General features: G+C 50.8%; 37 protein-coding genes, 2 tRNA genes and 1 pseudogene. 21 read left to right on the forward strand and 19 right to left on the reverse strand.

Annotated features, from left to right (window positions below):
• Nucleotides 1-109: IS3 family transposase (locus tag BL249_RS18820; RefSeq protein ID WP_143354807.1), on the forward strand; the 109-nt coding region annotated here is incomplete at its 5' end.
• Nucleotides 110-887: 778 nt separating this feature from the next.
• Here BL249_RS18820 and BL249_RS16440 read toward each other — a convergent pair.
• From BL249_RS16440 to BL249_RS16475, 8 genes are read right to left on the reverse strand one after another with little or no spacing between them, the layout of a single operon-like run.
• Entirely contained in the window at nt 888-1,880 is a 993-nt protein-coding gene (locus BL249_RS16440) for a lysylphosphatidylglycerol synthase transmembrane domain-containing protein (protein WP_099706751.1), read from the reverse strand.
• Nucleotides 1,877-2,266 carry a GtrA family protein gene (locus BL249_RS16445; protein WP_099706752.1) on the reverse strand — a complete coding sequence of 130 codons (390 nt, stop codon included), beginning with the start codon at nt 2,264-2,266 and terminating at the stop codon, nt 1,877-1,879. The genes BL249_RS16440 and BL249_RS16445 overlap by 4 nt, the downstream gene beginning before the upstream one ends.
• The gene (locus BL249_RS16450) at nt 2,263-3,573 is read right to left on the reverse strand and encodes an NAD(P)/FAD-dependent oxidoreductase (protein ID WP_099706753.1); all 1,311 of its coding nucleotides are present in this window, start codon (nt 3,571-3,573) and stop codon (nt 2,263-2,265) included. Before BL249_RS16450 ends, BL249_RS16445 begins: the two co-directional genes overlap by 4 nt.
• Nucleotide 3,574: 1 nt before the next feature.
• Nucleotides 3,575-4,513 (reverse strand): NAD-dependent epimerase/dehydratase family protein, encoded by a 939-nt coding sequence (locus BL249_RS16455; RefSeq protein WP_099706754.1) that lies wholly within the window; start codon nt 4,511-4,513, stop codon nt 3,575-3,577.
• Between the two features lie 3 nt (nt 4,514-4,516).
• The gene (locus BL249_RS16460; protein ID WP_099706755.1) at nt 4,517-6,895 is read right to left on the reverse strand and encodes a hypothetical protein; all 2,379 of its coding nucleotides are present in this window, start codon (nt 6,893-6,895) and stop codon (nt 4,517-4,519) included.
• Nucleotides 6,895-7,647: an SDR family NAD(P)-dependent oxidoreductase gene (locus BL249_RS16465; protein ID WP_099706756.1), complete on the reverse strand. Its 753-nt coding sequence runs from the start codon at nt 7,645-7,647 to the stop codon at nt 6,895-6,897. Before BL249_RS16465 ends, BL249_RS16460 begins: the two co-directional genes overlap by 1 nt.
• Nucleotides 7,648-8,940: an FAD-binding oxidoreductase gene (locus tag BL249_RS16470; RefSeq protein ID WP_099706757.1), complete on the reverse strand. Its 1,293-nt coding sequence runs from the start codon at nt 8,938-8,940 to the stop codon at nt 7,648-7,650.
• A complete protein-coding gene (locus BL249_RS16475; protein ID WP_099753259.1) occupies nt 8,934-10,367 on the reverse strand; it encodes a UbiA family prenyltransferase in 1,434 nt (477 codons plus the stop codon). Before BL249_RS16475 ends, BL249_RS16470 begins: the two co-directional genes overlap by 7 nt.
• Nucleotides 10,368-10,731: 364 nt before the next feature.
• Between BL249_RS16475 and BL249_RS16480 the strand changes: the two are divergent.
• Nucleotides 10,732-11,190 (forward strand): annotated as a pseudogene (locus tag BL249_RS16480) (integrase core domain-containing protein); the annotation flags it as partial.
• Nucleotides 11,191-11,393: 203 nt separating this feature from the next.
• Here the strand turns inward: BL249_RS16480 and BL249_RS16485 are convergent.
• Together BL249_RS16485 and BL249_RS16490 are read right to left on the reverse strand one after the other, a co-directional pair.
• Complete coding sequence (locus BL249_RS16485) at nt 11,394-11,756, reverse strand: protease inhibitor I42 family protein (RefSeq protein ID WP_099707570.1); 363 nt, start codon at nt 11,754-11,756, stop codon at nt 11,394-11,396.
• 522 nt (nt 11,757-12,278) lie between these two features.
• Complete coding sequence (locus BL249_RS16490; RefSeq protein WP_199073508.1) at nt 12,279-13,361, reverse strand: alginate lyase family protein; 1,083 nt, start codon at nt 13,359-13,361, stop codon at nt 12,279-12,281.
• A 1,376-nt stretch (nt 13,362-14,737) separates the two neighbouring features.
• Between BL249_RS16490 and BL249_RS19405 the strand changes: the two genes are divergently transcribed.
• From BL249_RS19405 to BL249_RS16550, 12 genes are all read left to right on the forward strand, one after another.
• On the forward strand, nt 14,738-16,438 hold the full coding sequence (locus BL249_RS19405) for a YadA family autotransporter adhesin (RefSeq protein WP_143354803.1): 1,701 nt from the start codon (nt 14,738-14,740) through the stop codon (nt 16,436-16,438).
• A 93-nt stretch (nt 16,439-16,531) separates the two neighbouring features.
• Nucleotides 16,532-17,167 carry an ATP-dependent Clp protease proteolytic subunit gene (locus BL249_RS16500; protein ID WP_099706943.1) on the forward strand — a complete coding sequence of 212 codons (636 nt, stop codon included), beginning with the start codon at nt 16,532-16,534 and terminating at the stop codon, nt 17,165-17,167.
• Nucleotides 17,168-17,439: 272 nt separating this feature from the next.
• Nucleotides 17,440-18,207, forward strand: a complete 768-nt coding sequence (locus BL249_RS16505; RefSeq protein WP_099706923.1) for a hypothetical protein — start codon at nt 17,440-17,442, stop codon at nt 18,205-18,207.
• A 188-nt stretch (nt 18,208-18,395) separates the two neighbouring features.
• Nucleotides 18,396-18,902, forward strand: coding sequence for a Dabb family protein (locus BL249_RS16510; protein WP_099706924.1), 507 nt, complete (start codon nt 18,396-18,398; stop codon nt 18,900-18,902).
• Between the two features lie 384 nt (nt 18,903-19,286).
• Nucleotides 19,287-20,231, forward strand: coding sequence for an ABC transporter permease (locus BL249_RS16515; protein ID WP_099706925.1), 945 nt, complete (start codon nt 19,287-19,289; stop codon nt 20,229-20,231).
• A gap of 2 nt (nt 20,232-20,233) precedes the next feature.
• Nucleotides 20,234-21,142 (forward strand): ABC transporter permease, encoded by a 909-nt coding sequence (locus BL249_RS16520; RefSeq protein WP_199073510.1) that lies wholly within the window; start codon nt 20,234-20,236, stop codon nt 21,140-21,142.
• A gap of 4 nt (nt 21,143-21,146) precedes the next feature.
• On the forward strand, nt 21,147-22,115 hold the full coding sequence (locus BL249_RS16525) for an ABC transporter ATP-binding protein (RefSeq protein WP_099706926.1): 969 nt from the start codon (nt 21,147-21,149) through the stop codon (nt 22,113-22,115).
• Nucleotides 22,108-23,058: an oligopeptide/dipeptide ABC transporter ATP-binding protein gene (locus BL249_RS16530; protein WP_099706927.1), complete on the forward strand. Its 951-nt coding sequence runs from the start codon at nt 22,108-22,110 to the stop codon at nt 23,056-23,058. Before BL249_RS16525 ends, BL249_RS16530 begins: the two co-directional genes overlap by 8 nt.
• Nucleotides 23,059-23,088: 30 nt before the next feature.
• A complete protein-coding gene (locus BL249_RS16535) occupies nt 23,089-24,654 on the forward strand; it encodes an ABC transporter substrate-binding protein (RefSeq protein ID WP_099706928.1) in 1,566 nt (521 codons plus the stop codon).
• An 86-nt stretch (nt 24,655-24,740) separates the two neighbouring features.
• The gene (locus tag BL249_RS16540; RefSeq protein WP_143354804.1) at nt 24,741-25,985 is read left to right on the forward strand and encodes an MFS transporter; all 1,245 of its coding nucleotides are present in this window, start codon (nt 24,741-24,743) and stop codon (nt 25,983-25,985) included.
• Between the two features lie 35 nt (nt 25,986-26,020).
• Entirely contained in the window at nt 26,021-28,009 is a 1,989-nt protein-coding gene (locus tag BL249_RS16545) for a CocE/NonD family hydrolase (RefSeq protein WP_099706930.1), read from the forward strand.
• Between the two features lie 92 nt (nt 28,010-28,101).
• Complete coding sequence (locus BL249_RS16550) at nt 28,102-29,076, forward strand: GlxA family transcriptional regulator (protein ID WP_199073513.1); 975 nt, start codon at nt 28,102-28,104, stop codon at nt 29,074-29,076.
• Here the strand turns inward: BL249_RS16550 and BL249_RS16555 are convergent.
• Nucleotides 29,070-29,855, reverse strand: a complete 786-nt coding sequence (locus BL249_RS16555; protein WP_099706931.1) for a nitrilase-related carbon-nitrogen hydrolase — start codon at nt 29,853-29,855, stop codon at nt 29,070-29,072. The genes BL249_RS16550 and BL249_RS16555 overlap by 7 nt on opposite strands.
• Nucleotides 29,855-31,840 (reverse strand): CocE/NonD family hydrolase, encoded by a 1,986-nt coding sequence (locus tag BL249_RS16560; RefSeq protein ID WP_099706932.1) that lies wholly within the window; start codon nt 31,838-31,840, stop codon nt 29,855-29,857. Before BL249_RS16560 ends, BL249_RS16555 begins: the two co-directional genes overlap by 1 nt.
• Nucleotides 31,841-32,277: 437 nt before the next feature.
• On the opposite strand from BL249_RS16560, the gene cspE reads away from it, so the two are divergent.
• The 3 genes from cspE (at nt 32,278) to BL249_RS16570 (ending at nt 34,072) form a co-directional block, all read left to right on the forward strand.
• The gene (gene cspE / locus BL249_RS16565; protein WP_099706933.1) at nt 32,278-32,490 is read left to right on the forward strand and encodes a transcription antiterminator/RNA stability regulator CspE; all 213 of its coding nucleotides are present in this window, start codon (nt 32,278-32,280) and stop codon (nt 32,488-32,490) included.
• 4 nt (nt 32,491-32,494) lie between these two features.
• Entirely contained in the window at nt 32,495-32,638 is a 144-nt protein-coding gene (gene ymcF, locus BL249_RS19295) for a cold shock small protein YmcF (RefSeq protein WP_446717714.1), read from the forward strand.
• A gap of 318 nt (nt 32,639-32,956) precedes the next feature.
• The gene (locus tag BL249_RS16570) at nt 32,957-34,072 is read left to right on the forward strand and encodes an alkene reductase (RefSeq protein WP_099706934.1); all 1,116 of its coding nucleotides are present in this window, start codon (nt 32,957-32,959) and stop codon (nt 34,070-34,072) included.
• A 144-nt stretch (nt 34,073-34,216) separates the two neighbouring features.
• On the opposite strand, the gene BL249_RS16575 is transcribed toward BL249_RS16570, so the two are convergent.
• The 3 genes from BL249_RS16575 to BL249_RS16585 form a co-directional block, all read right to left on the reverse strand.
• Nucleotides 34,217-34,942 carry an SDR family oxidoreductase gene (locus tag BL249_RS16575; protein ID WP_099706935.1) on the reverse strand — a complete coding sequence of 242 codons (726 nt, stop codon included), beginning with the start codon at nt 34,940-34,942 and terminating at the stop codon, nt 34,217-34,219.
• Nucleotides 34,943-35,014: 72 nt separating this feature from the next.
• Nucleotides 35,015-35,785 carry an enoyl-CoA hydratase/isomerase family protein gene (locus BL249_RS16580; protein ID WP_099706936.1) on the reverse strand — a complete coding sequence of 257 codons (771 nt, stop codon included), beginning with the start codon at nt 35,783-35,785 and terminating at the stop codon, nt 35,015-35,017.
• 21 nt (nt 35,786-35,806) lie between these two features.
• Nucleotides 35,807-36,430: a glutathione S-transferase family protein gene (locus tag BL249_RS16585; RefSeq protein WP_099706937.1), complete on the reverse strand. Its 624-nt coding sequence runs from the start codon at nt 36,428-36,430 to the stop codon at nt 35,807-35,809.
• A 134-nt stretch (nt 36,431-36,564) separates the two neighbouring features.
• Here BL249_RS16585 and BL249_RS16590 point away from each other — a divergent pair, with 134 nt between their 5' ends.
• Nucleotides 36,565-37,449, forward strand: coding sequence for a LysR family transcriptional regulator (locus tag BL249_RS16590; RefSeq protein WP_099706938.1), 885 nt, complete (start codon nt 36,565-36,567; stop codon nt 37,447-37,449).
• A gap of 106 nt (nt 37,450-37,555) precedes the next feature.
• Here the strand turns inward: BL249_RS16590 and BL249_RS16595 are convergent.
• Nucleotides 37,556-37,630: transfer RNA gene (locus BL249_RS16595), tRNA-Gly, on the reverse strand.
• Nucleotide 37,631: 1 nt separating this feature from the next.
• Nucleotides 37,632-37,707: transfer RNA gene (locus tag BL249_RS16600), tRNA-Lys, on the reverse strand.
• A gap of 236 nt (nt 37,708-37,943) precedes the next feature.
• Here BL249_RS16600 and BL249_RS16605 point away from each other — a divergent pair.
• Together BL249_RS16605 and BL249_RS16610 are read left to right on the forward strand one after the other, a co-directional pair.
• Entirely contained in the window at nt 37,944-38,387 is a 444-nt protein-coding gene (locus BL249_RS16605; RefSeq protein WP_099706939.1) for an Ivy family c-type lysozyme inhibitor, read from the forward strand.
• Between the two features lie 95 nt (nt 38,388-38,482).
• On the forward strand, nt 38,483-39,217 hold the full coding sequence (locus tag BL249_RS16610; protein WP_099706940.1) for a YoaK family protein: 735 nt from the start codon (nt 38,483-38,485) through the stop codon (nt 39,215-39,217).
• Nucleotides 39,218-39,298: 81 nt separating this feature from the next.
• Here BL249_RS16610 and BL249_RS16615 read toward each other — a convergent pair whose 3' ends face one another.
• Nucleotides 39,299-39,529: a hypothetical protein gene (locus BL249_RS16615; RefSeq protein WP_099706941.1), complete on the reverse strand. Its 231-nt coding sequence runs from the start codon at nt 39,527-39,529 to the stop codon at nt 39,299-39,301.
• Nucleotides 39,530-39,968: 439 nt separating this feature from the next.
• A complete protein-coding gene (locus tag BL249_RS16620) occupies nt 39,969-40,241 on the reverse strand; it encodes a helix-turn-helix domain-containing protein (RefSeq protein ID WP_158233113.1) in 273 nt (90 codons plus the stop codon).
• 300 nt (nt 40,242-40,541) lie between these two features.
• Here BL249_RS16620 and BL249_RS16625 point away from each other — a divergent pair.
• Nucleotides 40,542-40,672: IS1 family transposase (locus BL249_RS16625; RefSeq protein ID WP_342633895.1), on the forward strand; the 131-nt coding region annotated here is incomplete at its 3' end.

Below are 40,672 nucleotides of genomic sequence, written 5' to 3' on the forward strand. Positions count from 1 at the left end.
TGGTTACATCGAAATGTTTTATAACAGTAAGCGTCGGCATGGTTCGAGCAATCAGATGTCACCGACAGAATATGAAAACCAGTATTATCAACGGCTCGGAAGTGTCTAGATTATCCGTGGCGATTCAAAGGTCGTAGGTTCGACTCCTATTATCGGCACCATCTTTTATAATAAAATCATTTGGTTATTGTTGAGTTGTTTTGTTTTTTTAACACGAATGTGCATTTTTGTACATTGTGAGTGTGGCAAAACTGTGGCATATACAGTGAGATTGTTTGTGGCTCAATGCAAGGGTATGCTAACAACATGTGTTACCTTGTAGCTCCCGCCTGTCTTGTCTTTTGAGCAATATTGCTACGTTGATGGCATCTGGTTACGGAAGTTGTCAGTCCAGTTCACTGCCTGCACGGATGGGTCGAAAGGATGTTACTACAAAAACATACATTCAAACACGTTTAGTCGTCCATTTGGATATTTGCATTTACTTGACTACCCACTTGCATTTGACCTGGTCATCTCTAACAAAAAAATGCATTCAATACCCTGCTAAATTGACAGGCAGCTTTGAGCGAAAAGCGGGAGTTCACTAAATCCTGAAACCATCAGGAATGGACGCAGACCCATGGATCTCCATGCTCGCTTTCGTGATAGCGTAAACCACTCTCTAACAGTGAATGGCATGCTTACACTGCCTGCGCATTGGCCACATCGTTATCTGTTACGTGTGTGGTAGTGGCAAATGCCGGGGGAGCCAGCAGAAACATTGATAAAGCGATAATTGTTTTTTTCATGAATATTCCCTTATCAAAATCATCAATGTTATGACCGTAATTAACAATGGCACGCTCAATAATAACTGGCTTTAGGAATAAACTGGGATTACATCATTATGGGGCATTACTTTGCCCCAGATTCCGTCCGGACAAGAGTAACAAAGACAAAGCCCCCAGAGACATGCCAAACCAGAGCGTCACCAGACGAATGGCGATGGCCAACGACATTGCCGTACCGTCACTTACGCCATGCTGAACCAATTGAAAAACCAGCGCTGCTTCCATAATGCCAAGCCCGGCAGGTATCATACTTGCCGCGCCGAACAGCGTTGCTTGCACAAAGATTAACACGCAGTCAGCACTTGAAACGCCTGTCTCCAGGATCTGGCAGAACCAGGCAAAGACTAAGGCCTGCGTGCCATAAGCCAGCATTGCAACCACCGCAAACGCTGACACCCTTGGCAGTTTCCATACTTTAGCCCAGGCTTCAAGCGTCGCTTGTCCGCCCTTGACAGGCAACCATGTCAAAGAACGAGCCAGCCGGTTCCAGCCAAGGTGAGCCTTTGGATGTGACAAAACCCAGGCAAAGAGACAGCTGACCAACAGGAGGGCGATAAACGCTAACAGCCACACCCACGCCAAATGCTGTTGTGCTATCATGGCAGCCAGTGCACCTAGTAAAGCCATTCCGAGAACGTCTGATCCCCGGTCTGCCAGAAAGGTGGCGAGGCTATGTGTCACTTTCACGCCATGTGGGACTAATAACGCTGAACGGAAAGTTTCCCCGGACTTGCCGGGCGTAGCCGTCAAGGCCAATCCGGACATATAGACGGCAAGATGGGTAAAACGGGGCACGACATTCCCAAGACATTGCAAAGAATATTCCCAGCGGAGAAAACGCCAAAGATAAGAACTACTCGACACTACGGCACTGATCATCAATGTATGCAGCCCTAACTCCGCGAAGGCTGCCACCGTTGCGTGCCATCCAGACCAGAAAATAGCCCCCAGATAAAGCAACACGCCAAAAGTGACAAACCAGACAATAGCCCGGATGGTGCGCTGCTCAAGCAGCACACTCTGGAGTCGTGTGAAGAATTTGCTCATCGAAAAGTTAACAGTTTATGGCCGAAATAACTGGTCACGACTGGCACCAGCACTCCCACCAAATGCCCGATCGCTTCGGCGTGAACCACGATACCCACCGAAGGCAGCAACCAGTGCGCCAGAAGCAGACTGATTGCCAACGTCTGCAAAACAGCAAGCGCGTTCACAGCAACAAACTTATAAATTTGTGTTGCCAGTAGGCCGTGACTTGCATTAAAAACATGCCCGCGCATTAGCAGGAATGCCACCAGCATGCCGACCAGGTACGCAAAAAAAACTGCGAAGCCATAGCTGACAAACATACTAAAGACGAACCGTGAGCCAAAGTTGGCACCGGCAGCGATTCCTCCCGCGATTAAAAATCGAAGGAACTGAGGCGAAATCATTGCTGTGACGACTCCAAATTGTCAGTAGTGGCCATCTTTGCCATCTGACGACCAAATCCGATACTTTCCGAAATGCCGCGATCTTCCGGGTAGTAGTAAGACGTATCTGCCACCCACAGTCCCTGCACCGGTAATGCCACCGGAGGAAGTTTATCCAGGTATCCCGGATCGCAGATCGGCTGGGCGTAGCGATAACGGCTGGCGCGCATTTCAATAAAGTCATCATCGGTCAGCGTCGGATTGATCTTCTTGAGATAGTTACGCACTTTTGTCAGAAACACCTCATCGGGCTGTGCGTACAGCGGATGCTCACCCGGAACGTAAAACGGCACATAGACAACATGTTGGTCGAGGGGGCGCAGGTTGGTGTATTCCACCAGGCCTGGTATATCCATATCCGGATCATTGGTATTCAACCAGAAGTTCTCGGTTACGGCCTTGCTGAGCTTCGCGATCACGCAGACGACGGCAATATTTTTGGTGGTGCTGAATTTAGCTATAATTTCGGCAGGCAAATCTGGCATTAGTTTCGGTACGTAAGGCAGTGGAATGGTGCTTATCACCTTATCGAAGACTTCCAGTTGGCCTGCAACCTGCACCCCAGCCACTTTGCCATTGTTGATGACAACCTTCTCGATAGGTGACTTCAGCCTTATTTCGCCACCATTCGCTTCAATGGCGTTTTTTAATGCAGTTAACAGCGTGGCTGAACCGCCTTCCAGATAGCCTAGTTTCTCGCGGAACAGACTGTAACGCGAGCGACCAATACGCCGGATACGACTCCAAATCCAGGCGGCAGACAAACCATGGGCATAGTCATAGAATTTGTAGTCAAAAAGTCGACGCCATAAAACCTCCCATGCCTCAGTACCTACCCAGCGTTTGATCCAGCCACTCGCTTCGACATTATCGAGTGGTCGCCAGTCATCACGTTTGGTCGACAGGAAGGCATGTAAGCCGTAGCGGAATTTGGCCATCAGGCTCAAGCCACGGAATTTGAGCAGGGCCACCGGGTTACCCCAGGGCTGCAAACGCCCCTGATACCAGTAGCCCATCTTGGTTTCTGTCCATTGCATCTGATCGGCAATGCCCAGTTCATTGAGCACCTGTAGAAATGCGTGGTCGGAAATGCAATGGAAGTGGTAGTAGCGCTCGATCTCCAGGCCGCCAAAATCAAAAGTTGCGGTCATGCCGCCGACACGGTCATCAGCCTCGAAAAGTACCGGGGTGTGTCCATCAAGTGCCAGCTGGTAAGCCACGGCCAGGCCCATTGGACCAGCGCCCAATACTGCAATTCTTTGACCCATCTTAAAACTCCAGTTCTACGCCGCTATAGCGTGGATCATTAAAGGTTTCATCCACAGCGACCCTGAATGGCGTGTAAGGAACACCGAAGATTCCAGGCCAATCGATCACCTCAAATTCATCCTTCGCTGTTAAAGCAGCCAACTGCTGGGTGGTAAAGGGTGGGTTTTTATCAAACTTGCCCCAAACCCATAACAGGGCATAAAAAAGTGAATATGGGATGTGTAGAATGAGCGTTTTTGCACGAATTGCACGTTTGATCTCGCGAATCATGTCGATATAGTCGATTTTTTCATGACCTGAGATGTTGTACACGCCATCACGGATGTCATTCTCGATACAACTGATGATGATATTGGCAAAATCACCGACGTACAGAGGCTGGCGCATATAACGGCCATCCCCCGGAATCGGAAACACCGGCACTTTCTTCATAAAGCGAGATAACCAGCCGAGATGTTTGCGGTCGAACCAGCCAAACATCAGCGTCGGGCGTAAGATGGGGCAGGGAATACCGCATTCTAACACCATTTTCTCTTGCTCCTTCTTGGTGTTGGTATAGAAATCATCAGCCACTGATTCCACGACCGAGGAACTGATTTGTACCATATATGGCACATTGTTCGCTTTGATGGTATCCAGCTGGAGTCGGGTCGAATCGATATTGTTTCGCACGAACTCCTGGTAATCGTTACCGCCGATCTGCGCCTGCAACATCACTACGACATCCGCACCCACGAAGTGTTGTTGCCACTGACCCGATTGGGCAAGATCGGCATACTCGACAGTGATGTCGGGCTGAACCCGTTTGAGCACCTCAAGATTGTTGCGGTGCTTGTCGAGAACAACAATGTTTGAGTAGCCTTTGGCTTTCAGTCTGGCTACCAGATTTTGACCGACCAGACCCGCGCCACCAGACAGTATTACTTTTTTTTTCAGCAAAATTTATTCCCGAGATATTTTAACCGGATCATCGAATTGCGGGCATATAAAGAGTTCGTTGTCGCTTGAGTATGCAAGTCCCAACCTATAGTCCCCATTTAATTTTGACACATCGGCTGTCAGCACATAACCGGATGAATCCAGTAATGGTTGTTTAAAATATGCACCAACGTCCGGTCGTGACATGCGCTGAGTGTTAAATAAGTAACGCTTGCCATCGGCATCAGACAGCATCACATAAACCTTATCCGGTAGTTGAGCAGGTGTCACGGAAGTGACCAGCCATCCCTGAACATTGAGTAAAGTTGATGTTTGGATTAAGCCAGATGATGGAGGGGCGCCATTCGCAGTATCAATGTGTCCATTACATTGCTGAATGAATGTTGTCTTCTTAAAATTTTCTGGTTGAGGTTTAGCCAAACCCTGCAAATTAATATCGCCTGGTGAAGATGGATAGTTGAGAGCATAAAATTCAATGTTAAACGACTTTTTCCAAAGGAAGGGGAGGTTGGTGGCGGAAATCTCAATCGATTTTACTCTCTTATCCTTGAGGTGATTTGCACTGACGGAAAGCAACCAAAATTCTGCGGTGTTTTCAATCAGGGGCGAAATAATAAAACCAGACTCCGTCATGCCCGGAATAATTCTGTAGCTGCGCGTAACACCATTTTGCATAGTCAATTTCATCTGGAGCTGACTTGTCTTAAATAACATATTCAGAATGGAGCCAGCAAAACTTTTATTAATAGTTAATTTCGCAAATATTGGTGCGTGGGAATCAGGTAAGTTGATTGTATCACCAAAAGAATAAAAACCTCCGCCTATTTTTTCTGAAGGTTTGGATGTTGGGGGTGGCGTGTCCCGATGCTTAAGGTAAAGGTAGCTACCAGCAAATGATGTTGGTTGATAATTGGACAATAAAACAGGCCAACTTGCACCATCCTCTAGTGAAGGTAATCTCTCATCAATGGGCTGGACATTGAGGATTATATTATCTGGCCTATTCACTGCGAGAAGGTGCTTTTTATTCAATTCTGCCAGTTGCGGGGTGTAGGCCGAATAACTTTGAAAAATGGGACGTGGGTTCCACGTATTTCCGGATGCGAATAAATAAGCTTGATCATATGAATATATATCAACGGTACCATTTAGCTTTGGAATGGGCCCGCGTTTTTTGATCAGATTAACACGCTCTTCAAAATATTTTGTCAGCGCTTGAGGTTCGAGTGTACGCTGTTTTAGTCCATCCCATGAATTGGAGAACCTATTGATGAAATAGTATTTAACGTTATCAACGGGGTTCTTGATATAAGCAACATCGATATAACCCCATGTAATTAAAGAAACGACTATAACGGCTAATGCGCTACGGGGGGAAAGTAATGTCCCTGCCAATGAGGCTCCAAGGAGAATCATTGAGGCACAAACGAGCATATGGCTGTCATGCCTGACGAAACCTGCCTTGAAAGATAAAAAGAGGATACAAAGAAAAACAAGTGTAACAACCGATTTGTCGTAACCCCCCCCTTGTATTCCATAAAACAGGAACCCGGCCATGGTAGCTGTTGCCACTATATAAAGGATGCACTGAGTCAGATCGCCATTGATTGCCATAGCCTCGGTGTAACCACTAATGATGGGCGCCAGGCTGATAAAATAATCAGCCAGTCCACTTAATGGCTGCCCGGATAAGGCCCAGAAAATTACGGTTGAGATTAAAAAGCTGGCAACGATAAGGAGTGAAAGTTTCCATTGTCTTCTTTTTGCCAGCAGAACAATAGAGAAAAAAGAGATTGCTACACATGCTATAAGTGTTGAACCTTTAATCAGTGGTAATAAACCAAATGGCGAAAATAAAGCGACGATAAGCGAGCATTCACCCCGGGTTGTTGTTTGTTTGGTATCGAAGGCGCTAACCCAACGATAAATCTGGATACCAACCAGCATGGGATAGAAGAAAAACAGTGCATCACGGCTATATATTAATGCACTCAGAACAGCCAGAATTACAATTTTTAACGGCCATCTGCTGACTCTAAAGTTAAGCCAGACAGCGATAGCGAATGAAATGGCAAAATAGAGTGATCCCCATATCATCAACTGGTCAGTGGCTGGATGGTAAGTTTGCGTATAAATTGAAGCGTAGGGTCCGAATGTGAAAATGATGTCTTTGCCAATAGACATTCCGTAAGCCATTGCCTCATTCATCCCATAAGACCAGGATGGATCGATGCCTTCCGATGGCATTTTTGGCGACAAGGGAACAAAAACAGCAATTGATACCACTAATAATACCAATAAAAAAAGTGTGTCTTTTATAGCGTTATGATTATTCAGGTTAGCACTCCTTCCTGAAGTCATATTCACTTTCAATTCTGACATTAAATATCCAACCTTTTAAATACGAAATGCGGCAGATTGCGAATAACCATCATGATTACCGACCAAATTTTCGGAGTGTATACAACTCGTTGCCCACTTTCAATGCCATGCACAACCTCTGCTGCCACGCGGTCAACAGCAGCAAGTTTGGCTCCGGATTGTTTGAGATGCGCGGTCATTGGCGTATCGGTCGGACCAGGCTTAATTAAAACCACTTTAATATTCGTATTGGCGAAGCGGTGTTGTAAACCCTGAACATAGCTGGCTACCAATCCCTTTGCCGCACCATAGACATAGTTGGATTTTCTACCGCGGTCACCTGCTACGGAACCAATGACAGCCAGAGTACCGTTATTAGCCTGTTGCATGCGCTTAGCAAAAGCTTCGGCAAACAGCATCGGTGATAACCCATTGACATCCAGCGCTTCACGACAAAGAGTGAGATCATTCTGACACACTTCCTGGTCAGGTAAAGAACCGTGCGCAATCAGCGCAATATCAACGTTTCCTGCCTGGTAGATATTATCAACCAGCTCTTGAATTTGACGCGGGTCGAGAAAATCTACCTGAATGTTAGTGATTGTTGTTTCCGGGGAGCGCACTTTAATGTCTTCTGCAACCCACTCGGCTTTTTGCTGATTTCTACTAACCAGCACAATTTCGCACAGGTTTTCTTTCGCCCACACCCGTGCGCACTGTTCAGCAATCGCAGAGGTTGCTCCAACGATGACGATCTTCTTCTTAAGCTTCATTCAACTTCCCATTAGGCGGCGTGAGAGACCTGAGCTGATGCCTGCGTCTCGGTATTGGATAAATTCGGCCAGGCGCGGATATCCAGCCTCAAACAGATTTTTTGGCATACGTGCATCTTTAGCCAGATAGATACGACCCTTTGCTTCACGCACGATGGCATCCAGTCGTTCGAAGAGTTTATGCGTGCGGTTGCCGTTATTGGGGAAGTCTAACGCCAGAGTGACCCCGGGTCGCGGGAAGCTCAGCATTCCCATTGATTGTCGGTTGCCAAAAGTTTTGAGCACGGCGAGGAAAGATCCATCACCAGAACGGGCGATCTCCTTCAGCATGGCCTGGACCGCATCCTGCCCAACCTCGCGCGGCACGACACTCTGATACTGGAAAAACCCTTTGGGGCCGTACATGCGGTTCCAGTGCAGTAAATTGTCCAGGGGATAAAAAAAAGGTTCGTAATGGGTGATTTCCTTGCCTGCCTGCCACTTTTTGAGATGGTAGTAAGTCATATTGAAGGGACGCAGTGTCAGTCGGTTGACCATTGATACTGGTGGCACGATGGGCATGGTGAGTTTGCCTGACCTGGGAGCTTGACGATCTTTTAAATCAGCAGGATTACCACGCATAAACAAGCCTCGTCCTCCTCCCCCTGAGATGCAGTCAATCCACGAGACTGTGTGTTCCCACTGCGTTTCTGAGCCATCGGCAAGTTGGAAAAATGCGTCCAGGTTGTCGAAAGGAATGGTCTCAGTGTCTAACCATGGGCCGGCTACCGGGCGAAGCTGAATTTCGGCAATCGTGATCACACCGGTCAGACCGACTCCACCCACTGTAGCGGCGAACCAATCTGGCCGTTCGTCTGGTCCACACTGAATAATTTCACCATCGGTCCGGAGAAGGGTCAGGGCCTTGATGTGATCGCCGAATGAACCCACGACATGGTGGTTTTTGCCGTGCACATCATTAGCGATGGCTCCACCCACGGTGACTAACTGGGTTCCCGGTGTGACGGGTAGAATCCAGCCACGCGGAATCATCAGTCTCTGGATGTCCTGCAACAGAACCCCTGCTTCACAGACCAGGCAGCCACTGCTTTCATCGAAGGAGATAAAATGATCAAGCCCAGGCGTCAGCCACAGTTCGCCCTGCGGGTTAAGACATACGTCACCGTAGCTTCGTCCCATGCCATGAGCCAGACCGGATGCAGTGCGTCTGGTTGGGATTTGGCCGCGATCGCGAAGTGCGACCACCTTATGCTCATTGTGTGACAGACGGCCCCATGAAGTGACTGCTACCATGAAACCCCCACAGTACCGGCGACCAGGATAGCGGCGAAAATGACACCTGCGCTCAGACTTGCACGATCTTTGACGGCAAAGACCAGAGGGTCATCATGCATTTCCCCTCGATGGGCTTGCATCCACATCCAGCTTACCCAAAATAGCATCACAGGGATGGCTCCCCAAATTAGCTTCGGTGAGGCGTATAACTTCAGTACCGCATCACTGTTCAGATAGAGTGCAAGGACTAAAACAGACGTGTAACCCGCAACAATACCCATGGTTTGAATCAACGGCGCATCAGCGGTGTGGTATCCACGTCCATGAATTTTTTCTTTTCCACTGAGAAGCTGAACTTCCAGTTCCGCGTAACGTTTAACGAACGCAAGAGAAAGAAACAGAAACACTGAAAATGCCAGCAGCCAGAAGGAGAGTTCGTGACCAACAGCTGCTGCACCGGCAACAATGCGCAAGGTATAAAGCATCGCCAGGGTGAGGCAATCAACTAACATCAAACGTTTCAGTACCCATGAGTAGGCACACGTCAGGGTGAAATAGCAAACCAGCCAGAAAAAAAACTGTTTTCCTACAAACACGGCAACAGACAAACTGACAATCAGCAGTAGTGGCGCAAGTAAAACTCCCTTCCAGGCGGGTACTAAGCCAGAGGCAAATGGCCGGTTTCGTTTTCGTGGATGCAGGCGATCGCTGTCCAGATCGAGTAAATCATTGGCGATATATACTGATGAAGCACAAAGGCTGAATGCCATGAAGGCTAACAGCAGTGATAGCCAGGCTTCACCATTACTGACATCATGGGCGGCAAATAGCGGAACCAGCAGGAGAGTGTTTTTTAACCACTGATGAATGCGCAGTACACGACGCCATGCAGTAAAACCGATTTCACGTTTAGGAAATACCCTGTCAACGGTTGAAATATTCCGCGCTTTTTTAATCAAATCGCTTGATCCATTAACCACAATTGCTTTATCAGCTTGCGACCACACGGCTAAGTCTGCATTTGAGTTACCAGCATAATCAAACCCATGCTGCTGGAAGCGCTGCACCAGGGCAGCGGCTTTGTGTCTACCCTCAATATTGGAAACACCATCACTGGCGATGACGTCGTCGAAAATACCCAGGTGTTCAGCAATGCGGTTTGCAATTGCGCTATCTGATGCTGTACACAACACCAGATGTCGGCCTTCCGCGCGTTGTTGTTTGAGCCATTCAAGCAGTTTTTCGTTATAGGGAAGTGTTTTGGGATCAAATTCTGTGAGTGAGGCAAGGTGCTGTTTTAAAAACGCTTTGCCTTTTTTTAGAAGAAATGGAATACGGAGTGTTTCAAACGGGCTATCTCTAAACACCCTTAATGCAGATTCGTGCAGCATGTCTGAATGGATTAACGTACCATCCAAATCCACTACAAGTGGCTTCTCATTCAAAACGACTCTCCCGGAACATCTCTTAAAGAGGGCGTATGGCCCTATAAACTCTTCATTCTAAAACAAGCGGCAGGGGAGTGTCACCAGTTATGCATGTATCTAAATCCAGCTTATATCAATAATTGTCTTTATGTTTAAATAGTTATAATTTATAACCCTGCTATATCACAATTTACTCAGCGGTATTCCGGATATAGCCAGCGGATGGGTGCTGAGTGGCCATTTTTTCAAACCCGCTTTCAGTATCCGGTTCACCTGGAAAAAGCATGACAATGGCTGGGGCGGGGATGTTATAACCATCTAGCATAATGATGCTGTTCACGTTTAGAGGTCTTACGCCATACTATGCAGTGAGCTGTGGGCAGGATTTCGCACTCTCAATGTTGTGGACAATTTCAATCGCGAGGTACTGGCAATTGAAATCGATCTAATCTGCCAGCACAGTGCGTTATCCGGGTATTGGAGCGAATCGCGGCTCACCGGAGATATCCGCTGAAGCTCATGATGAACAATGGCCCGGAATTTATCTTACTGGCCCTGGCTGAATGGGCTGAATGGGCTGAAAGACATGTGGTTGCATCGAATTTATCAAACCGGCTAAACCCACTCAGAATGCTTTTATTGAACGCTCCAATCGGACATATTGTACGGAAATACTGGATTGTTATCTGTTCAGAACGCTGAATGAGGTACGGAAATTCACAAACAGATGGCTGAACGAATATAACTGTGAGCAACTGTATGAATCCCTGAATCATCTGACGCCGGAAGAATACGGATGCTGCACATTGACGCCAGAATCTCAAAAAGTGTCTGGAACTAAAACCGGATACTCTAGAGTTAAAGTCCGTTAAAGGTCAGAGAAAATGGTGTTCAGATAGTTTTGATCATTATATTAAAGTATAAGCGGCATTCAGAGATGCAGTTTTTTAACTCTGCTTATTCAGTTATGGCTTTGTTTTTAAAATAGATTGGGATGTAAATATGTGAATCCCTCTCCGTGCATGCAAAAGAGGGAAGATGATATTATTTAATCACAATTTTAATTTCTTTTTCCTGCCAGCTTGACTTGCTGAATGGCCGACCATAAATGAGTTTCAGGATGCTTTCTCCTTTCTTTTCAGCAATGAAGTGAAATTCATCTTCCCCCCCGCACCCCACAGCACCTTGCGGACAGTCTTTTGATTGTTCATACATTCTGGAAACGAAAATCAAACCATCAGGAAGGTCTTTTATCATCCACAAGTAACCTGTAGTCGGATTGGACTTCTGTGATATTTTTATATCCTGCCCGACATTACCAGTCACCGTGGTAATATCGGTTGAAGCATTGGCGGATATAGCACCAGACATCATAATTCCGAAAACGATGGCCTTAGCTTTGTTCATATTAATTTTTCCTTTTACATGTATATCAATCTACCAAAAAACCAATGATATAATACTTTCTGGATTTTTTATCTACCCATGGTAACCATATCAGACTAAGCAGCTATACCGACGGTGTGAATCATATTTCTTAACAATTTTTTAAGTCCGTTTAGTCGCCGGATATTAATAAACCATCGAACCTTTCATGAGAGATGGATTGGATGAATAGCTGACCTGTTTCCAGCATGGCATACCACGCTTATTGACTCATATCGGTTCCATTACTCTCTCAATGAGCCTTTTCCTGCGCGATAAAAATTCAGAGGTTGTCTGATAACTCAGCGCATAAGCGTCCGTTAAAATTCCTGATAAGTACACATTCGCCACCGGATGCTGCGCCTCGTTGCGACAGCTCGACAGGGACGAATCTGTGAAGCTGCAGGCACATTGTTGCGACGAAACGATTCATCATATATGTGCAGCACGTTTTCCTGCTTTTGTTCTGTCGTCAGTGCTGGCGGCCGGGCTTACACATCATAATTAAAGTCCACACATTGAAACATTAACTGGTGGCTTGCCCGACAGATTTTTAGCTAATGTTCGCCAGGAATTATCTAACCCTGTGGCCATCCAGTATAATTTAGCGGCAGTTCGTCGATTAAACATTCCCTTAAATCCCTTGATGCCGGCCTGAGCTCGCGCTTGATCAAAGTGGGCATGTGAATGAACGAACTCTTTGTGACGTTTTTCACCTGCAGCATAGGGTGCGAGCCAAAGCAATGCCTTTTTTACAGAACCACCATTATCGCCTTTGATTAAATACCAGTTTTCACCGAATCGCTTCGCGGCTAGTGCAGCCTGAACTAATGGTTCAATATCATATACTACGTAATGCAATGCATCTCGCTGTATAAAGTCTATAGGTTCGCCAGTTCCCATAATATTTTTAGAAAGCTGATTCGTGAAAAGATAGCGTGATTTATCAAAAAGATCTTTGTCATCAATTGCGACAGCGATCATTGTGATGATTTTAATTCGGTGGCTTTGCCAATTGTTTATCCATGTTTTTTTATTGTCTGCATGCTGGATACTTGATATATACCCATCCCCCCATTTTTTTAAAAAAGATTCAACCATCTTGCGGTCCTCCGCAGGCATGGCGTTTTTCGTAATCGCATAGCTATCAATTAATGACTCAAAACCTGTCTCATCAATAGGATCATAGCTCGGTTTGTATTCTTTTACCCAGGCCATTAGATACTGATGGGCAACCTTAAGCCATTTTTTATCGCCAGTTGCTCGCCATATAAGAGCCGCGTTCCTCATAACGTGAAGGTCTTTTTCAGCAGCGATAGACAGATCACGGATACCCTGATGAGGCAACAGACCTTGAGTATGAAGATATGGAACAGGGTGAGGATCTTGTGCTAACCCTTGTTTTGCAAAAGCAGTTGCATCGCTTATATATTGGCGAGCCTGTGACGGTGATACATTGCACCAGTTTTCTGCATTCGAAAAATGAGAGACAAACATCGTTGAAGCTAGTGCTGTAGTTGTTATTACTGTAAAGTAACTTACGATAATATACTTTATATAGTGGGATAGTTCGTTGAATTTATTCATTTTTTTCTGGTTTTTATGGGGGGGTATCATGCGTTAATTATGTTTGGATCAGGTTAAATGCGTTTTTATAGTTTTCTTATTGATTTTTATGAATAGATTGTATTTCAGGTCAGTATCTCTGTAACAGTGGTCTTCTTCAGACAATATGGGTGTTTTATGGCTGTGGTCAATCAGAACCGTGCTAAATCAGCGTAATTAGCCTGGCATGAAGTTAGCCACAACTATGTAATAACTTTTCATGTTTATATTTGCTGCGCCAGTTGTCAGATTGGCGCCAGGCATCCTTTAATGACCGGCGCTACTGATTATTCCGCCGTTCAACTTGCAGACAGCCATTAACTGATTTAAGAAATAGCTTATTAGTTGGTTTTCTGCTGCCAGGAGAACTGTAACCATTCCGCGTAATGATTGTTTATCTACCTGTTTAATCTGGACTTTTGTTATCTCTCTCAATGTCCACTGGCAACGTTCTGCTTCCAGTAGTAAAAGAGAGCCTGAGGAAATTTTATGTATCTGCCAATGTCACGACGCGAGATCGCTTTCTGCTGATTTCAGCATAAAAACCATTTTTTCTTCTGTCTAACGGGTCTTTTTCACGGCAATAAGTCTTCCGCTAAATGAAAACAGCGGCTGGAGAAGTGGATTTAGAACGCTACTGTTTCCAGGGAAAGGGAGCATAAGACTTCAGCCTGGACTGATCAGGACTCTATCAAAATGTAAATTTTGTAATCATAACTTTACAGATAGGACCAAACTGTAAAGTAGTATATATAAATCGTTAAAAAAACATATCAGTTTAAGGAAAAAGTTCAATAAATTTATTATCTGATTGAAATTTAACAATAAAAAATCAACTCTTGTTGTTTCGGTAACCATTTCCTCTGTCCGGAATATTGCATTTCCTCTCCTTTTTTCAGTTTTCACAAAATATTTAGCGATATATTATTCTTTAATTAAGTAATTTAATTTTAATAATTAAATTAATTTAAATTTTATAATCTAAATTATATCAAATTAAAAGGATTTAATCCTGAGTTTGTCAAAATGGTCCTAAATGTAAAGTTGACGGGCCAAATTTTGACCAGTGATTCATTGCAATGGGTGCTGATAAAAAACCGTCAGTGGGAATGCTGTGGTCTGGTTTTACAGGTTGCGGAGGAGGTTATTCATTCTCATGTCAAACGTTACTGCAATCAGGCTGGTTTCAGTAATTAAAGGCAAGAGATCACTAACCACGTAATTGTAATCAGCTGCAGATGACGCCGGAACAGATGGTTAAAGATGTTATCACATCCCTTTCTGTAGGTTTTTTAAAAATGCATCAGAGATGATGCTGAATAAACCAGTGGATTAATTAATTATTTATTGAGGTTGATATGAATATATTTCATGAAGAGCGTGGTAGTGGTGGAAGTGAAAGGGGAATGGGGTTGGTAAAAGGCAAGGGTTTGCTGAAAACCCGGATTGCTCAGGCGGTGGCGTTGTCCGCTATTTTCCTCTCTGGGGCAAGCATCGCAGATTGCAGTAATATTGACACATCTAGCGATGTTGGTGCGGGGATTACCTATAGCATTCCAGGCGGTGATATTTATGCAATTTGGGCATGGTCAGGTACAGGCACAGGAAATGATATCCACAGACAAGACTATGTTGTCGGAAATCAGAATACGTTGGATTGTTTTTCCTCAATAAGTGATTTATTAGATAAGGCTGCTGAAACGGCGGGTACAGAAATTGGTACAGGGGCGACCAATAACGGCAAAGATGGTATTGCCGATGGTGACTATGCCACCAATAACGGTACTAATGGTAAAGCTATTGGTGAAGGCGCGACCAATAATGGTGCCAACGGTACGGCCGATGGCAAAGGAGCCACTAACAACGGTGCGAATGGCATAGCCCAGGGCGATCATGCCACCAATACCGGTGCTGACGGTAAAGCCACCGGTGACGGCGCGACCAATAACGGTGCTAACGGTACGGCCCAGGGTGATCATGCCACCAATACCGGTGCAGGTGGTAATGCCTCGGGTGAAGGCGCGACCAATAACGGTGCCAACGGTATGGCCGACGGTGACTATGCCACCAATAACGGTACTAATGGTAAAGCCACCGGTGAAGGCGCGACCAATAATGGTGCCAACGGTACGGCCGATGGCAAAGGAGCCACTAACAACGGTGCGAATGGTACAGCCCAGGGTGACCATGCCACCAATACCGGTGCAGGTGGTAATGCCTCGGGTGAAGGCGCGACCAATAACGGTGCCAACGGTAGGGCGACTGGTGACTATACCACCAATACCGGTTCCAATGGTTCAGCAGAAGGTGAGAACGCCACCAACACCGGTGCTAACGGCAAGGCAACGGGTGCCAATAGCACCAGCACCGGTGCTAACGGCAAGGCAACGGGTGCCAATAGCACCAGCACCGGTGCTAACGGTAAAGCAACGGCTGCCAATGCGACCAACTCTGGGGCAAATGGTACGGCCAGCGGGGAAAACTCATCCAGTTTTGGTCAGAGCGGAACTGCGTCAGGTAAGAACTCGACCAACCTGGGCCAGGGCGTAATCGCTTCGGGTGCAAACTCAACGAGCGTAGGCCAGGGAACCAGGGCTACTGGAACCAGTTCAACAGCGATTGGGCAGGGTGCGTTTGCTTCCGGCTTTAACTCTGTTGCACTGGGCGCAGGCTCAGTGGCCGATCAAGCGAACACGGTTTCTGTCGGATCCGTTGGTGCGGAAAGAACGCTCTCTAACGTAGCTCCAGGTCGCCGTGGTACTGATGCAGCAAATATGGATCAGCTGTGGTCTATGCAGGGTGAGTTGCAGGAAAGTATCAGTGGCGTGGCACGTAAAGCCTATACCGGGGTGGCGGCTGCAACAGCGTTGACCATGATCCCCGAGGTTGATCCAGGTAAAACATTCGCAATCGGAGTCGGTGGCGGTTCGTACCAGGGATATTCGGCTTCAGCACTGGGGGCGAGTGTACGCGTAACGGATAGCGTCAAGGTTAAAGTCGGCGTTGGGTTCAGTAGCACGACGGCGACCTACGGCGTGGGTGCATCCTATCAATGGTAATTGATGGTCTGTTTGTTTAAAGGCGGGCTGAACCATGCAATGTATGGTTCAGCCAACTGAAAGTAGACGAGGCTTTTGGGGATGCATTGTTATATGGCGAAGGTCACACCACTGTTTTTTTTATTAGTTTTGATTGCCATGAGTTTTACCACTCAGGCGGAAAGTGAAGATAAACTGGCGAAGATTTATTATAACGGGGAGATCAGTATCCCGTTAGTCAGTAAGCTGATTAATGACATCGATGATATTAATCAAAAAAAGAATGTTGACAGGATTTATTTATATATAAATAGCTATGGTGGTGATATGGATGCCGGATTGATGGCATCGTCTGCTATCAAAAGTTCGGATATTCCGGTAACAACGGTAGCAATGTCCACGGTCGGTTCTGCGGCTACTCTTATGTTGTGTGCGGCACAAGACCGACGTTCGTTACCTGAAGGCAGTATTTTTATGCATCCATCGTGGATGAAATATAATGGACAATTAAGACCGAATGATATCTATGCATTAGGTCTGGACAGTGTGCGATATAATAGTATGTTTAGTCAGGTTTATAAAACCTGTACCAGTATGACAGATAAGGAAATCGAAACGCTTCTTTATAGTGAGTCTAATAAAGTGATGCTTAAACCAGAAGAAGCAAAGAACAAAGGGATGATTTCTAAAATTGATGAAAAAATAATAAAATCAGAATTGTCATACTATATCTTTTCACCTGATAGATAATTGAGAAGTATAGGGTTATCAAATATGCAGCGCTGCTTATGGCCAGGGTGCTGTGTATTATTCTATATGTTTTTTAGAAAAAAAGTGATAGGTGATTTCATTAATCGTAGTTTATTGGTTAATTTTGATTGTTTACCTCGATGTAAAAAAGAGATATCACCTATTTATATTAAAAATTTCGGTATTGAAATACACGACCGCTGTTATCAAACAGTTTTAAGCTGAATTTCATCAACAAAACAGCATGGTTTAGAGAGTCTAAGAAACAGTGCTTGCCACTCTGGCTGCCCTTTATTGGCACCAGTAAGGTTCCGGGAGAGAACAAGGTGACTTTCAATACGTGTAATGAGCATTTTAAAGAGCCGGTGGAGATGGACAAAGATCTTCATAGCACTTTTTCTCATGCGATCACGATCGTCGATGCCTGTCATTTTGGTCGGCTGGGGCTGTACAGCCTGTTGACACATCCGCAATCGTCCACGGAGGTGGTATCCGTCAGTGTTCATGAGCAGGTAGAAAGTGCACTGATTGATGCACATAGCAGACAGGCGGACAGGAAGGAAGACGGCGCGGAGCGGTGTCTGGTTTTGCGTCTGCCGCCGTGCCCGGTGCCGGCGCTGCAGCAGTTGTTGTACCTGGATAATGAGGAGATAACGCAGGCGGGTATTCAGCGTCTGATTGTACTTTCACCGTTTAGTGTCAATAACGTTATTCGTCAGGTGCTGGTTTGCGGCGGGGTGCGGGTGCCGGTACGCTTTGTCAATGCGCGCAGTGCAGTGACATTGTTGCGCCAGCGGGTGTTATCGCAGGGTTCTCTGCTGCGGGAGGAAGATGAACTGCTGCCCCGGATACCCACCCTGATATTGTCGCTTTGCGAACGTCAGGTGCTGATTAAAACCTTGCTGGAAATTCCCATAGATCAGCAGGCCCGCCAGCAGCAGCGTAATAACAAAACATTGTACGCACAGCGTTACAATGCCTTGCGAAAACTGCGCGCATCGGGGTTAAACGACCTGCTGCGGCGATTTGTTTCGATGTGAGGGGATGGCTGCGACGATAAAGGGTTACTGCTGAGCGCCATAGTGGGAAAGCGAGCAGTCTCAGGGAGAAATGATGGTCTGACAGATTAAGGTCTTGCGCTGGTGGTTACCGCTTATGATGGGGAAGGTATTTTTATTTCTGACATCTGTCAGCGGGTTATTGGTTAACGAATGAAAAGGGAGGCCAGATGTCAAAAACTACAGGTTTGCTGTTTTTTCTTCTGATATTTATCAGTAGTCATGTTCAGGGAGAAAACGGTGTTATGTTTAATAATCTGAGTCAACAGCGTGAGGTTATTGGGGAGGCGGCATTTACCGCAAAGGATTATAAACCACGGCTGGTGAAACATATTGTGTTGTTTAAATATAAGCCTGACGTGACGGCGGCGCAGCGTGATGAAGTGGTGAGCCGTTTTATGTCACTGAGTCATTCAGTCCGACCGGGTGAATCTTCTCCGTACATTCTGTATATAGTTGAAGGTGTACAAAACAGTGGGGAAGGTGCTGATAATGGATTTGAACAGGGGTTTATTGTGACGTTTAAGTCTGAAGGCGATCGCAATTATTATGTGGGGAAACCGCTGGTGAAAACACCGGGTTATTATGATGAAGCCCATGACGCATTCAAGCAGTTTGTGGCGCCCCTGCTTAGTAAAGATAACGGCGTTCTGGTGTTTGATTTTTCACTGAAGTGATCGCGTTATAAAGGCAATTTTATTGTCACTTTCTGGCAAAATCGCGCCATTAATATTAAAGCATCTTCCATTATCACAGGGCTGATATTTAATCCTCATTGATCACCCAGTGCCGCAGTGCCGTTTGCCGGCGTGCATACCTCCCGCTTTTTTCCAGCCACTCAATACCCGCATACTTTATTCTTATATGTCGTATTTATCATAAAGAATGACGTAAATATCGCCTTTATCGTAGTTAAAGCCTGACAAGATTTTTATCACTAACCCTGACTTTTCCTTGCCGGTAGCAGTTTGCACCGGTGTATACCACTGTGTGCCCGATTGTTGGTGTTGCCGGTAACGGCAGACGCAATTACGGCGCGACGATGATCTACAGGGGCGCTTATGGTGCGGTATGTGTTCCGGCGACTGGTTCTGGCGGCAGCCGTGATGCTGGTGGCGATTTCGGTGCTGTTTTGTCTGGTGTTTGTGGTGCCTGGCGACCCCGCTTCCGTGGCGTTGGGGCCACGGGCGACCGAGGCGCAAAAGCAGGCGCTGCGTGAGCATATGGGGTTGGATCAACCCGCACCGGTACAGATGGGGCGTTTTATTGCTCAGGTAGTGCGCGGCGATTTGGGTGAGGACGTATTAACGCATCGTCCGGTGAATCAGCTGATCGCTAGGGCATTGCCAAACACCTTATTACTGGCACTGTCGGCGATTGCCTGGGCGATGTTGCTGGGTATTCCGTTGGGTTGTTACGCGGCATTGCGACAAAACGGCTGGGGTGACCGACTGATTGGCGTGCTGTCGATTAGCGTCATTTCCCTGCCGGCGTTTGTGGTGGCGATTTATGCCATGCTGCTGTTTTCCGTCACATTGCGCTGGTTTCCGGCGATTGGCGCCGGGCGGGCGGGTGATATCGGTTCGCAGTTTCATGCGCTGGTGTTGCCGGCACTGACGATCAGCCTGAGCTGGGTGGGTTATCTGGCTCGTCTGGTGCGCGCATCAATGCTGGAAGTGCTGAAAGAGAATCATATTCGTACTTATCGCGCTTTTGGCATCAGCGATCGGCGCATTGTGTTGCGTTATGCGCTGCCGGTTGCGGTAGTGCCGGTCATTTCGGTGCTGGGGGTTGGCATGGGATCGCTGTTATCGGGGGCGGTGCTGACCGAAATTGTGTTCGCCCGTCCGGGGCTTGGCAAACTGGCTTTCGATTCGGTGATTTCCCGAAATTTTCCGGTGGTGATGGGAACGGTAGTGGTGACTTCGGCGCTCTATGTGCTGGCGAACCTGTCGGCCGATTTGCTGAATACTCTGCTTGATCCGCGTACGCGTGAGGAGCTGTAACTATGGATCTCACCACCACTCTGGCGTCGCCGGCGGAAGCAGGTCCGCTGGCTGCCGCGCCTTCTTTATTGCGTGTCCCTCGTCTGGTCTGGCGGACGGCGATGGGACGTTTTGCACTGATTTGCGTCTGTCTGCTGCTGCTGTGCGCGCTGTTTGCGCCCTGGCTGGCACCGCACGATCCGTTCGCCATTAAGGCGGCGCTGCGTCTGAAAGGGCCAAGCATGGAATACTGGCTGGGCAACGATCAGCTGGGGCGTGATGTGCTGTCACGCCTGATTTATGGTTCGCGCATTGCCATGACGGTGGCGTTTTTTGGCGCGGGCTGTGCGCTGGCGATAGGCACCTTTCTTGGGCTGATTGCCGGTTATGGTCCACGCCAGCTGGATACCTTGCTGATGCTGCTGTGCGATTCGGTGATGTCAATCCCGATGATTTTGTTTGCACTGGCGGCGGTGACCGTCATGGGGTCCAGCGTTGCCACCATTATCGTGATTGTGATGACCTTTATGGCACCGGGCTATTTCCGCGTGGTGCGCAGTCAGACGCGGGTCCTGCGTCAGCGGGAATATGTGGTTGCGGCGCGCGCAATGGGGGCATCACCGTTTAGCGTGGTCATCCATCATCTGTTACCGAATATGACCGGTACGTTGCTGGTGCTGGTGGCAATGGATATTCCGGCGGTGATCGCCATTGAATCCGGGCTGAGTTTCCTCGGCCAGGGCGTTCAGGCGCCTGACGCCAGCTGGGGCACGGTACTCAATGACGGTTATTCCTGGATTCGTCAGGCGCCGCATATTGTGGTTGCCGCCGGCGCGCCCATTATCCTCGCGACTCTGAGTTTTACATTTCTTGGTGAAGCGCTGCGCGACGCGCTGGATCCGCGCACTGCGCGCCCGGCAAGGAAGGAGTAATGCAATGAGCTTACTGGATATTGACGATTTATCGGTGACCTACGCGTCGCCGGATGGCCCGCTGAAAGCGTTGCGCAACATCTCCCTGACGCTGGATAAGGGCGAAGTGCTTGGTCTGGTGGGGGAGAGCGGCTCGGGTAAATCGACGCTGGTCAGCGCCTTGCTGACGCTATTGCCAGACAATGCCACCACCCACGGGCAGCTACGCTGGCACGGCAACGATTTACTTGCTCTGCCGGCGCATGCGCGGCGTCAGCTGCGTGGTAATGGTATTGCGACCGTCTCGCAGGACCCGTTCACTGCCCTGAATCCGGTACTGACTATTGGTAAACAGCTGGTGGCGTTTCAGCATCATCAAGCGGCTTCACGACGCGAAAAACAGGCGCGGGCTATCGCGATGCTGGCGCGCGTTGGTATTTCCGACCCGGCCGGGCGCATGAAACAGTATCCGCATGAGCTGAGCGGCGGGATCCGTCAGCGTATTGCCATTGCGGCGGCGTTGCTGACCCGCCCGGAATTACTGATCGCCGATGAGCCGACCACTGCGCTGGACGCCACCACGGAAATGCAGGTGGTGGAACTGCTGAAAGACAGCCGCCGTCTGGTGGATGGCGCCATGATTTTTGTTACCCATGACCTGCATCTGTTGGCAACGCTATGTGACAAGGTGGCGGTGATGTATGCCGGGGAGTTAATTGAAACCGGCCCCTGTCGTGAGGTGTTTGCCTCGCCTTCACATCCCTATACCCGCGCGTTGCTGGCCTGCGATCCGGCGCGCATTGATACGCCAACCCGTGAACTGCCGTTTATTGCAGGCTCGGTACCGGTGCCAGGTATGGCACGACGCGGCTGTCCGTTTCAGCCGCGCTGTGCTGAGGCATTTGCCCCCTGCGAACGGGAAAATCCTCCCGCCGTATTGCTGGCGGGTGGGGGGCGCATGGTCTGCTGTCATAAGGTGAAGCACGATGCTTGAAATCGACGATTTAGTGGTGCGCTACAAAACCGGCAATTTGCTCAGCCGTCTGCAACCCGGCGCGACGCGCCATATTGAGGTGCTGGCCGGGGTCAGTTTGCAGGTGCCGGCGGGAAAAACCGTCGGCCTGATTGGCGAAAGCGGCAGCGGTAAAACCACCCTCGGTCGGGCGGTTATCGGACTGGCGCCAATCAGCCGTGGTTCCGTGCTGGTAAATGGCTGGCAGCCGCGTGATGGCAGCGATTTTTCCTGGCGGCCAGTGCGGCGCGAAACCGGGCTGATATTTCAGGACCCGATGGCGGCACTTGACCCGCGTATGACGGTGGCACAACTGGTAACGGAACCGTTTTCTGTTAACGGTATTGAGGTTAAGCGGCGTCAGGCGGCAGCACAATTACTGGATCAGGTTGGGTTGTCATCGCTGTTTCTGGACCGCTACCCGCATCAGTTATCCGGCGGCCAGGCACGGCGGGTTGCGGTCGCGCGCGCGCTGGCATTGCGCCCCAAACTGATCATTGCCGACGAACCCACCGCCGGGCTGGATTTATCGGTACAGGGCGAGCTGCTTAACCTGATGACCTCGCTGCAGCGTGAGCTGGGAATGAGTTATCTGATGATTACCCATAATCTGGCAATTACCCGTCACGTTACCGACCTTATTGCGATCATGTACCTTGGGCGCATTGTGGAGAGTGGCCCGACGGCGGCACTGTTTCGTGCGCCGGCCCACCCTTATACCCGCGCATTACTGAGCGCCAAAGAAAAAACCGGCGGCAGCGTGTTACAGGGGGAGATTCCGACCCTGGCACAGCGGCCGCATGGCTGTGAGTTTCATACCCGCTGTCCGCTGGCGACTGAACGCTGTCGTCAGCAGGCGCCCTTGTTACGCCCGTTGCGTGACCAACACCAGGTATCTTGTCACACCCCTTTGATTAATGACTGAGCGCCGCACACGGCACAGGAGAACGGTCCCATGAACAGACGTGAATTATTAAAAGCGATGGCAGTTCTGGCTGCGGGAGCATCCGGCTCCATGCTGTTGCCCGGCGGATTGCGGATGGCAGTTGCTGCCGAAAGTGGTCAGAAAATCCTGCGGGTACAAAATGATCAGGACATTACGAATCTTGACCCGGCTAATCGCAGCGGTTGGTATGACGAAATGGTGATGTTTGCCATTTATTGTGGGTTGTGTCAGTACAAACCCGGCACCACCTGGGGCTGGCAGCTGGATGCCGCCGAAACGCTGGAGCAGGTCGACCCGCAGACCATCCGCTTTAAGCTGAAGCCGGGTATTATGTGGAGTGGGGATTTTGGCGAGATGACCGCCGAAGACGTGAAATACTCCTATGAACGTTTTCTTGACCCGAAATTGTCGGCGATTTATGCCAGCGACTGGGAAGCGCTTGATCATGTTGAAGTGATCGGGACTTATGACGGAATTATCCATCTGAAACATCCGTTCGCACCGCTGTTTACCAGTACCTTACCCCACGCTTCCGGGCTGATTATTTGTAAAAAAGCGCTGGAGGCCAGTAAGGATAAAAAGATTGGCACCGATCCGCTGGCCTGTGCCGGTCCGTATCGCGTTGGCAGCTGGACGCCCCGCGAGAAACTGACCCTGACACGTAATGAAAAGTGGCACGGTCCGGCCACCGATTACGACCAGATTCAGCTGCTGCCGATCGGCGATCTGAATACGGCGGAAATGGCGTTTGAGGCCGGCGATCTGGATATGACCAAAATCAACCTCAGTGCGGTGGCTAAATATCAGGATGGTGGCAGTGACGGCACCCTGACTTTGCGTCCGGCGCTGGCTTATACCTGGCTGGGGATGAATGTTGACCACCCGAAACTGAAAGATGTCCGCGTGCGGCGGGCGATTCAGCAGGCCATTGACGTAGCCTCTGCGCTAAACACCACCTTTGGCGGTGCGGTGAAACCGGCCTATGGCCTGGTACCGCCACCGTTACCCGGCGCGCGCAGTAAAAATAACTATCCCTATTCGGTGGAGGCGGCGAAAGCGCTGTTAAAACAGGCCGGAGTGAGCGGACTGCAACTGCGTCTGGATTTTAGTACCTCAACTGATATCGGCACCCTTGCGCAGGTCATCCAGGCGCAGCTGGCAGAGGTGGGTATTACGCTGCAAATTAACCAGATGGACGGGGCTACTTTTGTCGCGGCCGGCCAGCAATCAGCCGGCGATGGCTGGAAAGATTCGCAATTGCGTATCACCACTTTTACCACCGCACCCGATCCCAGCTGGGTCACCGCCTGGTTTACCTGTTCCCAGGTGGGGATCTGGAATACCCAGCGTACCTGCGATAAAAGCTGGGATCAGCTAAACAGTGCTGCGGCGGTTGAGCAGGATGCGGCAAAACGCGCCGCGATGTATGTGCAGTTGCAGGACCAGCTGGAAGAAACCGGAGCCTATGTGTTTCTTTACCACGGCAGTAACGCCTGGGTGACGCCGGCCTCGATCAAAGGCGCCTGGACGCCGGATGGCCAGTGGGCTTTGTTCCGGGAAGTCAAACGCGTCTGACGGGTCTCCCCCGCGTTTCTTTTCCTTCGCCGGCGCTACACGCCGGCATTATTTAACGACTATTTATACCTGATGCGGGGCTTATTTTGACGACTGCACGTATTCCTCTTATGGGCAAAAAAGGGTTCAGAAGCCTGGGCAGCGCACTACAGCATCCGAATTACCGGCGTTATTTTAGCGGGCAGTTTTTAGCGGTGATTGGCAACTGGGTACAAACCATTGCGCTGGGCTGGCTGGTGTGGCGGCTGGGACTGGCTTCCCCTTTTTTGCTCGGACTGCTGGCATTTTGCAGTCAGGGGCCGATTTTAATCTTTGGCCTGTTTACCGGCGTGATCGTCGACCGTTGTAACCGGCGCCACCTGTTGATTGCCACCCAAAGTGCTCAGACCGTGCTGATGCTGCTGCTGGCATTACTGACCTTTAATCATAGCATTACCGGCAATATCGCCATCCTGGTGGCACTGGGTCTGGGGCTCATCAGTGCGTTTGACCTGCCAGGGCGGCAGTCGCTGGTGGTTGACCTGGTGGTGTATGAGGATCTGGGCAATGCACTGGCGCTGAATTCAGTGATCTTTAACGGCGCACGCCTGATTGGACCGGCATTGGGTGGCCTGCTGGTGGAGCAGGTTGGTGAAGGCTGGTGTTTTATCCTGATTGCCGCTTCTTATCTTCCGCTGATTGTGTTTCTGTCAACCATGCGTATTCCACCGCGTGTAATCGGGCCGCGAGTGGGGGGCATCTGGTGGGAAATGCGCGAAGGGTTACACTTTTTGCGCCAGGACAGCGATGCCCTGCGCATTCTGTTACTGGTGGGATTGTGCAGTCTGACCAGCGTGCCCTATTTTTCTTTTCTGCCGATGCTGGCAGATAACGTGCTGCACAACGGTGCCGGCGGTGCCGGTATGCTGATGAGTATTACCGGTATTGGTGCGTTAGTCGCTGCGTTTCGTCTGGCCTGGAAAAGTCAGATTGCGGCGATGCAGCCCTGGCCGCTGTGGGCTTCGGTGATGCTGGCATTAGCACAAATCGCCCTCGGCCTGTCACACCAGTTCTGGCTGAGTGCGGTGATTGCCGCGCTTATCGGCTATGCCATTCTGACGCAAAATCTGACCTCGAATTCGCTGTTGCAGCACCGGGTACCGGATGGGCTGCGCGGGCGGCTAATGTCGTTCTATTCCATGATGCTGATTGGCACCGTGCCGCTGGGGGCAATTATCTGTGGGGTGATCGCCAACACGCTGGGCCTGCCGCTGACATTGATTCTCGGTGGCTTGTTATGCCTGGTCGGCAGCGTGGCCATTGCCGGCTGGGCGGCGTTAAGTCAGCCGTAACCATTATACGATAATCCAGATATACAGGAGGTTGCATGTCTCAGTCTTTGACCGCTACGTCTGCGGCGCCCGATTATCAACAAATTTTTATAACGCTGAGTGACGGCACGCAGCTGGCGGCCCGGCTGTGGTTACCCGTGACTGAACAGGCGGTGCCGCTGGTGCTGGAGTGGATACCTTATCGCCAGTCGGACAATACCGCCGTGGGTGATTCGATGGTACATGGTTACTTTGCTCAACAGGGTATTGCTGCCCTGCGGGTTGATCTGCGTGGTAGTGGCAATTCAACCGGACTGCTGCGCGATGAGTATCTGCCCCAGGAGCAGGATGATGCGCTGGAAGTGATTGAATGGGCTAGCCGGCAACCATGGAGCAATGGCAATGTTGGCATGATAGGTATCTCCTGGGGAGGATTTGCTGCTCTGCAGGTAGCCGCCCGGCGCCCGCCCGCACTGAAGGCGATTATTACCTGCTGTTCGACTGACGATCGCTACCGTGACGATGTCCATTATATGGGCGGCGCCTTGCTGACCGATGGCCTGCAATGGGGGAGCGGGTTGTTTACTCAACTGGGCCGACCGCTGGACCCGCAGCATGTCGGCGAGCAGTGGCGACAGCACTGGCTGGCGCGACTGGAAGGGATGGAGCCGCCGCTGCATGCCTGGCTGGCTCACCCGCAACGCGATGCATACTGGCGTCATGGCTCGATTTGTGAAGATTACCCGGCAATTCAGTGCGCGGTATTAGCCGTTGGCGGCTGGACCGACGGTTATTCAGATGCCATCCTGCGCATGATGGAGCACCTGTCGGCGCCGCGAAAAGCCTTGATTGGACCGTGGACCCATATCTATCCGCACTGGGGTACACCCGGCCCGGCTATCGGCTTCCTGGCGGAGTGTGTCAGCTGGTGGCAGCAGTGGTTGCAGAATGAGGATAGCGCTGAGCACAGCGATCCTCTGTTACATCTCTGGCAGGGAGAAAATATCCAGCCCGATGCAGCGAATTTCTCCCTTGACGGACACTGGATCTGTGCACCGCACTGGCCATTGCCGCAGCCAGAGCGTTGTTTCTGGCTGGCAGCGGGACAGCTCGCCGATGCCCCTCAGAGTGCGCAGCCGGTACTGACAGTAGACAGCCCGGTACATTGTGGCCTGATGGCCGGGGAATGGTGCCCGCGTGACGGTGGCGGCAGTGCACCGGAATTCCAGCACGATCAGCGTGCGGATGATGCGCTCTCCTGCTGTTTTGATTCGCCGTTGCTTGAGGAAGCGTTGTCGCTGCTCGGTAAGGCCAGCCTGCGATTGCAGGTCGCATTTGAGGCGGCCTCTGCTCTGCTGGTGCTGCGGCTGAATGAAGTGGATGCAGGAGGACGTTCCGGGCGCGTCACTTTTGCTGTCCATCGTCTGACGCGCCCGCAAGGCGTTGCCGCCGGCGAGCCTTTTCCGGTAGAGCTGGCGCTAAAGGGGGTCAGTTATCGCTTCGCCGTGGGCAAGCGTTTACGGCTGGCCATTTCCACTACCTACTGGCCGATGGTGTGGGCCGAGCCGGATCAGGGCGCGGTGCGCATTTTCCCGCAAAGCGCTTGCCTGCATCTGCCGTTGCGTCCAGCCGCGGTGGTGGATAACGTGGTCGGTTTCGCTGCGGCAGAGGAGGCCCCCGCCATCGATCACCAGGTGCTGGCGGGTGAAGTCAGCACGCGGCAAGTTCACTGGGATGCCGGCAGCGATCGCTGGCAGCTGACGATGGATGCACAGCGCCAGAAAACCCGCATTGGCGAACTGACTTTTGACGGTGAAAGCCATGATGTCTATGAGATCGGGCGCACGCGTGACAGCGCCAGCATGACGTCGCGGCGTATCCAGCGCTATGATCGTCCTGGCTGGCATATTGAACTGCGCTCGCATATGCACCTGTGCTGGGTGGAAGGCAAGCTGCAACTGACTTCAGGTTATGAAGCCTATGAAAATCAGCGCAGGATTTTTCAGCGTCACTGGCAGCGTCAGTTCGCGCCGGCGAAACCCTGATAACGGCATAAGGGCGAGGCGGGCGCAATCGACTGGTGTACCCCCCTATGATTCGGGCATAGTAAAGGCTTGCCGGATAGTGGAGGTACGAGGTGACGAGACAGAATCTGCAGCCCTGGGTGTTTACCTTTTTGCTGGGCGATGATTTTTCCATGATGAGCCTGGCCGCGGCAATTGAACCGCTACGTTCCTGTAACCGCTTGCAGGAAACCCAGGCGTTTCGCTGGCATCTGGCCAGCCTCAATGGTGAAACTGTCACGGCAGCCAGCGGCATTCCCTTTACCACCCGGCCGGTTAACGAGGTGCTGGCGGAAACCGATTATCTGTTTCTCTGCGGGGGAGAACGGGTAGTGGCTTCGCGTTTTGAACGTGGTTATCGTGCCGCGCTGCGCCAGGCGGTCCATCAGGGGCTGGCAATTGGCGCCCTGTCGACCGGGACATTTTTGCTGGCAAAATGTGGGCTGCTAAAGGGTTACCGCTGTACTATCCACTGGGAAAGTCAGGCAGCATTTAATGAAAGCTGGCCGGATATTCACTGTACCGGCAGCTTATTTGAAATCGATCGTAACCGTCTGACCTGTGCCGGTGGCACCGCAGCAATGGACATGATGCTGTATCTTATTGCTGAACGTTTTGGGCAAAATCAGGCGCAGGCGGTTGCCAGCCAGTTCCATCATGATCGGATTCGTAACCGGGAAGAGCATCAGCGTGGTGGAGCGTCGTTACAGATGATGGCACCCCCGGTAGTGCAGCAGGCGATTACGGTAATGCAGGCACATCTGGAAGAGCCACTCACTATGGATGCGGTGGCGCAACGCGCCGGGGTTGGTAAGCGTCAGCTTGAACGCCTGTTTGCCCGTTACGCGGCGAAAACACCACAGCGTTACTATCTGGAGTTACGCCTGCAGCAGGCGCGTGAAATGCTGATCTATTCGAATAAGTCAGTGATCGATATTGCTCTGTCGGTCGGCTTTAGCTCCACTTCCCATTTTGCCGCGTGGTTTCGCCGGCTATTTGGTATTTTGCCCTCTGCGGTGCGACGCGGACGGCGGACTAAATATCAATAGCCGGTCAGCTGATATAACTGCGGATGACGATCCGCCAGCAGGGGATGGTGTTGCCGCCAGCGCTGTATTATGCTGACATCCAGCCGGGCGGCAATGATGCCGGCGCCGGCGCCCGCCAGCGCCGCCAGCGTATTTCCGTCCGGTCCAGCCAGCCGGCTCATGCCGATACAGGGCGCTGCACCCTGTGTGTCACCGCGATTGGCAAATACCACAAAATAGCCATTTTCATAGGCGCGGGCCGGGACCAGGTGGTGGGCAATCAGCTCATAGCCGGGACTGGTTGCACTGATGCATAACAGGCAGTCGATACCCTGCTGGGCATACAGGCGACTGAGTTCAGGAAAGTCGAGATCGTAGCAAATCAGCAGGCCAAAACGCATGCCCGCCAGCGTAAAGGTTTGCAGCCGGTTACCGGCGGTGAACAGTGCCTTTTCATAACCGTTCCATAAATGGGTTTTGCGATAATTGGCCAGCGTCTCACCCTGCGGACCAATGGCGCGCACCGCATTAAACAGCTGCACGCCGTGTTGTTCGGCATAGCCAAATACCAGGGTTTGCTGGCGCCGGCGTGCCAGTGCGGCAATCTGAGACATCTGCTCACTGTCAGCGGTGATCGCCAGACGGCGGATGCGTTGCGCATCGTCATAGCCACACAGCGCCAGTTCTGGCCATATCACCAGTTGTGCATCGGCGGCCTGATCCAGTCCCGCTGTCAGCCAGGCGACCATTGCCTGCTGGCTGTCCGGTGCATCATTGCTCTGAATAATGGCGATGCGCATTATTGTTCCTTATCGTTAGCGGATGAAAACGGGAAGTCGTGTTGCCACTGACGAAAAAAACAGACCGTCTCTCCGTCGCGCGCTTCGAGCGTTGAACTGAGGTGCCAGCCGTTGGCATCACAAGTCAGCAGGCTGCGGGTATCGAGACTGGCATGCCACTGGTCGCGGCGGAAACTGGCGTGCCGGACCGCTTCAGAACAAGCGCTGGCGGGATCCAGTGCGTTAATCCGGTAATTTTCATGTCCCAGCGCTTCAAGCCGCAGACCGGTATCGGCGATACGTAATGCGCCGAGATTACGCACCACTTGCAAGGTTGTGTCACCGTCGTTCATGTCCCGCGTCAGATGCAGTCGCCCACGCTGGGGGGCGACCAGTACTTCGGCATCCAGTGGTGGAGGTGACCAGGCCTGACCTAAATCGGGTGCTTCACAGTTTTGCTGACGTAACGGTAGCCGTATATGGCCGGCGCTCAACGTCAGGCGGGTCAGCCAGGGTAGCGGCGCGGCCAGCGGCCAGTAAGCCGAGGAGACCGCAAGGCGCAGCCGGTAGCCGGCAGGTACTTCAAAGGCCACGGCTTTCAGTGCCAGGTTAATGACATATTGCTCACCGGGACTCACTTTTTGTTGCTGAGAGTGGCCATCACGCTGGTTGAGGTTCAGCAGTCCGTAGCTGATACGCAGGCTGGTACCATCCGGCGCGACCGCGTTAAGTCTCACCGCCACCAGTGCCTGAGGTTTATCAGCACACAGACGCAGTTCCACCGGTACGCGGCCAACCAGTTGTAACGATGTTGGCAGCGGCGGGCTATCAAAGCAGCAGGAACCGGCGTCATCTTCACGCTGGTCGCCAGGCATATCCGGCCCGGAGCCATAGGGACACCACTCCCCGGACGCCAGACCGGTGGTGGCCGGGGAGCAGACGCTACGGGAAAAAGCTCCGGCCGGCGTGGTTTGCAGGCCATATTCCGTCAGATGCCAGATTTGTGGCGTGATGGCTGCGCTGGGCCAGCTGGTTTCGGCTGCCCAGCGTCCCCGACGCTGGTGGTAACGGGTACGCGGTGCCTCCGCTTCCTGCATCCAGTAGCTGATCATCGGTTCTGCCATCAGGCCGCTATCTTCGTTTTTCAGCCAGTGATCAAACCAGCGTTGAATATAGCGGATAAAATCGATACGTGGTCCTGGGGTGGCGACGTGGGGAAATGCGTGCCCCCATGGGCCGATCAGTCCTTTACGCGGCGTGTTCAGACCCTCCAGCAAACGCAGAACAGTATTGGTGTAGCCATCGGCCCAGCCACCTACCGCCAGTACTGCCGCGTCGATTGCGCGATAATCTTCACACACCGACCCGCTTTGCCAGTAGGCGTCGCGCGTCGGATGGCTCATCCAGCGGGCAGCCGGCGGCGTATCCATGGCTTCAAGACGCGCCAGCCATTGTGCTTTCCAGCCTTCGCCGACAATGGCCGGATCGGGTGGGGTAGGGGTCCAGGTAAACAGGGTGGTACCGTACTGCAGGTTATCGTTAAGCAGCGCACCGCCCATATAGTGCATATCATCGGCGAAACGATCGTCAGTGGAGCAGGCGGTGACAATTGCCTTCAGCGCCGGCGGGCGCAGCGCGGCAATCTGTAAGGCATTAAATCCGCTCCATGAAATGCCGATCATGCCAAGATTACCGCTGCACCAGGGTTGTGCCGCAATCCAGGCGATAACTTCACAGGCGTCCTGCCACTCCTGCGGCGTATATTCGTCATTCATCAGTCCGTCGGAATCTCCTGCACCCCGCATATCCACGCGGATAGCGGCATAGCCGCACTCAGCCAGCGCCGGATGCAGAATAGCATCGTCTGCCCGATGACGGTCGCGCCGTCGGTAAGGAAGGTATTCCAGCACTGCCGGAACCGGTTGTTCGCCATCCGGCAACCACAGACGTGCAGCGAGACGACAGCCATCGCTGAGGGGGATCCATTCAGTTTCGATAATACGCATTGATTGTCCTCAGTGAAGGGTAGCTGCTCAGCGTTATCCTGGCATAGTTGCCGGCAGAAAAGAGTATTTATACGACCTGTTTGACGGAGAATGCGACATGGCAGAGGAAAGCATTGCCCGCCTGCTGTGTGTTTTACTGAGAATGAATAAATAAGACAGAAACCGGTAACATGGTATTTTTATGTGGCGCTGTAAGGCCGGTTTAGCGGGAGGCTTACAATAACGCGGGTGGACTTTTTAACTTGCATAGTCGATCCAGATGTGCGTTAATCAACTGTCAGTCTGATTAGCAGACAGTTTCAAGTTAGTTATTTTTTTATTTCTCATCTATGTTAGTGCCGCCCTTCAGCCTTTCTCTTTGAGTCTTATTCAGAATTTGATGCGTCTCTGCCATTCAGTCTTTATCGCCGTAAGGCTCACTGAAAAGGTAACTTTTTATGTCTAATAAAATTATTGGCACCGTTAAATGGTTTAACGCAGACAAAGGTTTTGGTTTTATCTCTCCTGAAGACGGCAGCAAGGACGTTTTCGTTCATTATTCTGCGATTCAGGGTAATGATTTTCGTACGCTCGATGAAGGGCAGCGCGTAGAATTCTCCATTGAGAATGGCCCTAAAGGCCCTTCAGCTGGAAATGTAACAGGAATTTAAGATTATTATAATCTCACATTATTTACGATGTCCGAATTGTCATGGTTCACAATACCGGACGTCGGTTTTTGATATCACGAAAGCGAATCCTTTCGGTGCAAAATGTATTTTTTGCAAATCAATTATGATTCAGCTGAAAGCGAGCTAATTATTGCTCTGCAAAACGAATGAGAAGGTTTTCAACAGACCTTAACAACCGGCTTTAATTCTATAGCATCGCTGCGGCGATGCTTTTTTTTGCCTGAAAATAGCGGATATATATTTAATCGTACAGGGTGACGATGAATGATCCGGCCGGCTGTTTGCCTGTTGCGACTGTGATGATAGAACCGCGCTACAAGGTTATTCGTAATCATGTCGTGACGCTCGCTATTCCTGTCAGGCATAGCGCTTATGCAGTGGGAACCGTTTCTGGCCTGCTCCGCTCTGTTTATGCTGTGCTCATCCTTCCATGAGAGAGCAAAAAATGAACAAATTATTTACCCCTTTATCGGCAGGGAAACTGCGGCTTCAGCATCGTGTCGTGATGGCGCCGGCAACACGTATGCGTAGCGAATCCGGCGGGGTGCCCGGTGATTTGATGGTGGAATATTACCGCCAGCGGGCCAGTCAGGGCGGCTTACTGATTGCTGAGGCCACGGCGATTTCACCCTATGCCAACGCCTATGCGGATGCTCCGGGTATCTTTAATGATGCACAACAGGCTGGATGGCAGCGGGTGGTGGACAGCGTACATCAGCAGGGCGGACAGATTGTGCTGCAGCTCTGGCACCCCGGGCGGCAATCTTTACCTGAACTTTCACAGGGTCATCAGCCGGTGGCGCCTTCCGCACTGCTGGCGCGGGAAACCTACGGTGTTGGCAAGCGTGATGACGGTGGCTACGCGGGTAAATTGTTTCCGCTGCCCCGTGCGCTGCTGGCGTCTGAGATTGACGAGATACTGGATGCGTTTCGCCTTTCGGCACAACGAGCGAAAGATGCCGGTTTTGACGGTGTTGAACTGCATGCCGCTAATGGGTATCTGCCTGAACAGTTTCTGCTGGATGGCAGTAATCAGCGTCAGGATCGCTGGGGAGGGAGTCTGGCCAACCGCGCCCGCTTTCTGTTTGATGTGCTATCTGTGCTGACCGCCGTGTGGGGCAGTGGACGGGTGGCGGTGCGTATTTCACCAAGCGGTATTTATGGCGACATGCACGACAGCGATCCGGCGGCGAAATTCAGCTATGTTGCTGAAAAGCTTAATGACGTCGGACTGGCCTATCTGCATATTATAGAACCGCGCATTGTCGGACCGGAGGATCGCGACAGCACCCGCTATGTCGATCCGGTAGCCAGCCGCCAGCTGCGGGCGTTTTATCACGGCATTATTATTGCCGCAGGGGGCTTTACACCCGACGCGGCTGAAAAGATGTTGCTTGCCGGAGAGGCCGATTTGATTGCCTTTGGTCGATTATTTACCTCCAATCCCGACCTGCCTGCGCGTATCCGGTATGGCTATCCACTCACGCCGTATCAGCGTGAAACCTTTTTTGGCGGCGATGCCGCAGGTTACAGTGATTTTCCAGCCTATCATCAGGCATAAAAGATCTGAGGGGGCGGCAGGTTACCTGGATACAACTGTTGGCTATTTTGCGCGATGTTTATCGCGCTTTTTTGTTTCATTTGCGGCTGAATCTTTCAGGTGACGTTCTGCGACACAGATAGCGTCGCCTGAAGTCGGTCGGGGTTAAAGCAATGAAACGCCGACCGATGCGCCACCATCAACATACAGCGTCTGGCCGGTGATAAAACTGGCCTGATCGGACAAAAAAAACTGCGCCGCGGCGGCGATTTCATCTGGTGTGGCAAAGCGTTTCATTGGAATAGCGGCAAGATAGCGCTGCTCGCTGTCACTTCCCGGCGGATTGCCGGCGCGAAACAACGCGGTTTCCGTCGGCCCGGGTGCGACGGCGTTAACAGTAATCCCCTGAGTGGCCAGCTCCAGCGCCCAGCTGCGGGTAAAACTGACCAGCGCGGATTTGGCGGCGGCATAGGCGGTACGTTGCGGCACGCCGAGTACGGTAACACTGGCGATATTAATAATCCGTCCCCAGCCGCGCGCTTGCATTGCAGGCAGTGCGGCCTGAGTAGCCAGCAACGCCGGATGCAAGTTAACCGCCAGCACCTCATCAAGCGTGTCAGGCGTCACTTCAGGTAACCATTGCGGGCGTACCAGGCCGACATTATTGATCACTCCGTCGATTCTGAATTCAGCGTTCAGTCTGTGCATTGTCTGCCGGACGGCAGCACCGTCACTCACATCAAGCGTGACAAAGTGTCCCGGAAACCGCTGCGGCGGTCGGTGGCGCGCAACACCAATAACGTGATTACCGTCTGCCGCCAGACGCTGAGACAGAGCATAACCAATGCCTTTGCTGGCGCCAGTAATAATAAAGGTTCGTTGCTGATTCATCCGGTTCTCCTTTCAGAATGCGAAAAACCGGCACGCTTATCCGTGCCGGTGCGAGGGGGTACTGGCGGAAAGTCAGACGGCGGGCGTTGACTGCTGCGCCACATCGGCGGCGCTGATGCCTTCCAGTGCCAGTCCATAACCAATGCCTTCATCAATGATGCGGCGCAGTTTCTGCGTCAGGGCAATGCGGGTATAACGCCGGGTTAGCGTTGGCAGTGCCGCCAGCGATTCTGCCAGCGCATAAGCACGGGGCAGCAAGGCTTCACGGGGCAGTATTTCGTTGATAACCCCCCATTCTCTGGCGGTTTCAGCATCCAGCTGCTGGCGGGTTAGCAGAAAGTAACGACCGCGAATACTACCGATAACTTCAGGCCATAACAGATTGACACCATCACCGGGGACAATACCGAATTCAAAATGAGGCTTATCCTGAAAAACGGTATCTGGCGTTGCCAGGACAATATCAGACAGCAATATATATTCAGAATGCAGGCGTACCGGGCCGTTTAATGCTGCGATTACCGGCACTTCAATATCCAGCAGGTTCATCAATACTTTTTTCCCTTCGCGGTAAATTTTGTCGTAACCGCGCGGGGTAAAGAAATCAAATCCCTCCGGACTGATATGTTCCATAAAGGCATTGCCGCTGCCGGTCAGGATCACCACGTGATTATCCGGGTCGGCGGCAATCTGATGAAACAGTTCAACAAATTCCTCATGGCTGTGGCCGTTAAACAGCAGCGGACCCTCGTTGGTATGGAATCTGACTTCCAGTATGCCGCTGGCGCTACGGGTCAGACGGGCATGGTTAAAGCGATCACGGTAATGTTCGAAGCGGGACATATCAGTTCTCCTGTTAGCGGATCAGGCGATGAATAACGCATTGATTTTTTCTGTGGCACGTATTACGGCGGGCCGTGCTGACAGCAGGTCAAACCAACGACGAAGATGAGGAAATGTTGCCAGACTGACGCCGGCGAATTCGCGCCGCCATAACCAGCCATAATGGGCAATATCGGCAATGGAGTATTCTTCACCTGCCAGCCAGGGCGAGTCAGAAAGCTGGCGGTCCAGTAAGCCAGTTACCCGCATGGCCTCACGGCTGAAGCGTTGTTGCGCCAGGGGTTGCGGTTCGCTGGCCAGCCGGGTAAAAAAACCGGCCTGGCCGAAGGCCGGGCTGACGGCTGAAGCGTGGAAAAACAGTTGCTCAAACACGCGAGCCTGGGCTTGCGGTCCGGACGGCAATAATGCCTGATGTTTGCCGGCCAGATAGAGCAGTATGGCGGCTGATTCACTTAATACCATTCCCGTCTGGCTATCCTGTAATACCGGCACTTTACCGTTTGGGTTTAGCGCCAGAAAATCATCCCGGGTCTGCTCACCCTGACGCAGATTCACTGTGTGTAGCTGCCAGGGTTGTGCGATTTCTTCCAGCATAATGGCCGGCTTGATACTGTTTGGCGTGGCGTAAGCGTAAAGTTGATACATGCTATGTTCCTTATGACTGGCCGGTTTTCAGCACAGCGATATCGCCTGCTGTTGGTGAACAGAAGTATCTGATAATGTGTGGTGGTAATGGCAGACGGCTAAAAGCCATAATTCCTATTCCCGGGGGGAATACCATGGATCGTTTTCAGGCGATGCAGATGTATGTGCAGGTAGTGGATGCCGGATCGTTCTCCGCAGCCGCGCGTATTCTGAATATCGGGCAGCCGGCGGTGTCAAAAACCATTGCCCAGCTGGAAAAATATCTTGAGGTCCGGCTATTACTGCGTACAACCCATGGTCTGACACCGACGGAAGCCGGGCAGCGTTATTATGAGCGGGTTCGTATTACGCTGCAGCAGGCAGAAGAAGCGGAAATGGCGGCACGGGAGGCCGACAAAGGTCTCTCTGGTATTTTACGCGTGGCTGCCGCACCGACCTTTGCCCGGCTGCACGTGATTCCACATCTCGCTCAATTTATGGCGCGGCATCCGCAGCTGAAAATAGATATTAAGCTCGACGATCGTCCCATCGACCTGGTGGCGGAAGGCATTGATATTTGTCTGCGTATGGGCTCCCTGCAGGATTCTGGCTCGGTGGCGCGTAAACTGGCGACTTCACCACGTTCTGTTCTGGCGACGGCAGACTATCTTAGCTGTCATGGTTATCCGCGCCATCCTGGCGAACTCAGTCAGCATGATGCGCTGGTTTTCAGCCAGCAAAATGATAGCTGGCAGTTTAGCCGCGATAACCGGGTTGAGAGCGTTGTACTTAAAGGACGACTGCATCTTAGTGCCGCAGAAGGCGTGCGTGCCGCGGTGCTGGCGCATATGGGAATTACTGTGGCATCCGACTGGATGTTCTCGCAGGAAATCGCGCAGGGCATGGTGCAGCGATTATTACCCGAATGGCAGTTACCGGCGATAGATTTGTGGGCGGTGTTTCCGGGAGGACGTATGGCAACGGCTAAAGCTCGTCAGTTTGCGGCTTTTGTTGAAACCCTCATGCAAGGGGAAGGTTGACGCAGAAATAAAATCACCGCTATCACCAGGCTGGCATAAGCAGCCTGCATGACCGGGCGCGCAAAGTGCATGTGTATGTAGCTATCATTCATTGGTGCAAAACTGCTGGAGCGGTCAGCGGGAATCGAACCCGCATCATCAGCTTGGAAGGCTGAGGTAATTGCCATTATACGATGACCGCATGGTGAGTCGTACAGGATTCGAACCTGTGACCGATTGATTAAGAGTCAACTGCTCTACCAACTGAGCTAACGACCCATGTTGCTAATTATATTACGTTGCATTATGCCTAATAGACTGATCCATATCAATATATTGCCCATTGATATCAGACAGCGCATTTTCTGATCCAAAAGGAAAAAGCTTCTGACAATGACAGGCACAACCTGCTGTCAGCGTTGACGGCGAACGGGCCTGACGCCGCAGCAAAGATCCCCTATACTTTGGCAGAACACGCTGTTTTTATCTACCACCAACGGAATGGAATTTTATCCATGAAAAAGCTGATTATTGCCACGTTACTGAGTGTCTTTCCTTTATTTTCATACGCTAACCCGCTTTACCTGGCCGATTTCGCCACCGCGCCAGCGACGCAAAAAGTTTACAGCGCCCTGATTGCAAAAGCACAATTACCGGCATGGGTGAAGCAGGGGGGAACCGGTTCCCCGGCGATCGAAGTGGAGGTTTCCGGCGTAAAATATCAGGTGATGTCCGGCTGCAAACCCCATAACTGTCCTTCCCAGCAGTTTGCGGTGATGTATGCGCCGCAATCCCATCAGATTTATGCGGTGTATGCCCAATACCACGAGAAAAATGCCACTCAGGAACTGCGCTGGCTGAATGTTGGTGAGGATCAGCCGGTTGATATTCGCACGGTTCTCTTTGCCCGCCTGAGCGGCAGCCTTGAGAATCATCCGGAGCAGTTTAACTTCCACTGAGTTACCAGCGGACGGCGCGCTGAAGGGTACAGACTTGTACTGCCGGCTGAACTGGAAGATGATAAGTGCTCGTGCGTATCTTCTGAGTTCGCTCAATGTTAATCAGAACCGATGAGGCCAGGACTATCAATACCGATAGTCGCCTGGCCTGTACTTTAGCTGCTGTTGCCGGTGCTCTTAATACTGCGGCATTTGAAATTGTTGGTTTTTTTTCTGCCAACATGACCGGTAATGTCTCTTCACTGTCCGATCATCTTGCCAAAGCAAATCTGCAGGCTGGCGTGTTTTTTCTGTCGCTGGTCGGGTTATTTATTGCGGGTGCCACCTGCGCAACCCTGATCGTCAATGCCGGCAGACGCAGAGGCATTCGCACTATTTATGCGGTGAATATTTTTATCGAAGGGGTGGCACTCATGGCGCTGGGCGCGGTTGAAAGCTGGCTGATGCCGGCAGCCTCCGGAGTGCTGCTGATTCTTAGTCTTAGCTTTCTGATGGGATTACAAAATGCGGTGGTCACGCGTATTTCAAACGCGCGTGTCCGTACCACTCATGTTTCAGGTACGGCTACCGATATCGGCATTGAGCTGGCGATGTTGTTTGATGTGTTACGCAGAAAAGCATCGCCGAAAGAGGCGCCACTCTATCTTGAGCGGCCGGGGCTGCACTTTTTTACCGTCACGGCCTTTCTCGTCGGTGGCATTGCCGGCATCGGTATGTTTCATTTGCTGAGTTATAAATTTTTAATCCTGGTGGGATTAGGGCTGGTTTATCTGGCGGTACTGACGATAGTGAAAAATAAGCTTTCGCCACGGCCGCCGGTTTCGCCCTGACCTGTCAGCCTGGGTTATTTTAACCGGCCCTCCAGGTGGCTTTGACGCATAACCGCAAGGACAAAGCCTGCAATAACAGCATCAGGCACCCGGCAGAATATAAAATCCGTCACTGAAAGGCACATTTTCCCGCTGTGGCAAGGTGCCGGGTGCAACATAGTCATCCCGGTACCAGACAACATCATCGACATTGACCGTTGCGCTACACTCTGCGCAGTACAGGCTCGCTACCCGATCGTCCTGCGTTGAGTTAATTGACGCTTTGAAGCGGTCATGGCCGCACTGCCTGCATTGGATTTTTATCACCGGCATGATGGGGTTGCCCGAATGGGTTAATGGAAATAATTATAAGGTAATCTAAAATAGTGCTAATTATATGCTTCTGCAATAAATACTTTTAATATCTATATTTCATATGGTTATGGCATATTCAGTCTGAAGATTGCGTGAGGGTGCATGACGGCCCGTTATTTTTTTGCGCAATATATGCCATTAAGCACCGGGTTGTACCGGAAGGTGAAGCATGCCTGACAGGATGAGTGGTTGTTGCGATACCCGGTACTGAGCGGGGGTGTGCAGCGTCAGTGCGATGCCAATGGCATCCTGGTGGCTCGCGTGGCAGCCATAGTGATCACCTGTCGCTAATAACAAGTAAAGCCACTGGTTAAGTTTCTTCCGGTGGCTTTTAAATTATAACCGGCTGGTTTTTAACTTATATCTGTCACTATATGATTTTTATCTTGATAATATATTATATAGCAGAGGAGTTAAGATTAAATGAAATGGCCTCGTTGAGGCATTTCTCAATAATTATATGAGGACTGACCTCAAGTAACAGGCATATTTGCAAAAAAATATCGACTTTTATTGGTGATACTCCTCTTTCGATTCGTGAAATATGTTGCTGACTGTAGCCAAGAAGGTGGCTGAATTCTCTTTCAGTAAACTTTTTTAATCGTGCTTTTCTGATTTCTCTACCGATTAATTTTCTTGATGCTGCTATGATGCGTTCTTCTTCCCACAAAATAATGCCTCCCTGTAGTTGCTCTCCTGTCCATGATCCGTTTTGTTGCCATCAGTTTTCTCTGTTTGTACAAAGTATAAATGATAACAATCAAAAGTACTAATATCAGTATGATCATAATAACTTCCTGCCTGTCATCATGTTCATTGTTGATAACCAGTGAGCAATGTCAGAATCTCTGGTAAATCCCATATTGGTTTTTACCAGATTTTTGTAGGTATGGATGGTTTTGGCACAGACCCCGGTGATGCCTCTAATTGGTTGAATCTGATGTATAATGCGGGCTTTTGAGGTTCTCTTATGGCCAGCGTTAACGTTCATTGTCCCCGTTGTCAGTCTGTTCAGGTTTACCGCCATGGTCAGAACCCTAAAGGCTATGACAGATTTCGCTGCCGTGACTGCCACCGCGTGTTTCAACTCACTTACGCTTA

The organism is Erwinia sp. OLFS4 (assembly GCF_002752165.1).
GTDB lineage: Bacteria > Pseudomonadota > Gammaproteobacteria > Enterobacterales > Enterobacteriaceae > Izhakiella.

Excerpts from the sequence above, each read along its gene's own strand:
- BL249_RS16440 (WP_099706751.1), bottom strand. The coding sequence starts at position 1,880 with ATGAGCAAATTCTTCACACGACTCCAGAGTGTGCTGCTTGAGCAGCGC.
- BL249_RS16445 (WP_099706752.1), bottom strand. The coding sequence starts at position 2,266 with ATGATTTCGCCTCAGTTCCTTCGATTTTTAATCGCGGGAGGAATCGCT.
- BL249_RS16450 (WP_099706753.1), bottom strand. The coding sequence starts at position 3,573 with ATGGGTCAAAGAATTGCAGTATTGGGCGCTGGTCCAATGGGCCTGGCC.
- BL249_RS16460 (WP_099706755.1), bottom strand. The coding sequence starts at position 6,895 with ATGTCAGAATTGAAAGTGAATATGACTTCAGGAAGGAGTGCTAACCTG.
- BL249_RS16465 (WP_099706756.1), bottom strand. The coding sequence starts at position 7,647 with ATGAAGCTTAAGAAGAAGATCGTCATCGTTGGAGCAACCTCTGCGATT.
- BL249_RS16470 (WP_099706757.1), bottom strand. The coding sequence starts at position 8,940 with ATGGTAGCAGTCACTTCATGGGGCCGTCTGTCACACAATGAGCATAAG.
- BL249_RS16485 (WP_099707570.1), bottom strand. The coding sequence starts at position 11,756 with ATGAACAAAGCTAAGGCCATCGTTTTCGGAATTATGATGTCTGGTGCT.
- BL249_RS16490 (WP_199073508.1), bottom strand. The coding sequence starts at position 13,361 with ATGAATAAATTCAACGAACTATCCCACTATATAAAGTATATTATCGTA.
- BL249_RS19405 (WP_143354803.1), top strand. The coding sequence starts at position 14,738 with ATGAATATATTTCATGAAGAGCGTGGTAGTGGTGGAAGTGAAAGGGGA.
- BL249_RS16500 (WP_099706943.1), top strand. The coding sequence starts at position 16,532 with ATGGCGAAGGTCACACCACTGTTTTTTTTATTAGTTTTGATTGCCATG.
- BL249_RS16510 (WP_099706924.1), top strand. The coding sequence starts at position 18,396 with ATGTCAAAAACTACAGGTTTGCTGTTTTTTCTTCTGATATTTATCAGT.
- BL249_RS16515 (WP_099706925.1), top strand. The coding sequence starts at position 19,287 with ATGGTGCGGTATGTGTTCCGGCGACTGGTTCTGGCGGCAGCCGTGATG.
- BL249_RS16520 (WP_199073510.1), top strand. The coding sequence starts at position 20,234 with ATGGATCTCACCACCACTCTGGCGTCGCCGGCGGAAGCAGGTCCGCTG.
- BL249_RS16525 (WP_099706926.1), top strand. The coding sequence starts at position 21,147 with ATGAGCTTACTGGATATTGACGATTTATCGGTGACCTACGCGTCGCCG.
- BL249_RS16530 (WP_099706927.1), top strand. The coding sequence starts at position 22,108 with ATGCTTGAAATCGACGATTTAGTGGTGCGCTACAAAACCGGCAATTTG.
- BL249_RS16535 (WP_099706928.1), top strand. The coding sequence starts at position 23,089 with ATGAACAGACGTGAATTATTAAAAGCGATGGCAGTTCTGGCTGCGGGA.
- BL249_RS16545 (WP_099706930.1), top strand. The coding sequence starts at position 26,021 with ATGTCTCAGTCTTTGACCGCTACGTCTGCGGCGCCCGATTATCAACAA.
- BL249_RS16555 (WP_099706931.1), bottom strand. The coding sequence starts at position 29,855 with ATGCGCATCGCCATTATTCAGAGCAATGATGCACCGGACAGCCAGCAG.
- BL249_RS16560 (WP_099706932.1), bottom strand. The coding sequence starts at position 31,840 with ATGCGTATTATCGAAACTGAATGGATCCCCCTCAGCGATGGCTGTCGT.
- cspE (WP_099706933.1), top strand. The coding sequence starts at position 32,278 with ATGTCTAATAAAATTATTGGCACCGTTAAATGGTTTAACGCAGACAAA.
- BL249_RS16570 (WP_099706934.1), top strand. The coding sequence starts at position 32,957 with ATGAACAAATTATTTACCCCTTTATCGGCAGGGAAACTGCGGCTTCAG.
- BL249_RS16575 (WP_099706935.1), bottom strand. The coding sequence starts at position 34,942 with ATGAATCAGCAACGAACCTTTATTATTACTGGCGCCAGCAAAGGCATT.
- BL249_RS16580 (WP_099706936.1), bottom strand. The coding sequence starts at position 35,785 with ATGTCCCGCTTCGAACATTACCGTGATCGCTTTAACCATGCCCGTCTG.
- BL249_RS16585 (WP_099706937.1), bottom strand. The coding sequence starts at position 36,430 with ATGTATCAACTTTACGCTTACGCCACGCCAAACAGTATCAAGCCGGCC.
- BL249_RS16590 (WP_099706938.1), top strand. The coding sequence starts at position 36,565 with ATGGATCGTTTTCAGGCGATGCAGATGTATGTGCAGGTAGTGGATGCC.
- BL249_RS16605 (WP_099706939.1), top strand. The coding sequence starts at position 37,944 with ATGAAAAAGCTGATTATTGCCACGTTACTGAGTGTCTTTCCTTTATTT.
- BL249_RS16610 (WP_099706940.1), top strand. The coding sequence starts at position 38,483 with ATGTTAATCAGAACCGATGAGGCCAGGACTATCAATACCGATAGTCGC.
- BL249_RS16615 (WP_099706941.1), bottom strand. The coding sequence starts at position 39,529 with ATGCCGGTGATAAAAATCCAATGCAGGCAGTGCGGCCATGACCGCTTC.